Source organism: Thermosipho sp. 1070 (assembly GCF_001682135.1).
Lineage (GTDB): Bacteria > Thermotogota > Thermotogae > Thermotogales > Fervidobacteriaceae > Thermosipho > Thermosipho affectus.
In genome coordinates, this window is record NZ_CP007121.1 from 1,729,547 (window position 1) to 1,781,851 (window position 52,305).

47 protein-coding genes and 4 pseudogenes (1 of these 51 running past the window's edge) are annotated in these 52,305 nt (G+C 27.8%); 33 read left to right on the plus strand and 18 right to left on the minus strand.

The window, feature by feature from the left end; all coding sequences use genetic code 11:
- The 3 genes in view from Y592_RS08825 to Y592_RS08835 are tightly spaced (at most 10 nt apart) and all read left to right on the plus strand, a layout consistent with a single transcriptional unit that may run on beyond the window.
- Positions 1-701, plus strand: partial view of a GGDEF domain-containing response regulator gene (locus tag Y592_RS08825; protein ID WP_075666610.1) — the 3' portion only. It extends 685 nt beyond the left edge of the window; the window shows 701 of its 1,386 coding nt (coding positions 686-1,386); its start codon lies beyond the left edge, outside the window; its stop codon occupies positions 699-701.
- A complete protein-coding gene (locus Y592_RS08830; protein ID WP_075666611.1) occupies positions 698-1,735 on the plus strand; it encodes an endonuclease/exonuclease/phosphatase family protein in 1,038 nt (345 codons plus the stop codon). Before Y592_RS08825 ends, Y592_RS08830 begins: the two co-directional genes overlap by 4 nt.
- A 10-nt stretch (positions 1,736-1,745) precedes the next feature.
- Positions 1,746-3,065, plus strand: a complete 1,320-nt coding sequence (locus Y592_RS08835; protein WP_075666612.1) for a GH1 family beta-glucosidase — start codon at positions 1,746-1,748, stop codon at positions 3,063-3,065.
- A 61-nt stretch (positions 3,066-3,126) separates the two neighbouring features.
- On the opposite strand, the gene Y592_RS08840 is transcribed toward Y592_RS08835, so the two are convergent.
- Positions 3,127-3,588 (minus strand): hypothetical protein, encoded by a 462-nt coding sequence (locus Y592_RS08840; RefSeq protein ID WP_075666613.1) that lies wholly within the window; start codon positions 3,586-3,588, stop codon positions 3,127-3,129.
- Positions 3,589-3,655: 67 nt separating this feature from the next.
- Between Y592_RS08840 and Y592_RS08845 the strand changes: the two genes are divergently transcribed.
- The gene (locus Y592_RS08845) at positions 3,656-4,468 is read left to right on the plus strand and encodes a hypothetical protein (protein ID WP_232218190.1); all 813 of its coding nucleotides are present in this window, start codon (positions 3,656-3,658) and stop codon (positions 4,466-4,468) included.
- Here Y592_RS08845 and Y592_RS08850 read toward each other — a convergent pair.
- Complete coding sequence (locus Y592_RS08850) at positions 4,441-5,379, minus strand: serine aminopeptidase domain-containing protein (protein WP_077288032.1); 939 nt, start codon at positions 5,377-5,379, stop codon at positions 4,441-4,443. The genes Y592_RS08845 and Y592_RS08850 overlap by 28 nt on opposite strands.
- A 180-nt stretch (positions 5,380-5,559) precedes the next feature.
- On the opposite strand from Y592_RS08850, the gene pgeF reads away from it, so the two are divergent.
- The 4 genes and pseudogenes from pgeF (at position 5,560) to Y592_RS08870 (ending at position 7,932) form a co-directional block, all read left to right on the plus strand.
- On the plus strand, positions 5,560-6,303 hold the full coding sequence (gene pgeF / locus Y592_RS08855; RefSeq protein WP_075666614.1) for a peptidoglycan editing factor PgeF: 744 nt from the start codon (positions 5,560-5,562) through the stop codon (positions 6,301-6,303).
- A gap of 134 nt (positions 6,304-6,437) precedes the next feature.
- Positions 6,438-6,991: pseudogene (locus Y592_RS09370) on the plus strand (hypothetical protein).
- A gap of 23 nt (positions 6,992-7,014) precedes the next feature.
- Positions 7,015-7,260, plus strand: coding sequence for an NAD(P)H-dependent oxidoreductase subunit E (locus Y592_RS08865; RefSeq protein WP_077288033.1), 246 nt, complete (start codon positions 7,015-7,017; stop codon positions 7,258-7,260).
- Positions 7,261-7,482: 222 nt separating this feature from the next.
- Positions 7,483-7,932 (plus strand): RNase H family protein, encoded by a 450-nt coding sequence (locus Y592_RS08870; RefSeq protein ID WP_075666616.1) that lies wholly within the window; start codon positions 7,483-7,485, stop codon positions 7,930-7,932.
- A gap of 226 nt (positions 7,933-8,158) precedes the next feature.
- Here Y592_RS08870 and Y592_RS08875 read toward each other — a convergent pair whose 3' ends face one another.
- Complete coding sequence (locus tag Y592_RS08875; RefSeq protein ID WP_075666617.1) at positions 8,159-8,530, minus strand: hypothetical protein; 372 nt, start codon at positions 8,528-8,530, stop codon at positions 8,159-8,161.
- Between the two features lie 631 nt (positions 8,531-9,161).
- On the opposite strand from Y592_RS08875, the gene Y592_RS08880 reads away from it, so the two are divergent.
- The 3 genes from Y592_RS08880 to Y592_RS08890 all read left to right on the plus strand — a co-directional run bounded on the left by Y592_RS08880 (position 9,162) and on the right by Y592_RS08890 (position 11,790).
- Positions 9,162-10,115, plus strand: a complete 954-nt coding sequence (locus Y592_RS08880) for an ABC transporter transmembrane domain-containing protein (RefSeq protein ID WP_075666618.1) — start codon at positions 9,162-9,164, stop codon at positions 10,113-10,115.
- Positions 10,116-10,213: 98 nt separating this feature from the next.
- Positions 10,214-10,861 (plus strand): ATP-binding cassette domain-containing protein, encoded by a 648-nt coding sequence (locus Y592_RS08885; RefSeq protein ID WP_232218191.1) that lies wholly within the window; start codon positions 10,214-10,216, stop codon positions 10,859-10,861.
- Entirely contained in the window at positions 10,858-11,790 is a 933-nt protein-coding gene (locus tag Y592_RS08890; RefSeq protein ID WP_075666619.1) for an ABC transporter ATP-binding protein, read from the plus strand. Before Y592_RS08885 ends, Y592_RS08890 begins: the two co-directional genes overlap by 4 nt.
- 398 nt (positions 11,791-12,188) lie before the next feature.
- On the opposite strand, the gene Y592_RS08895 is transcribed toward Y592_RS08890, so the two are convergent.
- On the minus strand, positions 12,189-12,533 hold the full coding sequence (locus tag Y592_RS08895; protein WP_075666620.1) for an MFS transporter: 345 nt from the start codon (positions 12,531-12,533) through the stop codon (positions 12,189-12,191).
- Between Y592_RS08895 and Y592_RS09330 the strand changes: the two genes are divergently transcribed.
- Positions 12,502-12,999, plus strand: a complete 498-nt coding sequence (locus Y592_RS09330; RefSeq protein WP_075666621.1) for a hypothetical protein — start codon at positions 12,502-12,504, stop codon at positions 12,997-12,999. The two genes, Y592_RS08895 and Y592_RS09330, sit on opposite strands and share 32 nt — an antisense overlap.
- 1,398 nt (positions 13,000-14,397) lie before the next feature.
- Positions 14,398-15,288, plus strand: a complete 891-nt coding sequence (locus tag Y592_RS08905; RefSeq protein WP_198022710.1) for an endonuclease NucS domain-containing protein — start codon at positions 14,398-14,400, stop codon at positions 15,286-15,288.
- Positions 15,289-15,658: 370 nt separating this feature from the next.
- On the opposite strand, the gene Y592_RS08910 is transcribed toward Y592_RS08905, so the two are convergent.
- The 12 genes and pseudogenes from Y592_RS08910 to Y592_RS08960 all read right to left on the minus strand — a co-directional run bounded on the left by Y592_RS08910 (position 15,659) and on the right by Y592_RS08960 (position 25,273).
- Complete coding sequence (locus Y592_RS08910; RefSeq protein ID WP_075666623.1) at positions 15,659-16,102, minus strand: RNase H family protein; 444 nt, start codon at positions 16,100-16,102, stop codon at positions 15,659-15,661.
- 95 nt (positions 16,103-16,197) lie between these two features.
- Positions 16,198-16,545, minus strand: a complete 348-nt coding sequence (locus tag Y592_RS08915) for a hypothetical protein (protein WP_075666624.1) — start codon at positions 16,543-16,545, stop codon at positions 16,198-16,200.
- 45 nt (positions 16,546-16,590) lie between these two features.
- A complete protein-coding gene (locus Y592_RS08920; RefSeq protein WP_075666625.1) occupies positions 16,591-17,328 on the minus strand; it encodes a hypothetical protein in 738 nt (245 codons plus the stop codon).
- A gap of 236 nt (positions 17,329-17,564) precedes the next feature.
- Positions 17,565-17,615, minus strand: a pseudogene (locus Y592_RS09375) (hypothetical protein); the annotation flags it as partial.
- Between the two features lie 297 nt (positions 17,616-17,912).
- Positions 17,913-18,716, minus strand: coding sequence for a CRISPR-associated endoribonuclease Cas6 (gene cas6, locus Y592_RS08925; protein ID WP_255362991.1), 804 nt, complete (start codon positions 18,714-18,716; stop codon positions 17,913-17,915).
- Between the two features lie 20 nt (positions 18,717-18,736).
- Complete coding sequence (csm5, locus tag Y592_RS08930) at positions 18,737-19,831, minus strand: type III-A CRISPR-associated RAMP protein Csm5 (RefSeq protein WP_075666627.1); 1,095 nt, start codon at positions 19,829-19,831, stop codon at positions 18,737-18,739.
- On the minus strand, positions 19,824-20,693 hold the full coding sequence (gene csm4 / locus Y592_RS08935; protein WP_077288040.1) for a type III-A CRISPR-associated RAMP protein Csm4: 870 nt from the start codon (positions 20,691-20,693) through the stop codon (positions 19,824-19,826). The genes csm5 and csm4 overlap by 8 nt, the downstream gene beginning before the upstream one ends.
- 27 nt (positions 20,694-20,720) lie before the next feature.
- Positions 20,721-21,479: a type III-A CRISPR-associated RAMP protein Csm3 gene (gene csm3, locus Y592_RS08940; RefSeq protein WP_075666629.1), complete on the minus strand. Its 759-nt coding sequence runs from the start codon at positions 21,477-21,479 to the stop codon at positions 20,721-20,723.
- Between the two features lie 17 nt (positions 21,480-21,496).
- On the minus strand, positions 21,497-21,949 hold the full coding sequence (csm2, locus tag Y592_RS08945) for a type III-A CRISPR-associated protein Csm2 (protein WP_083638882.1): 453 nt from the start codon (positions 21,947-21,949) through the stop codon (positions 21,497-21,499).
- Positions 21,949-22,599, minus strand: coding sequence for a Cas10/Cmr2 second palm domain-containing protein (locus tag Y592_RS08950; RefSeq protein ID WP_443081310.1), 651 nt, complete (start codon positions 22,597-22,599; stop codon positions 21,949-21,951). Before Y592_RS08950 ends, csm2 begins: the two co-directional genes overlap by 1 nt.
- A 9-nt stretch (positions 22,600-22,608) precedes the next feature.
- Positions 22,609-24,129 (minus strand): type III-A CRISPR-associated protein Cas10/Csm1, encoded by a 1,521-nt coding sequence (cas10, locus tag Y592_RS08955; RefSeq protein WP_075666631.1) that lies wholly within the window; start codon positions 24,127-24,129, stop codon positions 22,609-22,611.
- Between the two features lie 28 nt (positions 24,130-24,157).
- The gene (locus tag Y592_RS08960; RefSeq protein WP_075666632.1) at positions 24,158-25,273 is read right to left on the minus strand and encodes a putative CRISPR-associated protein; all 1,116 of its coding nucleotides are present in this window, start codon (positions 25,271-25,273) and stop codon (positions 24,158-24,160) included.
- A gap of 598 nt (positions 25,274-25,871) precedes the next feature.
- Between Y592_RS08960 and cas6 (Y592_RS08965) the strand changes: the two genes are divergently transcribed.
- From cas6 (Y592_RS08965) to Y592_RS09020, 11 genes and pseudogenes are all read left to right on the plus strand, one after another.
- Positions 25,872-26,594 carry a CRISPR-associated endoribonuclease Cas6 gene (gene cas6, locus Y592_RS08965; protein WP_075666633.1) on the plus strand — a complete coding sequence of 241 codons (723 nt, stop codon included), beginning with the start codon at positions 25,872-25,874 and terminating at the stop codon, positions 26,592-26,594.
- Between the two features lie 4 nt (positions 26,595-26,598).
- Positions 26,599-28,218 (plus strand): CRISPR-associated primase-polymerase type A1, encoded by a 1,620-nt coding sequence (locus Y592_RS08970; RefSeq protein ID WP_075666634.1) that lies wholly within the window; start codon positions 26,599-26,601, stop codon positions 28,216-28,218.
- A gap of 18 nt (positions 28,219-28,236) precedes the next feature.
- The gene (gene cas1, locus Y592_RS08975) at positions 28,237-29,241 is read left to right on the plus strand and encodes a CRISPR-associated endonuclease Cas1 (protein ID WP_075666635.1); all 1,005 of its coding nucleotides are present in this window, start codon (positions 28,237-28,239) and stop codon (positions 29,239-29,241) included.
- On the plus strand, positions 29,238-29,516 hold the full coding sequence (gene cas2 / locus Y592_RS08980) for a CRISPR-associated endonuclease Cas2 (RefSeq protein ID WP_075666636.1): 279 nt from the start codon (positions 29,238-29,240) through the stop codon (positions 29,514-29,516). Before cas1 ends, cas2 begins: the two co-directional genes overlap by 4 nt.
- A gap of 20 nt (positions 29,517-29,536) precedes the next feature.
- Positions 29,537-31,488 (plus strand): annotated as a pseudogene (gene ago, locus Y592_RS09380) (protein argonaute).
- Between the two features lie 254 nt (positions 31,489-31,742).
- Positions 31,743-32,054 carry a DNA methyltransferase gene (locus tag Y592_RS09265; RefSeq protein ID WP_075666639.1) on the plus strand — a complete coding sequence of 104 codons (312 nt, stop codon included), beginning with the start codon at positions 31,743-31,745 and terminating at the stop codon, positions 32,052-32,054.
- A 687-nt stretch (positions 32,055-32,741) separates the two neighbouring features.
- A pseudogene (locus Y592_RS09385) lies at positions 32,742-32,864 on the plus strand (DpnII family type II restriction endonuclease); the annotation flags it as partial.
- A gap of 180 nt (positions 32,865-33,044) precedes the next feature.
- A complete protein-coding gene (locus tag Y592_RS09005; RefSeq protein ID WP_075666640.1) occupies positions 33,045-37,016 on the plus strand; it encodes an MG2 domain-containing protein in 3,972 nt (1,323 codons plus the stop codon).
- Positions 37,017-37,026: 10 nt separating this feature from the next.
- The gene (locus Y592_RS09010; protein ID WP_232218192.1) at positions 37,027-37,428 is read left to right on the plus strand and encodes a hypothetical protein; all 402 of its coding nucleotides are present in this window, start codon (positions 37,027-37,029) and stop codon (positions 37,426-37,428) included.
- The gene (locus Y592_RS09015) at positions 37,349-38,002 is read left to right on the plus strand and encodes a DUF1175 family protein (RefSeq protein ID WP_083638883.1); all 654 of its coding nucleotides are present in this window, start codon (positions 37,349-37,351) and stop codon (positions 38,000-38,002) included. The genes Y592_RS09010 and Y592_RS09015 overlap by 80 nt, the downstream gene beginning before the upstream one ends.
- A 597-nt stretch (positions 38,003-38,599) precedes the next feature.
- A complete protein-coding gene (locus Y592_RS09020) occupies positions 38,600-38,869 on the plus strand; it encodes a thioredoxin family protein (protein WP_075666642.1) in 270 nt (89 codons plus the stop codon).
- On the opposite strand, the gene Y592_RS09025 is transcribed toward Y592_RS09020, so the two are convergent.
- Positions 38,870-39,634 carry an SDR family NAD(P)-dependent oxidoreductase gene (locus tag Y592_RS09025; protein WP_075666643.1) on the minus strand — a complete coding sequence of 255 codons (765 nt, stop codon included), beginning with the start codon at positions 39,632-39,634 and terminating at the stop codon, positions 38,870-38,872.
- A 148-nt stretch (positions 39,635-39,782) separates the two neighbouring features.
- Here Y592_RS09025 and Y592_RS09030 point away from each other — a divergent pair, with 148 nt between their 5' ends.
- Together Y592_RS09030 and pepV are read left to right on the plus strand one after the other, a co-directional pair.
- Entirely contained in the window at positions 39,783-40,562 is a 780-nt protein-coding gene (locus Y592_RS09030; protein ID WP_075666644.1) for a sulfite exporter TauE/SafE family protein, read from the plus strand.
- Positions 40,563-40,611: 49 nt separating this feature from the next.
- On the plus strand, positions 40,612-42,006 hold the full coding sequence (gene pepV, locus Y592_RS09035; RefSeq protein ID WP_075666645.1) for a dipeptidase PepV: 1,395 nt from the start codon (positions 40,612-40,614) through the stop codon (positions 42,004-42,006).
- An 840-nt stretch (positions 42,007-42,846) separates the two neighbouring features.
- Here pepV and Y592_RS09040 read toward each other — a convergent pair.
- The gene (locus Y592_RS09040) at positions 42,847-43,539 is read right to left on the minus strand and encodes a hypothetical protein (protein ID WP_075666646.1); all 693 of its coding nucleotides are present in this window, start codon (positions 43,537-43,539) and stop codon (positions 42,847-42,849) included.
- A gap of 191 nt (positions 43,540-43,730) precedes the next feature.
- Between Y592_RS09040 and Y592_RS09045 the strand changes: the two genes are divergently transcribed.
- The 7 genes from Y592_RS09045 (at position 43,731) to Y592_RS09075 (ending at position 51,870) form a co-directional block, all read left to right on the plus strand.
- Complete coding sequence (locus Y592_RS09045) at positions 43,731-44,939, plus strand: ABC transporter substrate-binding protein (protein WP_077288048.1); 1,209 nt, start codon at positions 43,731-43,733, stop codon at positions 44,937-44,939.
- A gap of 57 nt (positions 44,940-44,996) precedes the next feature.
- Entirely contained in the window at positions 44,997-45,866 is an 870-nt protein-coding gene (locus Y592_RS09050) for a carbohydrate ABC transporter permease (RefSeq protein ID WP_075666647.1), read from the plus strand.
- A 1-nt stretch (position 45,867) separates the two neighbouring features.
- The gene (locus Y592_RS09055) at positions 45,868-47,148 is read left to right on the plus strand and encodes a carbohydrate ABC transporter permease (protein ID WP_075666648.1); all 1,281 of its coding nucleotides are present in this window, start codon (positions 45,868-45,870) and stop codon (positions 47,146-47,148) included.
- Positions 47,149-47,174: 26 nt separating this feature from the next.
- On the plus strand, positions 47,175-48,272 hold the full coding sequence (locus Y592_RS09060; RefSeq protein ID WP_075666649.1) for an ABC transporter ATP-binding protein: 1,098 nt from the start codon (positions 47,175-47,177) through the stop codon (positions 48,270-48,272).
- Positions 48,272-49,567 carry a mannosylglucosylglycerate synthase gene (mggS, locus tag Y592_RS09065; protein WP_075666650.1) on the plus strand — a complete coding sequence of 432 codons (1,296 nt, stop codon included), beginning with the start codon at positions 48,272-48,274 and terminating at the stop codon, positions 49,565-49,567. The genes Y592_RS09060 and mggS overlap by 1 nt, the downstream gene beginning before the upstream one ends.
- Positions 49,568-49,701: 134 nt before the next feature.
- On the plus strand, positions 49,702-50,154 hold the full coding sequence (locus Y592_RS09070) for an RNase H family protein (RefSeq protein ID WP_075666651.1): 453 nt from the start codon (positions 49,702-49,704) through the stop codon (positions 50,152-50,154).
- 507 nt (positions 50,155-50,661) lie between these two features.
- Positions 50,662-51,870: an MFS transporter gene (locus Y592_RS09075; protein WP_075666652.1), complete on the plus strand. Its 1,209-nt coding sequence runs from the start codon at positions 50,662-50,664 to the stop codon at positions 51,868-51,870.
- Positions 51,871-52,305 lie beyond the last annotated feature (435 nt).

Consider the following 52,305-nt stretch of genomic DNA (forward strand, 5'->3'; position numbering starts at 1 on the left):
GTTTTTACGGTGATTTTAATGATAATAGTTTAAAGAAATTAAAGAATTTTGAAAAATATTTGGTTAGGTATGATAATAAAGAACATGCTTTATTGTTGTTTGAAAATGCAAGTTATGAATTAAAAAATGTTCTGGAATTAATTGGTGAAAGCTTGGGGATTGTTTTTTCTACCATTAATAATTTTAAAGAATACCTTTTTGCTTCTCAATTTGATTCTCTTACAGGATTGTACAACAAAAAGGTTTTAATGCATAAAATTGAGGAATATATTGAAAAATATGGAGAAAATACTGTTTTGGCTATTTTTGATATTGATAACTTTAAATCGATAAATGATACATATGGACACATTGTTGGAGACAAAGTTTTAAAAAAGTTATCTGAGATATTTTTGAAAAATACTTCTGAAGAAGAAATATGTGCAAGATATGGAGGAGAAGAATTTGTTATTTTATTCAATGATTTTGATAAAGCGTTAAATAACATAGAAAGTATATATGATGAAATTAACGAATATAATTGGAGTGAAGTGTTAAATGACAATAGAAAGGTTACTATTAGTGGTGGAGTTGCAGTTTATCAATCTGGTTTTAAAATTACTGAATTTATTAATACTGCAGATGAGCTGCTTTATAAAGCCAAAAGAAATGGAAAAAACAATTATTATGTTTTTGATAAATACGGGGAGGGAGTAGTATGAAAAAGCTGCTTTTTTTTCTTTTGATTATATTTTTTGTTATAGTTACATATTTAGGGGGAGTAATATTGTTTGCGACTTTGTTTGATTATAGACCAGATAAGATTGAGGAGGTTAGAGTGGAGAAAAATGTAAATAACTATTTAGATAAAGATGTTATAACCATTTTCGATTGGAATATTGGATATGCAGGTTTAGGGAAAGAGATGGATTTTTTTCTTGATGGAGGAAAAAACGCAGTTGTTCCAAAGAATTTAGTAAAAAGATACATTAATGGTGTTGTAAACGTATTAAAGAAATACAATTCTGATATATATTTGTTGCAAGAAATAGATGTAAATAGTAGAAGAACTAATTATATAAATGAACTAAGTTATTTAAAATCTATTGGAAAGTATGACATAGCGTTTGCATATAATTACAAGGTTTTATATGTTCCAGTACCATTTTTAAATCCTATGGGAAAGGTTTCAGCTGGACTTGCTACATTTTCAAAGTATGAAATTGGTGAAGCATTAAGGATATCATTGCCTGGAGAATATAGCTGGCCAACAAAGATTTTTCAATTAGACAGATGTGTATTGCTAACTAGGTTGAATAGAGGTAAAAAGGATTTGGTAATTTTAAATATTCATCCAAGCGCGTATGATACAGGTGTACTCAGAGAAAAACAACTTAGATTTATCATGAAACTTGCTAGTGACGAGTACAAAAAGGGGAATTATGTCATTATTGGTGGAGACTGGAACAGTGAGTTTTTTGAAGATAACAAATTTACTTTTACAGAGAAAAAACCTTCTTCATATATAAAGTTACCAGATTTCTTTAATCTAGATGGATGGAGTTGGGGAGTGGCCAGGAATGCACCGACGAATAGATCTGTGAGTTTTCCATATAAGAAAGGCGAAAACTTTGTGACGGTAATTGATGGATTTTACGTGTCGCCTAATGTGGAAATTTTAGAAGTAAAGAACTTGGATTTAAATTTTGAATATTCCGATCACAATCCAGTGATTTTAAAAGTGAGATTAAAGTAGGAGGTAAATTATGAGATTAAAAAGAAGTGATTTTCCAAGATGGTTTGTTTTTGGAGTTGCTACTTCAGCATATCAAATTGAAGGAGCTGTAAATGAGGATGGAAGGGAACATTCGATTTGGGATGTTTTTTCTCATACTAATGGAAATATAAAAAACAACGAAAATGGTGATATAGCCTGTGATCATTACCATAGATTTGAAGAAGATATAAGTATTATATCTGAACTTGGGCTTGATTCATATAGATTTTCCATTGCTTGGCCAAGGGTGGTAAAAAAAGATGGAAAAAAGAATGAAAAAGGCTTAGATTTTTACAATAGGTTAGTTGATAGATTATTAGAAAAAGATATAATTCCATTCGTGACTTTATATCATTGGGATTTACCTTACTATCTATATGAAAAAGGTGGGTGGCTTAGTGATGATATAGCGTATTATTTTAGAGATTATGCGGCGTTAATATTTGAAGAATTAGGAGATAGGGTAAAATATTGGATTACATTAAACGAACCTTGGTGTTCATCACATCTTGGTTATTTTATGGGAATACATGCACCAGGTCATAAAAATTTAAATGAAGCTATTAAAGTTGCACATAATCTTTTGCGTTCGCATGGTTATGCTGTTGAAGCATTTAGAGAAATTGTCAAAGATGGTAAGATAGGTATTACAAACGTTGTAACAAAGGTAGAACCGGCAAATGAGAGAGAGGAAGATTATCAATTTGCACTTTTAGTTGATGAGTTAATAAATGGATGGTTTCATGATCCTATTGTATTTGGAAGATATCCAGAAAATGCAAAGGGATTTTTGAAAAGGTTTGGAATAAAAATATATGAAAATGATATGGAAATAATTTCAAAGGATATAGACTTCTTTGGAGTAAATTACTATACGCGTCAATTGATTGAGTATTCACCGGAAAGTCCTTTTATGTACAAACAAATAATTGGTAAACTTCCAAAAACGGAAATGAACTGGGAAATTTATCCACAAGGTTTATATGATATGTTGAAGAAACTGTATTTTAGGTATAAATTACCTCTTTATATAACGGAAAATGGAATGGCAGGACCGGACAAATTGGAAAATGAAATTGTAAACGATGACTATAGAATAGATTACTTGGAACAACATTTTAAAATGGCTTTAAAGGCAGTTAATGATGGAGTAGATTTAAGGGGATATTTTATATGGACTTTAATGGATAATTTTGAGTGGATTGAAGGTTATTCAAAAAGGTTTGGAATTATTTATACGGATTATAAAACTCAAAAGAGATATTTAAAAGAGAGTGCATTGTGGTTAAAAGAGTTTTTAAGTAATTAAAAAGATTAAGGAACATAAATATACTTCATGTTATCTTGGAGTCGAAATCTATTATATAAGTTTATTTATCCAGATTAAATAGTTTTAATTGATCTTTTTTGGCTTTTTCTTTTCTTGATTTAAACCTTTTTATTACGGAGACAAACGTTTTGTTTTCTTTGTCGAGGATTAAATCGTCAAAAATTTTGGAATCTTCAACATCTATAAATATAAATTTATCATCAACATATTTGGGTACATTAACAATATATTTTTGACCATATCCTTTCTTATTTTTTCGTGCCACGGGGATTATTGCATTTAAGTTTAATAGTGCTTTGAATGAAAGTTCTATTGTTCCATATTTTACTTGAAAATATTCTGCAAGTTCTCTATAGGAAATCCATGGGGTTATTTTTCTACCTGCCGCTATTGAAATGGAATACAAATATAAATATACTCTACCAGCATTTGCTGGCCTTACTTTCATGGAAAATTGCATTACAGGCATTGGTATGATTACGAATCGAGATTTTACTACCACAAAATCCCTCCTTTGTATCTATTATATCATATATTTATATGATATAATAAAATCAGGGGGTGGTTTTGTGAGAAAAATGATAATAATTTTTACTTTTATATTTTTTGTTGTTGCATTTGGAGAAGTTTCTGCGATTAGAAATAAACATGAAAAAGGTTTTTTTGTGGAATTCTCCTCTGTTGGATACGCACTAGATGATAGTGAATTATCATCACAACCACTTTTGGATATATTAGGAGCCTTTAATTTTAATTACAGACATTATTTGGGAGAGAATACTGTTTTGAGTTTCACAACGTACTTTATTGATCCACTGTTTATAGGAAAAGTATATATGCAAGAAGAAGTGAATTCGAATGAACAAGTGTATTTTTCATATTCTGAGAATTATATTTTTTCAAATTTCTTTTTTAAAGATTTTTCTTTTAAAACTTATTTTAATATCGTTTTACCTGGATTGATTACCAATCAAGGTTATGTTTTTGCATTGGTTCCAAAAGGGTTTATTGGTATTGGAAGATATATCATGGATAACACGGAGATATTTGGAACTATTGAATGTGGAACAATTTTTAATATATTTACTTCTAATCCGGATGAAGAAATGGATGAGTATGTTAGAAGATTGAGAGATGATTCGTTTTACTCGACATTAAAGTTGGGTTTGAATTGGTATTATGATAACTATTCAGGTATAGAGATTGGTTATAGATTTTTGTTATATGGGAAATCTAGTTATTTAAGTTTTATACAAGGTGTTTCTTTTACTGATTGGGTATATAATATTGTAAGTTTGTATTATCAGAGCAATAATCAAGAAACAATAATGATTCCATTTATTACCACGGATTACTATCTAACTTTTTCGACAAAATTTTGAGCTTTTAAAAAATCTATTCCTTTTTTAGTGATTATTCTTCTAAAAAGATACGAGGATTTATGACCAGATGGTATCAGTATTTTTTTTGCATTTGGAAAGAGATTGTATAAATCTTCAGATGCTTTTGATGGAATAATTTTGTCAAATAATCCTTTAAATACCAAAATTGGTTGTTCGATAAATTTAGCGTAAGAAATAGGATCATAATGGAAACACGTAGGTTTTAATTTGAAAATTTCATTGATAGTTTTTATTTTTTTGAGTTTATTAAAAGAATCCTTTCTAAGATTAACACACTTTACTTCATCAAAGCATCCCCATTCGTTGCTATACATTTTATAACCTGTTCTTACTTTTTCAAGGTATGGTGAATACCAATTTATCCAACGCCAATTTCCACCAGAAAAAGCAATTATTCCCGCTTTTATCCTTTTATCTAATGCCATGCTTAGGGTAGCAATCATTCCTCCAAAACTAAATCCCATAATGAAAAGGTTATCCGTATTGTCATTCTTTTCAATTACATCAATTGTTCTTCTTACATCTTTTACTGCTTGATGAAATCTTACAACACAGTGTGCAGGAGAGTGATGATAAAATGGTTCTCCACCTTCCCACTCTTTTTTTCCTCTGTTAAGGTGATATGGGAAAATCAAAAAGTATGATTCAAGTCCAAATTTTGAAAATTGTTTTGCATACCACATTAAGTATGGAATGTGGTTATTTCCGATTCCATGTAATATGATTATTTTCCCCCATGGATTTTTTGAATGATATTGATAAACAAAAATCCTTTTTGATTCTGGAATATCAGGTTCATATGTTGTATCAAATGAAATGAGAGTATAATCTGAAAATTTTGCTTTTTTTAAATTCAAAGGAATATTTGGATCATATTCATATATGGTCATGTTGATCCTCCTTTTGCTGTTTCACTTAAATTATACAAAAAATATTTCATGTGTGTGTTAAAATTGAATGAAAGAAAAGCATTTACTTTAATATTTGTCGGTGGTTGTTTTTTTGGATTATTACTTTTTAAATGATGAGAAAATAAAAAAGTAATATTATTAATTATGGGGTGGTAATGTATGCAACTTGGAAATTATGTTTGCAAAGAGATAGAAAATCTTGTTCTTTGTAGGTCTTGTATGTTGCATCAGTTTAAAAAATTATTTCATGTGGTTACAACTAGACAAAATATGGAATTGGATTTTTCCTTGGGAAGCGATTCTTTTAGGATATTATCAAATATTTTGGGTATAGAACTAGATAGAATGTTTTTTGCAAAACAAGTCCATGGAAATGTTATAAAGTGTGTTGGAGAAAGAGATATAAAAAGAGGAGTAATTTACACTGCAGATGGACTTATAACTGATGAAAAGAGGATTTTTTTGGTTATGCGTTTTGCAGATTGTGTGCCAATTATTGCATATGATTCAGTAAAAAATGTTGTTGGAATTGCACATTCTGGATGGAAAGGCACACTAAAGAATATCCCCAAAAAGTTAATTTTAAGTATGGTTAAGAAATACAATAGTAATCCTAAAAATATATTTGTAAGTTTAGGCCCATCAATAGGTCCAAAAAGTTTCGAAGTTGGAATTGAAGTGAAAAATATGTTTAGCAATAAATTTGGTGAAAAATATATAGATGTTAAAAATGGAAAGTTTTTTATAGATCTATGGGGCATAATCGAGGATGAATTGTTTAATATTGGCGTAAGAAATATTGAAATTTCAATGGTAGATACAATAAAATTTAATAAATATTTTTATTCATATAGAAAAGAAAAAACAAAAAAAAGATTTGCAGTAATTGTTGGATTGATTTGAAATATTTTTATTTGTAACTAATAGTCCTGATAATTTATCAAAATAACAAATATTAATATTGTTGATAATATTAGAAATATAATAGTATTTGTATTAATAAAGCTTTTGATGGATTGGCACTTGAAGCAATAAGATTGATATTTAAATACTTACCTGAATCCTATGAATTTGGAGAAAAAGCAGTAAAAGCCCGTGAAAAAATGGCATATGCATCTTGTATAGCTGGTATGGCATTTGCAAATGCATTCCTTGGATTATGTCACTCAATGGCGCATAAATTAGGCTCGGCTTTCCATATTCCTCATGGGCTTTCCAATGCATTACTTATATCTCATGTTATTAAGTATAACGCAACAGATAAACCTCTAAAACAGACAGCGTTCCCACAATATAAGTATCCTATTGCAAAAGAAAGGTATGCTAGAATTGCAGATTATCTAAACTTAAAAGGAAAAACTCAAGATGAAAAGGTAAAAAATTAATAGATGCTATTGAGGAATTAAAAGAAAAATTAAATATTCCAAAAGCCATAAAAGATCTTGGTATTTCTGAAGAAGAATTTTATGCAAGATTAGACCAGATAGCAGAATACGCATTTGACGATCAATGTACACCGGCTAATCCAAGATATCCATTAATTTCTGAGATTAAACAATTATACATTAACGCATACCATGGTAAGTTATAAATATATGAAAGGGAGGAATTTTTATGAAAATAGAAGTCTGTGTTGGAACAGCCTGTCATCTTATGGGTTTATCAACATTAATAGAAGCTTTAAATGATCTTTCAAAAGATATTAAAGAATCTTTGGAACTTAAATATAGCCTTTGTTTTAATACTTGTTATGGGAAAATGAAACCACCAATAGTTAAAATAGACAATGAATTTTACCAAGATATGACTCCTGAAAAACTGAAAGATATAATATTAAATTTGGTAAAAAATGAAAAATAATACTCATAAAAATGTTTATAAAAGAAGGGACTTTTTAAAGCCCCTTCTTTTTTTCTAATGTCAAGTAAAGTTGCTGCTGTTAATCTTAAAAGTACTCCTTTATTTGGAAGATCTCCTATGTCTTAAGGATAACCATAATTTTAAATTTTCTTTTACCAACTGTATAATTTATGTGGTATTGCGTTTATACGGTGTGTTAATATATTTTAATTAATAGGGGGAATGACCATATATGTAGATGGTTCTTATTCAGATACGTATAAAGTAGCAAGTTATGCTTTTTGTGTTGTTGAGAACGGGGAAATTATAGATGTTAGAAAAGGAGCCAAGATGATAAAAGGAGGGAATTCAGTAGCGGCTGAACTGCTGGGCGTAGTAAGAGCTTTGAAATATTGTAAAACAAAAGGTATAACGAGTGTAACAATTGTTCATGATTATAATAAAATACCAATATTTGCGTCTTCTTGTATAAGAACAAGAAATGGAATAATTAATGATTATATAAGGAACTTGGTAACGTTGAAAAGACAATTGAATGTTTCTTTCAAAAAGGTTAAAGCACATTTAAATGATGAGTTTAACAATATGGTTGATAAGTTATCACGAGGAAAATTGAATGATTACATAAAAAATGTATTTCCAAATATTCTAAAAAATAAATTAAAAAGATGAAAACCAAAAGGCAATGTATAATTACATGCTTTAAGACCATATTTTGTTAATTGACAACATACTTATATAATTTTTTTATGTCTCAATATTTTTCTTTAAAGTTATAGAAAGTGTTCGAAAAGCAATGTTTATGGTTAAAAAGGAAGAAAAGAATACATTAAATAATAAAAATTTCCTTCAGCAATATTGCTGAAGGAGATAAATATAGAAAAAATCAATTAATCAACTAAGCGTTAGAAATTGCAAGGACTGTTACGATCCATATTGCCCATCCTAACCAACTTGAATTTGCTTTTAACATTTTCACTTCGTTTCTATATGTTTGTACATAAACGTCAAACAAATAGCTTTGATCTTTTGGAATCATTTCTTTTATTTGAATGAGTCTATTAGCTGGAACTTCTGGAGTGGCTATATAGTGATATAAAGATGCCAATGGTCCAAAAAGTACTCCTCCAAAAAATGGCATGATTCTGTTAACATCTTCATTTACGTGTTTTTTAGCTAAACTTTGAGCTTCAACAGCTGAAGTTATAGTATAAGCTTGAAGAACACCTACAATTAGAACTATAATCATCAAAATCCAGAGTTTTTTCATATCTTTAACCCATTTCTAAGTTGTTTTAAACTTTCTGATAAATGTTTAAAAGGCTGCATTAGAATAAAATTAATCGTACCTTTCTCACCTCCCTGTAAAAATGTATCAATTGCTTTTCCATTTATATATAACGAAAAAACTTTTTCATTTCTGACAATTAATTTTCATGATTTCCTACATAAAAAAAGGCTCTTTTGCAGTTGTTCATGATGATGAGTGAATAAATGTCATTTCTGACATTTGTTATTTAAGATCCTTCACCCGCTTCGTTCCTCAGAATGACAAAAAGTGAGAAAAGTTTATATTTTTAAAACAGCTCCATAGTAGCTTGACGATGTTTAGTTTATGTGTTATGATTTCACGTAGTTGTTATATTTCTTCATAGTCAAGGGGGAAAGAGTATGAGAAAGAGTAAGTTTGTTTTCGGGACAATTTAATACAAAATAATGCGGCAACCAAAGTTGGGACAAAGATACTTGCACTTTTATTCGGATAAAGGTGTAAAGGTTGTGTATATAGGATTTTTGCACTTGATTTAGTGCAAATGTTGTATTAATAAATAGTCAATTTTAAAAAGCTCCGGGTTGCCGGAGCTTTTTTGTTGCAAATTTTAAAAAATGGAGGGATTTATGTGAAGGAATTTTACAAATACTTTTTCCTATTTCATAAAGTTCTTTCAAAGAAGCTTTTTTTGAAAAAATTTTTTATTGATGTTATTTATGTTTTGACAATGCTTCTATCATTTGTGCTCCCGATCTTTCTTGGAAGAATAGTGGATAACTTTAGAAATAAAAAAGCATTAGATGCGTTTTATGTATATGCGTTAATTTATATTGTAGTTTTCACATTGCAGCAGATAACTCAAGTTATGCGAAGAGCCTTTTCTCTGGTAGAGGGGCCCCGATTTTTGTTTGAAAGATCAATATCAAGTGTAATAAAAAGAAAAAACGAAAATTTTGTTCCTGAAAAAGAAATGGATAAAATTTTTAGTTTTGAACATATTTTCGAATTCTTTTATGGTACGTTTTCAATGTATGTTTTTATCCTGCCAGTTATGATGATACTTACTGTTGGAGTGATAATTTTTAATAGTTGGAAAGTTGGGGTTATAGCTTTAGTAGGTTTTTTTTTGACAGGTATATCGAGTAATAAAAAAATGCACAAAGAAGAAAAAATTGCTGATCAAATGAGTAAAGCAGAATATAAGGTCTCAGAAGTATTTTCAGATCTATATTCCGGGTATGAGGATATCAAGGCATATGAAACTTTTCCTTTAACCTTTAAATGGCTTTCAACTGCGTTGGAGCGTTTAAAGAAGGCGTACGACTTATTTGGAAAAACTGAAATACTATTTGGTTTATCATACGAACTTGGAGTAATCTTAATAATGCCTCTTGTTATATTTTTATTGGGTTTTCAAGTTTTTTCTGGAAACCTTTCTGTAGGGAGAGCTATTATGCTTGTTATTTACATTGAAAGATTACAAAGTTATTCTAAAGTGTACATAGAAGATACAGATTATATTTCTTGGGTTATTGCAAGAGCAAAAATAGCCTACGAACAATATTTGAAGGAGGATGCATAATATGTTCGAAAAATTAGAATTTATAAATGTTTCTTTTGAATATGAGGGCAGAAAAATATTAGGCAACTTTAATTTAGAAATAACTCGTGGTGAAAAAAGTGGCTATTGTAGGTTCAAGTGGAGAAGGGAAAACAACTTTTATAAGGCTCGTTTTAAAGTATATATCACCACATAAGGGAAAGATTTTAGTTAATGGAAAACCTTTATCCGAGTTTGAGGAATGGTATAAAATCCTTGGAGTTTTGAGTCAAAGAGCGCATATTTTTAATAGAACACTCAGAGACAATCTTCTTATTGCAAATCCAAATGTGACAGACAAAGAAATGTATAGAGCTCTTGAATTAGCCGGCTTGAAAAAGTTTATGCAAAATAGAGATCTTGACACAGTTCTTGGGAGTGATGGAAGTTATATTTCTGGCGGTGAGAGAACAAGAATAGCGCTTGCAAGATTATTACTCAGAGAACCAGAAATTGTTATTCTTGATGAGCCACTTGAGGGTGTTGATAAACTTGTTGAAAAAGAAGTTATAAATAATATCAGAGATTTTGTAAAGGACAAAACTTTGATTTTGATTTCACACAGGTTTAGTATTCTTTCATTGACAGATGAATTTGCTGTACTTGAAAATGGGAAAATTGTTGAAAGAGGAAAATATCATGAACATTCACAAGATAGTCTTTTAAAACGATTTTTTAAAGCTGAGCAAGAGTTGACTGAGAAATTTAGAAAGGGTGATAGTATATGAGAGAATTAATAAGATGGTTCTTTAAAATCCCCAAAAAATTAATGTTTATGATAATTTTAATGAATTTATTTGGGATTATATCGGGACTTATAGTCTCATATACTACTATTTTAAGCAAAGACATCATAAATTATGCTGTTTCCCAAAGTAATAACTTTTTTTTAAAAGGTTTGTTGTTAATAATAGCGGTTTTGATAAGTCATATATTAATTACGTTTGGAAAGGCTCTCGTTTCTTTCAACAAGGGAAGAAGTTTTAAATACTTCGGTGAGTATTGTTATAAAAGAATAATGAACAAAGATTTTACGGAGTTTTCTAAGAAAACACCTGCGTTTTACTCAGAAATTTCGTTGAGAACTATTGAAAATTTGTTGGAACCTTTTTCTAATTATGCTGATTTAGGTGGAATTGTTTTTATATTTAAAGTAATCTTTTATATGGTAACAATTTATACTTTAGATCGTATTTCAGGTTTGTTTATGATATTTTTTGGTATTTTAATTCTACTTTCTTTATGGGGGGCAAATGTTTATTATTACAAACATTCTAAAATCATCGAGGACAATTTTTTAGAAATCAAATCATATGTAGCAGATATGTTCAAGGGTATAGAGGAAATACAATTGTTTGAAGCATATAACTTTGAAATGGATCTTTATAAAAAGACAACCGATCCATTTTGGAAATATAAAAAGAGATTGTATTTTAACGATTTTATTCTTAGTTTTATGATTCGTGATTTGATCTCAATGGTATTTTATCTTTTTATTATATATCGCGGGGTAGTATTAAGTGATCCAGGAACATTTTATGCTCTTTTTAATTTATTTACATTAATAAGATATCAATTATTTACACTAATGGGTGTATGGGATATTGTTCGTACAGGAATTACTGCTGCAAGACAGCTTGAAGAAGTTGTTGGTTAATTGAATTGAAAAATAGCTAAAAAACGAAATTCAAGAAACCAAGGAAAGAGTAAGCTCTTTTGACTATGCTCAGGATGATAATACTGGTGAGTTAGAAGTTTTGCGAGTGTTGGAAGATTGGATAGATTAGATAGGTTAGTAAAAAGAAAAGATTCTTCGGTACTTTGCACCTAAGAATGACAAGAAAGAAGGAATATCATCCAAGATTCTTCGCGCATACGCGCTCAGAATGACAAAAGACACTAACTTTTCCAACACTCTCTTTTTAAAATCCTTATATTTTAAACAATGCAAAATGCAGAAAATATAAATATATAGCTTGAAAATTATTCACCAGTGTGATTTTCCAACAGTTTATAAGAACTCAATTTTTTCAAAAGAAGTATACATAGAAATGTTTAAATGTCAAAAAGAAAACCAGCGGATATGAAGACATAAGAATAATTGCCAGTTGAATCATATATCCAAGAACCTATTGTCGGTGATATTGCTCCTACACCAAAGGCTGTAAATATTAAGCCGTAATTAACCCCTAAATTTTTTGTTCCAAAATATTCTGCCGTTAAAACGGGGAAAAGTGCCAGGTTCACAGCAAATCCCCATCCTGTTATTGCGACCGCAATACATAAAGTGATAAAGTTTACAACGAAAATGGGAAATAAGAGTAGTATTATTACTCGGATTATATAAGTTACTATCATTACTTTTAAAATGCCAAACTTATCACTTAATAATACCGTCAATGGCCGGCCAAGACCATTAAAATCTGCTGTAATAACTAAGGTATTAATTGCAGAAGTTGGAAAGATAGGTTCTGAAGAGCCTTTTTCATATGAAAAGTTGTCACCTACACTTGCGATGTATAGAGCAAGAAATTTTGAAGAAGCAGTAGATAAAGCTGTTAAATTAGTGGAGTTTGGTGGAATGGGACATACATCTGTTTTGTATACAGATCAAATTAACAAGGATAGAATAGATTATTTTGGAAGTAAATTAAAAACAGGAAGGGTATTAATAAATATGCCATCTTCTCAAGGAGCCATAGGAGATGTGTATAACTTTAAATTAGAACCTTCTTTAACTCTAGGATGTGGTTCATGGGGTGGCAATTCCGTAAGTGAAAATGTTGGAGTTAAACATTTGTTGAACATTAAAACAATTGCAGAAAGGCGTGAAAACATGTTGTGGTTTAAAGTGCCTCCTAATTAATAGAAGCTTTAAATGATCTTCCAAAAGATATTAAAGAATCTTTGGAACTTAAATATAGCCTTTGTTTTAATAGTTGTTATGAGAAAATGGAACCACCAATAGTTAAAATAGACAATGAATTTTACCAAGATATGACTCCTGAAAAACTGAAAGATATAATATTAAATTTGGTAAAAAATAAAAAGTAATACTCATAAAAATGTTTATAAAAGAAGGGGCTTTTTAAAGCCCCTTCTTTTATTTCTGACGTTACGTTAAGGATGATGTTCTTTGGATATATTTAGGATAACAATAGAATATGATTCTTAATTTAACATATGCCTTTTTGCCAAAAACTTACAAAAAAATTGTATCGAAAAAGTAATAAAAAGTAGTATAATAATGTTAGAAAGTGGAAAAAGAATGCAGTGTAAAGTAAATGTTGTAAAAATAAAAAACTGTATCTTAGTCTGTTTCAAAAATAGAAAGAAGATGGCATAATCTTTTCTGTCATTCTGAGAGGCTCCTTCCTTTTTGTCATTCTGAGGAGCGTTATCGACAAAGAATCTTATTTTTTTCACTAACCTTCTGTAAATGGTAAAATAAAAATGGCCAAGAAGAGGAAAATAAAAATGCACAAAAATGTACATAAATGGTATCCTTCCAAAGGAAGGGGGAATACCAAAAATGGAAAAAGTCAAACAACATTTGGAAATGTTAAGGGGGATGGATTTGAGATCGAACTTTTCTGAATTAGCCAGGATATACAGGATAGACAGAAGGACAGTAAAGAAATATTAGGAAGGATATCAAGGTAAGCTTAAAAAAGAAATAGTTTCCATAAGACTTTTGAAGAGGATTTTTAATCAAATTTTTTGATATATTTTAAACAATAAATTAACATAACTATTTTGTTGATATTATGTAAATATATGTCTGATATTGTCATTTTACCATTTAGAAATTGGATATGAAGGCGAGAAAAATATGTTACAAGCAAAAGATGAACTTTTACAAAAACGACGTGAGGTATTACAACTGAACTTTGTGGACATTTCTAATAAAGAATGGCTTTATATGATTAGAAAGAATATTTAGTTATGCTTATAGAGAAGTATCGTGAAATACTTTTAAGCATAAAATTTTATTGACAAAATGATATAAACTAATCGATTTGGATCGATCTGGTATGATTTGTTCAAGAAAATTGCTAAAAAGAATTAAAACTTTATTTTAAATAATCTATCAGATAATTTTTTCTATACTATAATTATGATATAATTCTAATTGTGGTATCATTCTAAACTTGTAAAATAAATTTTCAAAAGAGGAGGTTGTAAAATAACAAACTCAGAAATTAATTATTTTTTAGTTTCTATTTCAAATAGGGAAAATCTTGAATTATGTAAGAAATATACTTTGGCGGGGTTTACAAATAGTATTAACGGATTTTGGACATATTCTGATATAAGCATAGGAGACTATATCTCTTTTCTTTATGGTGCTAGAATAAAAGATTTGTATCGTGTTACTAAAAAAGTAGCTTATAAAAACGCAGAAAACTTGCCTCCTTGGCCTTCAATAAAATTTAGAAATTCAGGTAATACGTATTATTTTCCTTTCAGATTGCATTTAGAAAAAGTAAGAGATTTGGATGAACCGTTAGTAAAAGCCGAATTTGCATATGTGGCTGAAAATCTGTTACTAAGAGGTGGATATAAAAAAACTCACTTTCAAGCAGATTTAACGACACTTCATAATGTTTCTACTATGGGAAGAATGAATAAAATAGTTCCAGAGCCATTAGAAATACTTTCTGAAACATTTACACCAAAAATAGTTTTTAATAAAAAAACTAAGAAAATTCCTTTTGAATTTCCTTTCCATGAATTTATTCTTCAATCATTAGTGCGTAAAAAAATAAAAGATTTCTTGTTAAAAGAAGTATTAGAAAATTTTAGTGAGAATCTCTCAGTAGATGATTTTGAAGTTCTTGGGGAAAAGGCTCTACCTGAAGGATTTGTTGACATTTTTATAAAATTGAAATACCCAATAGCAACGAATAGATATGTGTTAGTAGAAATTAAGACAAAAAGAGCAAATACAAATGACATAGAACAGTTGCATAATTACTTAAAACAAATTGGAAAAGAAGTAATTGGAGGTGTTTTAATTGCTAAAGATTTTCCAAAAGCAAAGATTCTTAAAAGTGATATTATGTATGTAAAATATTGTTTTAAAAATCTAGATGTTAATAATGCATATTCGTTCGAGGAACTCTTGAAAATGTTGAGCTTTACGATCATTTAAAGTTAGTTAACTTAAAATGTTAAGATTTAATGGTCTTAAATTAAAATATAATAGTTAAAAATATAAGTTTTAAAAGATTTTTCGAGATGTTCGATAAAATTTATTTTAAGTTTGAAAAGTTATGATGATATAAAAAATAGAAATGTTGGTTGCTTAGTCTTTTTTAGCACATCTCCTCATTGTAAAATCTTAAAACTGAACAATATATGTTGTATCATAGTAGCTAGTGTAATATATAGAGAAATAATTTGAGTAAAGTAGGGTTAACGATATAAATCTTGTTGGGTATTAGAAAATATTTGGAAAGAGATATTTCTTGTTACTCTGTTTTGGGATTCATGTTTTTTTTACGGTATTGACAGAATATACTTTAACATTGATATAATCTATATCCAAAAACAATTTTTTTCGAAATAGCTCTTTTGGCAAGAGAATCAGCCCATTCATTGTATTCAACTCTTGAGTGAGCTTTAACCTTTTTAAAATAAATATTCATATATTGCTTGAAATAATTAATACTTTTAAGATAATACAATGAAATCTCAGAATATGGTTTCATTTTGCCTATAGCTAGTTTTTCTATAGGTAGAAAATCATAAGCTATTGTAACTTCAGTTATATTTCGTGACAAAGCCCATTCAAGTGCTTTTATAACCGATGTAAATTCTCCATATGTTGAATTTAGAGATGTATTTCCTCGAACTATCCCTTTTTTTACTTTTAAAATAGTTTTTCCTCTTAATGCTACAAATCCCCATCCAGCTATATCAGGTATTTCACAATTCCATGAACCATCTACATAAATTGTTACCAAAGTATCCCCCCTCTTCAAATTGTTTTTTTACACCTAAAATGGTTCATTGTATAAGGTATTTCTTCTGCCAATTTTTGAGCCCACTTTATCCATGGTTAATAAATATTCAATATAATTTTTTCCGGTAAAATTAAGTAATAACCATTGTTTGAACTTAATCTATACCCAGGTTTTGGGGCAAAAAATGCTTGACACTTTCCACAAGTAAAAATTCTTGGAATTAATATTTTTCCATCTTCTGTTTCAATTTCAAAGTCGTTATGAAAAACTGTTTTGAATAATTGATTGCCACATATTGGACATACATATGAAGAAATATAAAAATTTTTAGTTGGATACGTAAAATAATATTTTTGTCTCAATTCAGTTTCTGTCATAAAAGCTGCGAATGCGGGATAATCATGAGTAAATTTATAGATATTTCTATTGAAAACTACTTTCATTTTTTCCCTCCTTAACAAATATTATTTTTTAAATGATATTTTTACTTATATTTTTTCATTTTTTCTTGAAAAAATAGCAGCTAGAATTGAATTTCCTAAAAACAAACTTTTATGAAATCCCATGGTGTGTCCTCTAATACCAGAATACGGTTTTATTGTTTTTTGAAATAAACCTGCATCTTTCAATAAATGAAAGGATAATCCTAGCCATGCACCATTTATAAACTCTTCTTCTTTTAAGGAAATTTCGTAAATTGTCCTTAAAACCATATTTTCTTTATTCCATGTAGTTTTTTGAACTAATTTGAACAAAAATCTTGCCATAAATTCCAAAAGAAATAATCCAATAATGGTATGTGTTATTATGTTTCTGTGGTTTTTTATTCCAGTCTTTAAATCTAAATCAGGAATTCCTCCTTCAAAATCTATTCCACCACCTACTAACAATGCAGTGATAAAATAAATTGTTAAATTTGCTATTTTTTCTTTCTTTTTTTTCAAACTCAATTTTTTAAAATTATTGTACTTTTTATACACAAATTTTTTAGAATTTAAAATCACATCACTAAATGAAATTTTTCCAGTTAGTAGCCTAAACACAAATTTTGTGGTTAGAAAGCTTACTTTTGTTATATCTTTTAAGAAGTATTTAAATGAAACTATCTTATGATTAATTGTTGATTTCAATGCCTGTTTGAATGATTCTTCAACTATTTCCATAAAATCCTTTTTTGGTAATGATTTTATTAAAACATTGATTTCCATAATATCGCTATTTGTCATATATCATTCCTCCTTTCTATCCGTATTAATATACGTTTTGTGTTGATAAAATCTGACAAATAGTATAAAATGAATCATGTCTAATACTAAAAATTCAATTAACATGTTTTCTAAAAAATAAATCTTTAATACAATCAACTTCTTGTGGAATTTGTATATTTTTTTCATAATTTTTTACAATATTTTTGATTGTTGCCAAACTTACATATTCAGGAGCAATTACTTTAATTAAACGTTTAAGTTTCACAAACAAAATATTCATAAAGCATAGCATTTCTTGGATTTAAATAAAAATGAACATAATCATGTAATACTTTTTACTTCCTTGCTTTTGAACTTTTTCATCTGCGTAATCGTTTTTAATAATCCATTTTTTATTGCTAAATTTCTAGAAAATATCTTATTTAAAAAAGGCGAAATCGCTGGATATTTAGAGTGATCAAAATGGAATTAAAGTAGATGAAAGATTTAAAAACAAAGGAGGGACAAATTTAGAATCGCATTGCAAAGTCTTTCTTATGTTAATATACGTTTTATATCAGTAAAATTTGCCAAAATAAAAATCAATTAAAGAACTAATTTTTTTATGTATCCTCCTTAAGATCTTTAACTTGCCCTAAACCCATAGCTGTCTTATATCCCACGCCTGAAAAAAATGCAAACTTAGAAAGCAAATTCACAATCTTTGCCAATGTGTTGTTATTTCTATCAACGGAAAATACCACATCACCCACAAAACCTTTTAAGTAATAATTAGACATATATACCTTCTTTTTGTAAATTTTCATATTTGAGATCTTTATTTCATTAAAATCCTTTATGATTTCTTCCTTGATTTTCTTTGAACTGACTCTATTAAATTTTTTCAACAAATCCCCGAAGACCTTTTCAGGTTTTGGATAATACAAACAATCATTTTCTACTTTAAGTAAAGTCGGGGTATAAAATCTCAGTTTTATTTCATTTTTAACATTATCAATTTTGAATAATTCTTCTTCTGTAGTAATACCCGTCCATTTACTTTGTTTTTCGTGAAAATAAAGTTTTGTAACTAAAAACTTTATATTATCAATATCTAACTTCTTTTTATCAAACTTATTTTTGAACATATTTATTGCTATTGAGTTAAAAACGTTGTCTTCAAGAAAAGTCATCCTTATATAATATGATTTTTCTTTTTCAATGACCAATGGTTTATCAACTTTCTTTCCCAAAAAAGAAGAAACAGTAAAAGGTTTATGTCCAATATTATCATGTAGTTTCTTAGCAAGTTCACTATTATTCATCTTTAAAATACTAAAAAACATTCCGTGAATTTTTTCGCCGGGATAAGTATGAATAATCCCTGAGTTTAAAGCCTTTAATTTAAAAACTAAACTGTAGAATATACTTTCACCTCATTTAAATATTATCTCAACTCAACCTTTATCCAGCCTATGGGCGAAATAGGTTTTTCTTCTTCATCAATTAAGTAACGTCGAGAAATTGGGGGGATAGTTCCAGGATGTTTTGTAATAACCTTTGCAAATTCGCGTTTTACATTGTCACTAAGTACCGAAAAGACACTCATTGCATTTAATCCCCCACCATATCCAATATGCATTATATAGCCTTTTTCAGCTTTTATTTTTTCTATTTTATTTGTTAATTTTTGAAAAAATTCTTTTTTTTCTTTGATATTTTTAATATATTCAAGTTCTTTGCTTATTACAAATCTATAAAATTCATCAACCATTTTGAAAATATCTTCCAAACTTCTTGGAAGATTATTGTCAAATCTTCCTTGTTTAGATTCAAATAATTTTAAACCTTCTTCATCAAATTTTACTTCTGATTCAAATTCGGCATTTTTAAGGATTGCTTCAAAAAAGATGTTAAAGTTCTTTTGATAAAAAGAATCCTTATTACTAACAAAAACACTTAGAGCTAAAATAGCAACCTTATCTGTAAAATTTGTATCTGAGATTTTTAAGAACTTAAGAAAATCATTTTTTGCATCTTTAAAATTTCCTACTCTAAATGAACTTTCAAGAATTTTTGTGGCATCGTTAAGATTTTTTTTTATGATTTTTAACAAATTAAGTATTTTTTCTTCAACTTTATTTCTTAAATTTTTATTATTCATTAATATATATCCCATAATTCCATTTCTTATACTTCCCTTAATACTACTTCCGGGAATATAAAACCTACCATCTGGATGTTTGATATTTTCTAACACTTCACCTCTAATTTTGTAATTAAATTTTTTTTTGCAGATATACCAAATATCATCGTCATTTAATACATTTTTATAATCTTCCCATTTTAGTACAGTTAATCTTCTACTATCAACATAAAACGAACTTTTTATTTCAGGATGCCTTTTTAAAAGTTTTTTCAAAGACCTTTCCTTTAGTCTTATATATGAATTATTTCTTAAAACATAAAATATAGGCAATAACTTTTCACCACTTCCAATGTGTAAAATAGTTAAAGGTTTTAATGAAATTTTTTTATTCAACTAAATCACCACCTAAATCAAACTTGAACACTACTGTTGAACCAATTATATAGTAGTCATTTTGCAATTTGTTTGGTTCTCCAACGAAATTAAAATCAAATGTTGAACCTTCACTTAAATAGTAAAGTTCATCCTTTAATTTTGGAACTATGTGTCTATGACCACGCAATTTTACTAATTTATAATATCCATTGTTTAGTTTTCTTATTTCGTCTTCATTAGGTCTTGCAAGACCAAGTAAAAGTGTTGATTTTCCGTTTTTATAAAAAATATCAGGTGGTACTTTAAATTTAGGCTCAAAAAGCCCAAACCCCCTTGTAGCATCAGCACCGAGTCCACTATCTCCTAATAATCTAACGCTAGCTTTTAGATGGTTTTCAAGATCATCTGGAAATTCTGCAATAAAATATGGGGTAAATTTATCTTTAAAATAAATTAGCTCGATATTATACAAAGATGATGTATTTCTTACTCTATCCAAACTTACGACTAATCTATTATCTATTTTTACAGGAGAATCTTCGAAAAAAATAGACTCTTTGAAATTATTGGATAACTTTGAAGCAAATACATATTGAGCTTTTTTTAATTTTTTTGGTTCCAGTTCAAGCTTCTCAGGTGGATATGTGTTAAAAAGAAAAGGTTTAGGTATCAAATATTCTTCACCAAACTTAAATAATAGAGAAGAAACCTTTAAACTCTTTGCTAGCTTATGCGCATCATCACCAAATAATCTAAATGCATTATATATAATTGCCGAATATATTGTAGTAGATCTTACGGTATTTAATGTATCATCAGTTTCATTGCCCACTCCAACTCTTAATGGAGTTTTTATAATAAGCTCTACTATTAATTTCATTAATATCACCTTCTTTTAAAAGAAAAATCATTTTCCATTTAGCATTTCCTTAATTATCTCATCAAATTTTTCATCTTTTTTCAATTCTTTTCTCACGATTTTTGAAGGATCACCAGAAATATAGTACTCTACAGGTTTATAAATTATTTCCTTTATTTCAAACTTAACTTTTCCATTGCCTCTACTTCCACCGCCACCAAGGTAATCATCTTCTACAAGTTCAAGTGCTTGTTTTATCAAATTCAAATCTTCAATGCAATGTTTTTCATTTTCATTAGTGTAAATTAACTCAAAACCAAATTCTGCTCCAGCTGGGACACGCTCTATTGGCCTTGGAACAGCGGCACATGTTATTCTATCAAGGGAATTTTCTGTTTTCCATTCAGCATATCGTGTGTCGGTCTCCATGTTTTCTAATTTTTTAATTGATTCTTCCGTCAAAAATGCATCTCTTACAATCAATCTAGAAGGAATATTTTCCTCTTTGCTTGCACCATAAACTCTACAAATTTTACAATCTGGATCCTTGCATTCATGTCTTCTAATTTTATTCTTACGTTCAACTAATTCTAATTTTTTGTTTAACGCTCTTTCCATTAATGCTCTCATTTTTCCCTTTAAAGAGCTACCAGGAACGTAGGGTTCACCGTTTATTGGATTTCTCACAATTGGATTATCCATACCACCAATGGAAATTCCTAAATCTTTTCCTCCAATATGAAGACCCGTTAAAACCTTTATAGTACCTTTTATTATAAACTTTCCTAATAATTTTCTTTCGTCCATCTCACAACACCTCCTAATTAATCTTTTCCACCATAGTATTTGTGATATGCCAAAATTGCATCGTAAAATTTTTTAAAGGTTTCAAAGTCTTTTGAAGTTTTAACTTTATCAATTGCTTTTCCTATTATTTTTTCAAAGTCTTTATAAACATCGCTTTTCGTTCTACCTGCTTGATATGCAAGATAAACTTTTACAAAACTTAATTCGTCAAGAATATCTTCTTTGAATTTTTCTTGATCATTTTCATACTTCATTTTATTTGAAATAAATTTTTGCCAAAATTTTGAAATATAGGAATGAAACTTTCTTATTTGATTAGCTTTAAAATTTTTACTCAAGTGCTCTCCAAACTTTTCAGCATCACTTATTAAGTCTTCCATTTTATAATATGCTAAAGAATCAAGCGAAGAAATCCTCTCTAAAATACCTTTTACAAGACTTGAAGTATCTTTGGTTTTTTTATCATGCATCACTTTCTACCTCCTCTATTTAATAAATCATAAAATTGGAGTACAACGTTCAAACCTGGAAATTCTACTTTTTTATTTTTGATAAGCTCCTCTAAAATGTTCTTTTCTTTTTCATTATTGCTTCTGCTCATCAAATAAGCTAAAAAAACTTTGTCATATTTACTAGGACTAACTGACATATTTAAAAGTTTTCTAACGAGAGATCTACTTAATTCGTCCTTTGAATTACACAATTTTTTATATAATTCATATGTTTTATTGATGAATTCGTTAAATTTTACTACTGAAACATTTTCTAAATAAAATTTTCCATCTTTAAAGACTCTCTTAATTCCGTTAGAAAAAGCTATTGAGTCTTTTAACATTAACTCTTGCTGTGAATTTATACTTACAACCTCTACATTTTCCTTGGCTTTTGATTCAGAAATATCAGATAATTCCATAATAAACTTCATACTATCTTTTTCATCTACAAGTGCATATCCTGCAGAAATGGTTATAAATTTGTTACTTATAAATTTAGAAAATTCTTTTCTCAAAACAACTGCAAAATTAAGAATTTCATCCCAACCTCCAAGAACAAATAAATCATCTCCTCCAGAATAAATCACAGCTAAATTTCTATTTTCAACCAATTTATACAAATACAGTTTAAAAAATTATGAAAGTAGTCTAGAAAGAGCGCTAATTCTAATTAAAGTTTTAAGTGCTAAACCTTCTCTAAAGATTTTTCCAAGATTATCCACATCAACTTTTAAAGCAGCTAACTTTTTTCCTGGTACATTTTTCGCCATTTCTGTCAAACTTTGCGTACTGGAATAGGCAAGAACTTCAAGTCTAATTAAGTTTTTGTCGTTATTATCAAATTTATAACTTTCTTTTATCTTAAATCCAACTTTTTCGGGAATTGAAGAGAATTTATATTTTTTTCCAAAAATTTCAAATACATCTTCTTCATTTTTATTTGTTAAAACAATGTATTTCTTTTTATTATCCATAAGTTCTTTACCAATGTTGTAAAGTGTTCTACAAAAATTACATGCAATTTCTTCTTCGTCTGCTCGCAAGGAAAACAATTGAGTGGTAAGTGCTCCACATACCTTACAAGTTTTCATATTATTTCCATTTCTTCTTATCTTAAATAATTTCTCAAGTTCAAAGTCACTAAAAAGTCTATTTTTCTTCTCGTTGATCTTATGCGCTAACTTAGAAAAAACAACGTTCATATTTTTTACATCGGAAGGTTTAAATGAAACGTATTCCATAACTATACTTAAATCTAAATTGTTTTCAATGAACCAATTATTCACTTTTTGTTGGATTTTTTTCAATATATTCTTATTTTTTTCTGTGTTAGAAAGTACTAAATAAAAGTGTCCTCCACCAATAAAGTGTATATTTACTCTGTAAAATTCCGTTTGCTCTAAAAGTTCATTGACAATTATTTCTTGTAACAATTCAATGAAAAAACTTCTTCCTCTATAAGATCTCAAAGCACCTTTTGAAGAGACTTTGGAGATAAATTTTTGAATTCCAGAAACATCTCCACCAATAAGCAAAAATGTTTCCTTTTCATCTAAATTTTGCAAATCTCCAAAAGATGTTATTTTACCATCTGTATAATCATATAAACAAAGTGACAACATTGCTGAAACTTTTCTATAATCATAGTAAGAAACATCAACTACCTTTTTTGAAAAAATAAGATATGGAACAAAACTAAAATGTTTCTTTATCATTGTTTCCAATGAATTTGGATTCAACGAATCTGATAATATTTTGAGATCTTTTTCAAAAGAATAGAAAACTTTTTTTATTTTTTCTTGTGAGAGTTCTCTATCGGAGGTGGACGATAACAAATCACTTATTACAAAAGGTTCAAAAAACGAATTTTTGCCTGTATTAAATACTAATTCATTATTTACTATATTTTCATTGAAAACCTTTGAAAAAATATTTTCTAAATTACTAAATTTTGAGGTTTCAAATTTATATGGTGTATTGTCAGATTTCAATAAACTATCCACGTATGATATATACCAATCTATTTTTTCATTAAAAGTTTTACTGTCAAAATATGTTAATTTATCTTTTTTGTCTAAAAAATCAAGGTTATTATTTATAATGTCATTTAATCCATACGTCAAAGCTCTAACAACAATCTGTTCACGTTCTTTCAAGCAATTCACCTCCAATTTGACCAACATTTTAAAAAATGTCTTTTAAAAACTCTTCAAACTTAATTTTTATTAATTCTAACTCTCTTGAATCTCTTTTGGTGGTGTATGCCCTAAAATGCAATATGCCCAATTTTGTTGGTAAATTTACCACTAATTTATCTCCATTTGTCTTTACTCTTGGGGACCCGGATTTTTCTCTTTGTGAATATTTAAATACTTCAACTTTTGTTATATATTTAAATTTTTCAAATCTTTCCTTTAATTTAAATTTTTCAATTAATTCTTTAGAATGATGTTCTTTTGAACTTGATTGGAATATTAAATTTCCTTTTCTTTCAACTAATTCAACATTTTTTGATAAATGGTAAAATTTATTTTTTATTATTTCCAAATAAATCTGTCCCATTGGACTTATTGCTAGATATTTTTTTCCATCTATCATTGCTTCATCAAAGAATACCTTTGATTTTAAAGATAATGATTTATACAAATTTTCAATTTCCTTAAGTGGTTTTATATCATTTTCCAACTCTTCAAACAATGTTTTTGCTTCAAAATATATACTATCGTCTAAATCTATAGGTAATGGAATTAACTCTATTACTTCTGGAAATCTTTCGAATCTATAATATACGGGAACACTTAACCCTTGTCCCAAAGCAAGTGCAAAAGCTATTTGGGCTTTGTATCCACCTGTTGCATTTATTATTACTTCACCAGAATGCCTTGCTATAATACCAGCTATTTCTTTTATTAAATTTCTAAGTCCATGTATTTTAAAATCATTAGGTTTATCATCTCTCAACTTTGAAATAACTTTAACTTCAACATTTTCAAAATTATATCCTTTTTTTACTTTAAAGAAATTTTTCAATATAGTTCCGATTTTTCTTCCATCGTCTGTATCTGATAACAAAAAATAAAGATTTTTTCTTTCTGTTAAATATCCTTTCTTTACGATACTTGCAATCGAATTAATCTCTGCTCCAAACCCCCTAAATTCTTCTGGATCTTCATTACTTTCCGAAAAATAATTTACTATAGCCTCTAATTGTGAGTTCTTGTAATACTCATTTAGTTTTTCATCCCTACTCAAATTACTAATCATACTTGCCCCTACTGTACATATTAACGTATTAGCCATCCTATCCCTCCTAAAATGAGCAATATTTAAAAATTTTTAGTCTCATAATATATAACGAATAACATAGCAATTTTCTGACAAAAATTGAATATTCTCTTTTGGTGTTTAAATGTTGATATATTGTTGGTATGTTAAAAATATACACATAAATACTTAACTATAACGAAATGATTATGACACAAATATTTGGGATAAGAAACACTTAAATAAGCAAGAATATTTGTGAAAATATTTGAAAAAATATAAAAATTAAGATTTTGCAAAGTTGTACTTTCCAATAAAAAATACTTAATACATTTAATCAAAATATAGGTATGAGAAAGAATAATATTATAAAAAAGGAAAATATGTTCTGTATTTGTGTTGTAATTGTTTCGTTATAGTTAAGTGTTTGTGTGTATGTTTTTATTTTTACTATGTTGATATATTTAAAATTTTGTACAAAGTTTAGGGGTTCCTAATAAAATCATAATGTTTGATGTATTTGAATAGTATAAATATTGAGACTAAAGGAGGGATAATATTTTCTTTAGTTTGGTATTAGGACTTAAGGCAATAAATTCTGGAGTTATTTCAACATATCCTGGGGAAAAGTTACATGGATTGTTTTTTTGATATATTAAAGAATGCAAATGAAAGGTTAGCTGAACAGGTTCACGAAGAGGATAACTACAAGCCGTTTACTGTTTCATCAATTTTAGGAAAGAGAACGGATAGATTGATTATTATAGAAAAAGGAAGAAAATATTATATAAGAATAACTTTTTTAAACGAGGAAGCTTTTAATTTTTTTACCATAAAAATATTTAAAAGTAAATATTCAAAAGAGAAATTAAAAATCAATGATATTGAGTTTTATATTTCAAATGTGATATTTCATGAAAAACAAAGTAAATGGGCGGGGATTTTAACGGAAAATGAATTATTGTCAACAAATTATAATAATAACGTTATAAAACTGCGATTTTATACTCCTACATTATTTAGGATAGGTGATAAACATTTAGGTTATCCTTTCCCCGACAAAGTTTTTAAAAGTCTTTTAAAAAAATTCAATAAATATGCAGAGTTTAAAATAAATGAAGACTATGCTAATATGTTCTCAGATATAGAAATATTAAATAAAAGAACTTACAAAAAGCGGGTATATATGAGAAATTATTATTTGGATGGATTTATAGGAACTGTTGAATATAAGATACCAACAGACGATAGGAATTTTTTCAAAGTAATACATATGTTGGCTGATTTTGCTTTTTTTTCTGGGGTTGGATATAAGACAACTATGGGATTTGGGCAAGTAAAAAAGTTGGGGGAATAACTTTATGAATTTTAAAGAATTAGCATTAAGGGCCGAGGAAAATCTTGAATTTGAAAAAGCTCTTGAATATTTTGAAAAAGCCGAAGAAGAATTATCTGTCGAAGATGGAACACTAATAAGATATGGTGAATTACTATTTGACTTTCAAAAATACGAAATGGCAAGGAAAGTATTCGAAAAGATTGTTTCTAAACAACCTAAAAAGGAATATCTTTTAAGGCTAGCAGAAATATACGAAGAAATTAGTATGTTGGACAAAGCACTAGAGATATATGAAAAATTAAACATAACAGATAGAGTAAAGAATATAAAAGAACAATATGAAACAACTAATCCTAGAAGAACAATTTTAAGAAAGTTTTTAGAGTTATTTTCTGGAAGAGAAGATGTATTTGCAGTTCAGCTAAACGACGGGACATATAGACCTATTAGGCGTTCAATAAATTTTAATGACGTAAAAAAACATATTTCTGGGAAAACAACTATTGGAATATATCAACTGAAAAAGAATGATGAAATAAAATTTGCTGTTTTTGATGTGGATATAAAGAAGAGTTTTTTGGAAAATAACAAAAATACGTATTTTGAAGAAGCTAAAACTGTTACTTTAAAAATTTCATCGATTTTGTCTCAGTATAATATAAAAAATTATATAGAATTTACAGGAAACCGTGGATATCATGTTTGGTTCTTTTTTGATGAGGCATTATCAAGTTACAAGGTTAAAGTCTTTATGGAGTCAATATTGAAAAATATACATTTAGAAGAATCGATAGGTATTGAGGTTTTTCCAAAACAACCAACTTTAAACGGCGGGTTGGGGAATCTAATAAAAGTCCCCTTAGGATTACATAAAAAGACATATAAAAAAGCAGTTTTTGTGGATCAAAATTTTGAAGTTATAAAAAATCAATTAGATTTTCTTTTAAAAATAGAATATAACAGCAAAGAACATATAGAATCTTTATTTGACGAAATAATAACGGATTCCGTGCAAAGTTATAATTTCCAAAAAACCACATACAAAAAAAGAAAAAACACTTCTATAAAGAAAGAGTTAGTAAAATCATTAGAGAAAGATAATTTAAGTGAATTTCATAAAGTAATTAGTAATTGCCATGTTTTATACCAAATAATACAAAAAATAAAGAGGGATGCATATGTTTCAGAAATAGAAGAAGAAATTCTCATAAAATCTTCAATTAAAGCTATAAATGGAAGGGAGCAATTAATTGAAATTTTAAAGAATACAATAAACTTTGATTATGATAGATTCAAAAAAATAGAACATCAAGTTGGTGAAATTCCTATATCTTGTAATAATATTAGAAATATTATTATTAAATATAATTTATCTCTAAGTTTAGATAAATGTTTGTGCAAGTTTCCTGGTTATAATACACCGTATTCCTTTGTGAAAGATTTTGACGAAATTATCGAAGAATTTTCCGTGGAAGAAATAGTTAAAAAAATTATAGAAAAAACTTCTGAAAAGTTTGAATTAGAACGGGAAATAAAAAGCTTAAAAAAGATACTTTTGGAAAGAATGGGTGAAAATACAAAAATGACAGTGGGAATATGGACTATAAGAAAAAATGGAAATGATATTGAAATAATTATATAAATAAAATTAGGTGAAATAATGGTAATTTACATTACTCAACAGGGTACGGTACTTTCAAAAAAACAAGGAAAATTAATCGTGAGCAAAGAAGGAAATATCATTTCTGAAATTCCATTGAATAAGATAGATAAAGTTAACTTAATGGGAAATATATCTTTAACTACACCAATAATCAACTATTTTTTGAACAAAAAAATAGAAGTAATTTTTATGACTCAAAATGGAAAATATCGTGGAAAGTTATATACTGACGATTATAAAAATGTATTACTGAGATTGAAACAGTATGAGCGGTCTAGCGATAAACAATTTAAACTAAAAATGGCAAAAGCCATAGTAAAAGGAAAACTAAAAAATTACTATGATTTTTTGATAAACAAAAGCAAACATCTTCCAAAGGGGCAATTAGGTAAAGAGATAGCGACTATAAGGGTCATGACATCAAAGATAGAGCAAGCTAAAGATATAGACGTAGTGAGAGGCCTTGAAGGTGTTGATACAAAAAGTTATTTTAAAGCTTTTTCAAGGTTAATAAAAAATCAAAATTTTAAATTTGAAAAAAGGACGATGAATCCACCAAAGGATCCAATAAATGCAATGTTATCATTTGGATATTACTTATTATACAATGAGATTATGGCTGCTATAAATATAGTAGGACTGGATCCTTATTTTGGAAATCTTCATACAGTTGAAGTTTCTAAAAAATCTCTTTTATTTGATTTGGTTGAAGAATTTCGAAATATATTAATTGACAGTCTTGTCATAAATATGATTAATAGAAATGAATTTAATCAGTCTGATTTTATAAAAAAAGAAAAAAATATAGTTCATTTCACAGAAGATGGTATGAAAAAATTTATATCAAAATATGAAAAATGGTTAGGACGAAAAATGAGATATCATTTGGATGGTGAAACAAATTATATACGAACAATATTTCAAAAGCAAGTACGACATTATGCACGAGTTGTACTTGGTGATGAAGATAAATATATTCCTTTCTACAGGGTGATAAAATGATGTATGTTATAAGTTATGATATTACTAACGATAAAAGAAGAAGAAAATTAACTAAATACTTAGAAAGTTATGGAGTAAGGGTTCAATATAGTGTTTTTGAAACGGAGCTTAGTAGGGAACAATTAAGTATATTAATAAGAGAGCTTAAAAAAAGGATAGATGAAAAGGAAGATACTATAAGAATATATCCAATTTCAAAAGATGCGAGAAAATCTATTACTACGTTGGGAAAGGATAAAGGAAGTTATTATAAAGATGATTTTCTTATAATATAAAACTTATGAGGAGAGGAAAAATGTTCCTAAATCTTTATAGGCTTAAAATACCTTATAAAGTGAAAAGATTATATTTTTCAAATTCATCTACTCCAGCGGAGATATTATCAAAAAACTTAACACGTGTAAATAACATAAGGTTCTACAATTCTTCAAAATTGGTATGGGTTGAAATACCAGATGTTGATTTTTCTATAAAGCCTTATCAAGCTAAAAATTATTTATTAGACAAATTTGAAGTAATAGATGAATCTCAGGATCCTATACTTTTTGTAAAAACTTTATATAACTATGTAAAAAAACAATTTATAGATGAAGGTTATTATTTTAAAAGAAGAAGCATCTTTATTTCCAATGAAGATAAATTTTGCTTGAATACTAACAAAGATATAAATGCACATGTTAGCTATAAGATAAAGTTGTATAAATTAAATGGCAAATATTATTTTTCTATATTGCCAAGATTTACCTTCCTTTCTAAAGATCCAGCATTATATTCAAGAATAAAAAGCGCATACCTACTTAATATTAAAACAGGTAAGACCTTTTTGTATGTTTCAGGAGAAGACGAAAAAATAAAAATAAAAGTTGATGATGAAATAGTTACAGTAAAAAATAACGACATTTATTATTTTAATTTTAGTTCGACTGAAGCAAAAGAATTAGGATTTTCGAAGGAATTACCACAAATTTATAAAAATCTAAATATGATTTATTCTAATATGGAGAAGAAACTTAGTTTCTTAAACAATGTAATGGAAGTTGATATTCCATATAAAATTTTACAAAAGGATATTAAGAAACCAAAGATAACCTATATATTCAAAAATGGCATTTCTGAAAACAAAAAGGATATTTTCAAGTTTTCATTTTATAAACCACCTAAAAAATTAAATATCGCATTTTTATTTTCTTCGAAAAAACAAGTGAAAAGTTGTATCCTGTGTTAAAAAGTACATTTAATTCAAAAAATTCTTTGTTTTATATTGCGCTTAATCAATTAGGTATCAAAAATATAATAAATGTCAGATTTGAAAAAAATCCAATTAATAAAAAAGCTATTTTTTTCTATGACCCTGATACTCTTACTATAAAAGATAGAGAATTTTTATCGAATAAAAGTTACAAAATAATAACTATTGTTGTATTGGATGAGCACGTGGGAAACATAGATAATTTACTTAAAAATGTACCAGATAATCTAATAATTGTTCCAATATTAAAAAATAATTTGTTAAAAATAAAACCATACATTTTTAAAAGTTATATATACAAATTGCTTCTCTTTTGTACTGATTCGATGCCTTTTTTGTTAAAAAATCTTGATTTAAAAAGAAAAATACTGTATGTAGGAATTGATTTAAGTCATGATACATACAATAGAAAGACACATTTAGCTATTAGTGCTGTAACAAATTTTGGGAATATCATATATTTAAGTAGATACAGAAATCTTATGCTTAACGAAAAATTAGAATTAGAAATTTTGGAAAAAGAATATGTAAGATTAATGGATAAATATAAAGAAAAAACAAATAGTTATCCGGAAATTGTGTTTATTATAAGAGATGGTGTTTTCTTGGAAGATATTAAAGTAGTTGAAAACATATTAAATATGATCGAAGTTAAATATGTTCTTGCTGAAGTTAATAAAAATTCTAATATAAATTCATGTTTAAATCTAAAGGAGAATATAATAAGGCTTGAGAAAAATTCGTTTGTATATTTTCCAAGTTCCTATAATCACCAAAAAGGTGTAGAAATAAATATAATAAGGAATTGTACAGATTATTCATTTGAAAAAATAGCAGAGCATATATATGGTTTAACAAAAATCACCCCCCCTTCTCCTTTTTCAGAACGTAGGTTGCCATATCCATTGTATATTGTTAACAAAGTAGCTTTAAGTGATTACGAATGGAAAATTTATGTGCCAATTGGAAAGGATAAAATTTATAATTTTATTAGGTAATATGTGTATTTTTTTGTTGTCTAAAAATAAATAATTTTATGGTAAAATAAAGGTGATAACATGTTAAATTTATACCTATCAAGTCTGAAATAAAAATGTTGAAAATTCGCATAAATAAATGTTTTATCAAAAATAGGTTTGGAACCTAGTATTTAAGAGGGTTTGTAGCAATTTGTTTTAAACAAAAATAAAGAAATGTTCTTTAAAAAGTTGGGTTCGGAAAAAAGCATTTACAAAGTATCATAAATAAACGCTTGAAATTCTTTAGAGTCCGAATAGTACTTCTCTCTGAAAGAGATGGAAACCGTTTAGGACTGCCTTGCCATCCGCACTCGAATTACGGAGGAAATTATGCACCGCAAATTCCGAGGAATGTTATTTTAAGATATTTTAAAGAGGGGGATTTTATCATCGATTTCATGATGGGAAGTGGTACGACTTTAATTGATGCGAAGTTGTTAAATAGAAGAGCAATTGAATATGATATAAATCCCGAAGCACTTAAAATCACAAAAGAAAATTTAAATTTTGATGGAATTTTTTGTATAAACCTATTGTTGAGATAGTGGATGTAAAATTGAGAGTATAGATTTAATTATTACTCATCCACCGTGTTTAAATATAACCAAATATTCAGATAGAAAAATAAAAGAAGATCATTTCAATATTTCAAATGTAAAAAAGTTCTGCGAGGGATTTGAGAAAGAGATTAAAGAAATTTATAGAGTACTTAAACCTAATAAATACTGTGCAATATTAATTGGCGATACAAGAAAAAAGTGCATTATATTCCTTTGTCGTATTATATAATGAAACTTTTTAAAAAAATGGTTTTGTATTGAAATAAGATATTATAAAAGCTCAACACAATTGCAAATCTACACCTTATTGGCAAAAACAAACTAAAAATATAATTTTTACCTGATTATGCACAAGCATTTATTTATTTTTAATTTCAATTTTAAACTCTTTAGCAAAATTCTAAAGAAATGAAAGAATTAAGCAATTGTCTAAAATATTATTAAAATATCCTGAAGATGTCAATGTTTTTCCAATGCTCATTGCGGAGAGAGTTAAAATAACAAATTAGAAATTTTCGTTCCTGAAAATTGGAAATTCATCACTTTTAAATTCAAACCAGAAAAAGTTAATCCTAAAAATATACCAGATTGTATGAAATTTTGTAAAAGAGAAAGAATTATTGATTTATTTGATAAAATTAAAGATTTGTATGATTATCTCTTGGTGTAGAGGTAGGTATGGATACTAATGCTACAAAAAATAGAAGTGGAGAATTTTTCGGAAAACTTTGTCAAAGAAAAATTGCGAAGCTAATAACTTTATTTTTCATTCCTTCTCCAATATTGTCATCCTGAGGAACGAAGCGACGAAGGATCTTGATTAGATAGTGTTAGAGAGTGTTAATAAGATTAGAAAATTGGTAAGAAGATAAGATTCTTCAACGACTTAATTTACCTGTATGTAATTTATTAGTAAATTTGTATTAAAAACAATTTAGTAAAATTAAAACATGTTTCCAAATCGGGGGGGAAGCTTTGAAAAGAGCAATTCTAATATTAATGTTACTGTTAGGTATTCTTTCATTTTCAAGAGTATATTTTTTGACAAGCAATGTAGTAACTTATCCTAACAAAAAAGTATATTTTTCAACATATAATGAGGAAAATATAAAAGTCTTTGTCTTTTATAGCAAAATAGATAACAACATCCTAAACGATTTTGCATTTTCTAATACCTTTTCAACAATACTTGACTACACAATCAGGTTAGAAGAAAGTGGAACTTATCGAAAGCTTTATTCATTGGAACTACCTGGAGATCCCGGAGTATACCATGTTGTAGTTAATGGTTTGTCTTCAAAAGAATTATACAGAAAGCTTTTTTATTTAACAAATTTGGAAGCTTTTGTTGCTTCTGATAAAGACACATTGTACTTTTCTATATTTGATTTGAAAAACAAAAAGTTTTTAGACAAGGTATATTACTATAGCAATTTTGAAAAGAAAACTTTAAATGGACCTATTTTTGAATATAATGCTATAGAAAGATACAAATCAAAATTCTTTTTCGTTGATAATAATGTAGTTCTTATTAGTAATTATGCTAACAAAAATACGTATTACCCATTATATAAAGCATTGGTAATAACAGACAAACCTATTTACAAACCAGGAGATTTGATACATTTCAGAGTTAACATTTTTAAAAAGGAAGGCAGCAAATACATTCCATATCCAAAAGATGCATTAGTTTCTTTAGAAGATCCATTTAACAATATCATTTATAAGAAAAATTTCACATCAGACGATTTAGGAGGATTCTCCTTTGACTATAGAACCTCTGAGGAAATAATTACTGGAAATTATACATTTATAATTTCTAACCTCAAAACTGAAGATGTTATTTCAGAGTATAACTTCATAATCCAAGATTATAAGAAACCTACATATACCGTTGAGTTAATACCATTTGCTACACAATTGGTTGCCGGTGATACCTTGACGGTTGAAATTAAGGTCAAATATTTAAATGGTGATCCTGTAAAAAATGCTCAGATAATATTTTATAGCTTTGAAAACTATTCCAGATTAATAAATAAGATGTCTTTAACTACCAATGAAAATGGAAAAGCAATATACAATGTATTGTTAAAAAATAGTGGAACATATAAAATACAAGCATTAATTACCGATGATAGTGGTTACCAAACAGAAAAAGTTACTTATGTTAATGTCAAATCAGATAACGTTGAAATTAAAAGTTCTATCGAAAATAATACTTTAAAACTTTTCATTACCGATTTAAAAGGAAACCCTTTAAATGGTATAGCTATTCTCATAATTAACAATAAAAAACTTTACGTGGAAGTATACAATGGAAAAGCCACTATTACGCTTCCAGAAAATGTCTGGTCTTTAGATGTTTTATTTGGGAAAGAGGTAAAAACAATATATAGAAGATATAACATGAGCAAACAAGGAATAATAAGCTTAGATAAGAATACAGCTAAATTAGGTGAATATGTAAATATCGAGGTTAAGCCAAAAGATGACGTTGGAATTCTTGTTGTTGGTTCTGATAATAAAATTTGGAAAATATTTTTAGTTGACAAAAGTAAAAACTTCAAATTCAAAATACCCGAAAATTTATTTGAAAATGATCTTTTTTTTGAATTTCGGGGTTTAAAATACTTAGATCATACAAAAGTAGAAATAAAATATGATAGAGTAAAAACTTTAAACATAAAAACAAATAAAAACATATACAAACCTGGTGAATTAATAAATGTAGAAATTAAAGATTCAAGAGAAAATTCTTTAAAAATAGTTGCTGTAGCAGATGAAGGACTATATCTTCTATCTAAACAATTCTCATTAACCGATTATTTGTATCCAAAATTAGATTTTCCGCTTTTTACAACATATCTTTCTTCAAAATACATATATTTTGATTCAATATCCAAATTAGAAAAGAACTTAATTAGTCATGTTTTTACTGCCACTAAAGAATCCGAAGAGAGAAACATTAGAGACTATTTTTCAGAAACTGCGTACTGGAATCCATATCTTTTAAATACTACTTTTTCATTCAAATTACCAGATAATATTACAAAATGGAGAATAACCGTTTATGAAATTTCTAAAAGTTATGTAGCACAAGGATATACCAATATTGTTACAAATAAACCATTTGAAGTCAAAGTATTTTTGCCTGAATTTTTAACTGTTGGAGATAGGGTAAATGGAATTTTATATATAAAAAATTACACGGGAAAAAGTGGGATAGTAAATATAAACCTTACAGCAAATGAGAAGATAATATTTAACGACAAAGAGTTGTTAATAGAAAAAGATTTGAAAATTCCATTTGCTTTAAACGCCACAAAAACAGAACTTATTGAACTAATAGCAGAAGCTGAAATGAACAACGAATATGATGGCGTTAAATTAGATATTCCTGTAAAGTCAATAGATTTTGTAAAAAACTTAAGTTATATATATGTTATTAACAAAGAAACAACATTTAAAAAAACAGATAATATAAAGATAATCAGAAATTTAAAGGAATTAATTGAGCCTTCTATTAAAGCACTAATACATTTTCCATATGGATGTGTGGAGCAGACAATGAGTTCATTCTATCCTGCTATAATTGCCAAGGGTTTAATAGAATATTCCAATTTAGATAATATAATTTTGAAAGGTTTACATAGACTTTTGAAATTTCAACATTTAGATGGCGGATGGGGTTGGCGGTCTTGGGATAAAAGTGATATTTTTATGACCTCTTACGTATTAGAAGGATTTTATTATGCAAAAAAGAATGGATATTATATCCCACAAAGTGTTATAGATGAAGCAATCAAATATCTTAAAAGTCAATCAATAAATGGTTATTCTGCATTTGTTCTAAAACTATATGGAGAAAATGTAGAATTTGAACCAGAAAGTATCATAGATTTTGTGTTCACAAATCCTGAAAAAATCAAAGAAATTGCTATAAAAGATAAGGATTTTGCATACGTAAAAGGTGAAAAATTCTATTCTACAATTTATCTAACGGCTCAATCTATTAGAACATTAGTAACAAATAATAAATATCCTGATTTGATAAAAAAGATGGTTAACTACCTTTTAAACTCAAAAAAAGGACCGTTTTGGTATTCTACGAAAGATACAGCAGTTTCTATATTAGCAATATTAGAAAGTAACGTTCTTAGTGATTTTAAAAGCACATTACAGATCAAAGAAACTGAAGATTCTAAAATTGTAAATGGAAAAGGCATTATTAAAGTTAAAACAAAAAAGATATTGTCGGATCAGAATATAAATAATGGTATAAACTTGAAAACAAATTTATTTAAAAGATATGAAACTCTGTTTGAAGACGAATACGTCGATACTTTTCTTCCGCTAAACACAAAATTTGTTCCCGTTAGTATTAAAAACTCAACTACTACTACTACTCAACATTCCGAAATCCCAGATGAAATTGTAGAGATAATAAAAGATGGAACACCAATATATTTTGAAAACAATACACTTATCATTGAAGGACCATTCAAATTCATAGGAAATGAGGAATATTATAAAAAAGGTATATATGAAATAACATTCAAAGAAAATAAAGACTTTTCTATACATAAAAATGATGTTTTAAAAACTGAAATTGATATTGAAGGAAATGGCGAATATTTGATCGTTGAAGAATATCTCCCGTCTTGTGCACAAGTAATAAAAGACTATGTTGAAAAGACTCCGTATTATAATTCGAAATATTTTTATAACTGGTACAAAGATAAAAAAAGAATTTGGTATAGCTATATAGATATTAAAAAGGATAAAATAGTTTTCTTTATTAGAAGGCTAAGACCTGGTAAATTAGTATACTATTGGAGGGTAAGATTTGACGGGAAGTTCTATAAGAAGCCAACATATGTGTATAACATGTATTACGAAGATACTTTTGCTATTAGTTCTGTTGTTTCCTTTAACACTGAAAAGTGAAATAATACCTGTGAATATTGAAAATTTTGAACTTTCAAATTACGTTTGGAATAATTTATTAAAATTTCTCAACAATGCAAGTTTAACTATTCCTTCAACCCCCGTGATTGTATATCAAACAAACAATTTGGAAGAATTTTACCAATTAACAAATAAACCCTATCATGTAGGAGGCGTTTATAAAGATTTTATCATAATTCTACAACCAATAAATATTTTAAAGAAAAAAGGTGTTTATGATAGAGTTTTACTACATGAATTACTACACTGGATTTTATATGGTTTGAATGAAAAATATCAAGAAGGACTAATTTACTGGTGGATGGGAGAATATGACAAAAAAGAAGTTGATTATTTTCTTTCAGATTTTAATGGTGACTTACCCAGTTTTATCCTCAATCACTGGCATTAATTATCCAAAAAATCTGATGTTGAATGCACAAGATTCAATTAATTTTAGGGCATGGTTTGTAGCCATTGCACTTGATAACATAGTAAAGGAGCATCCAACATTTAAAACAAAAGACTGCTCTGGCTTTATTTTTTATTGTTTAAAAGAAGCCTTAAAAAAACATGATAAGTCATGGTTTAGTAAGACGGGTTATGGAGGTCCAATATTTGAAGATGTAAAAAAATATAACTATCCCAACACACCATATGGTATAAATATTTTTTCAAATGGTGATAAATTAGTTTCATACGTTAATGCGTATAATCTTATAACATATAATACAGATTTTATTTCATATGATAGATTCCACACAAAACATGGTGATTTAGTGTTTTTTCTTCATCCTCAAGATCCAGAATATCCTTTTCATGTAATGATATATACAGGCAAAGGTTATGTATACCATACAGGTCCTGATGGTCAGCTAAGATATGTATCTTATGAAAATCTCATGCTAACAGATATAGCATGGAGACCTATAAAACTTAATCCAAATTTTTTAGGATACTATAGGCTGAAATTTCTTTCAGATTAAATAAAATCTTAAAGATGACAATCCTTCTAATCTTTCCAACCTATCCAGTTTATTTTATATCCGCTGTTTAAATTTATGATTTATCACTGATTTTTAATACGCAATATAAGGTACATTATATTGCGTGTAAGAAATACAAAAATCCTTCTTTGTATTTGTTCAACAATGAATATATCATACCCTAAAAATTAATATGATTAAAACAAAATACACATTTAAATATAAAATATACAATCCATATGAAAAGTTATGTGTGACTAAAAAATTTGCAAAAAAACACATAAAAATTGATCAAGAAAGTACACAGCTACCACAAGAAATTAGTTTTTGAAATTCTAACCTTTTCTATCCTAATCCAATAGCTATATTATCCTTTTTTGTTTGTTCAACGCTATTGTATATCATACAAAAAAATAAAAAACAATTAAACAATCAAATTTTTTTATTTTTGATTACACTTAAAGTTACGAATATTTTCGAAAGTGTATACCAACACTTTATGTTCCACTACGACAAATTTTTACTGAAAGTTAATTGAATAATTAACAAGAACTGATAAAATAATGATAGTTAAAAAATCGACCAAGGAGGTATGATATGAAAATATATTATTTTAAAAATGATAAATGTTCTGTCTGTAGTGCAGTATTGCCTAAAATAGAAAAAATTGCAAAAGAATATAAAGTTGACTTTGAAGTAATTGATGTAATTAAAAATCCTGAATTTGCTGGTCAACATCTCGTTTTAACCGTTCCTACTGTATTAATAACAGATGATGAACGAGAACTAACCAGATTTGCCAGAAATTTTAGTATTTCTGATATAACATCATTCATTGACAGATATTTAGAAATTACAAAAAGTTAATCAAAAATGTTTTTCTAATATCTTTGCCAAAAATTTATCAGATATTATTCTTCTTACAAATGAATATAAAAATTTATTAGAAGTTCCTGGTATATAAAGGGGTTTGTTTTTTTCATATGCATCAATTGCACCTTCAACAACGAATTTAGTGCTCATTAATTTTTTTTGATTTTTCATGTTGGCTCTTTCAAAAAATCTTGTTTTTGTTTTTCCTGGAGCAAGACACATTACATGTACATTATTTTTTCTCATTTCAGCCCAAAGTGATAAACTAAAATTGTATACGTATGCTTTTGTAGCCCCATATACTGTGAAATGTGGTATTGGAAAGAAAGCAGCTACAGATGCAACATTAATTATTCCACCATTTTTTCTTTTTGAGAATTTTTTAGCGTAATAATAGGAAAGATAAGTAAGTGCTGAGATATTAACTAGTATCATTTTTTCGTATATTTCTTGATTTGCATTTGTAAAATTACCATACCAACCAAATCCAGCATTATTAATCAAGTGTGTTACGTTGAATTTTTCTAATTTTTCAATAAGTTTATGTAAACCTCTGCTAAGATCAAATGAAAAAGTAAGTAAATCAATTTTCTTGTTTATTTTTCTTGTTTTTTCTGAAACTTTTTTTAATCTTTCAGAATTTCTTCCAATTAAGATTAAATTTACACCTTTTTTTGCAAGTTGGTAAGCAAATTCTTCACCTATCCCAGAAGAACCACCTGTAATTAAAACCCATTCTCCAGATTGAAATTTTGGCATATAATCACCTCTTTGTTTATTCTTACATACATTATATCAATTTTTCGGATTATTATATGAACATTTGATATTAGTGGTATAATCTTTTAAGATAGATAAAGTCAGTATGTTATGATTTTGTTTTTTTGAAAAAATTTCGAAAAAGGGGATGATTTATTTGGAATTTACGATTAATGAGTTAATAACATTGTTTTCATTGATTTTTTTGGCAGGTTTTGTTGATTCAATTTCTGGAGGTGGCGGATTAATATCACTTCCAGCTTATTTATTTTTGGGGTTACCTAGTCACAATGCTCTTGCGACGAATAAGTTATCTTCGAGTATTGGAACAACTTTAAGTACATTGAGGTATGCAAAAGGTAAATTTATAGTTTTCGAAGTTGCACTCTTTTCTGTTATCTTTTCTTTTGCTGGTTCTTTTATTGGTGCCAATTTGGCTTTGTTAGTTTCAGAAAATAAATTAAAGATTGTTATTTCCGTTTTGGTAGTAATGGCTGCTTTTTTGTTACTTTTTCGAACTAATGATAAAGCTAAAAAACTTAGACAAGGAGTGAATCTTTCAAGAATCAAAAAAATATTAATCTCAAGTTTGATAGGTTTTTTAGTTGGTATGTATGATGGATTCTTTGGACCTGGAACTGGTACTTTTCTCGTTATCTTATATATTAATTTTTTGTTTTTTGAACCAGTTAAAGCTTCTGGAACTTCTAAAATTGTCAATCTTGCATCTAATATTAGTGCATTAATTACATTTATTTTAGAACACAAAGTTGTTTACTCTATAGGTTTACCAGCGGCATTTTTTGGAATTTTGGGTAATTGGTTGGGCTCAGGGTTGGCAATTAAAAAGGGAGAGCGTATTATCAGACCAGTTATTATTATTGTTTTATTTTTGTTATTCATAAAGATTTTGAAAGATATTATTTGATGAGATATTTTGGTTGTTTAAATTATTGTTTATTAAGGAGGCGTTTAAAATGAATACTGAAATTGAAAGGAAAATTGATAAACTTGTTGACAAGTATTTTGATGAAATGCTCGATTCACTAAGAAGAATAATAAGGATAAAATCAGTTATGGAAACAAAAAAAGATAACATGCCATTTGGGGAAGGTCCAGCTAGAGCGCTTTCTGAAACACTTGAAATTTGTAAAGAACTTGGTTTTGAAACTTTAAATGTTGATAACTATGCTGGACATGCAACGTTTGGGAATAAAGGAAAATTATATGGAGTGTTAGGTCATTTGGATGTTGTACCGGAAGGAGATTTAGATAAATGGGAATCTGATCCATATGAATTGACAATAAAAGAAGGGAAAATGTTTGGAAGAGGAGTTTCAGATGATAAGGGACCAAGTATAGGTGCTCTATATGCTTTGAAGATTGCATCTGAGATTGTTGAAAATCCTAAAAACACAATAAGAATAATTTTTGGGACTAATGAAGAAAATGGTTCAAAATGTTTAAAATATTATTTTCAAAAAGAACCATATCCATATGCTGCAGTTACTCCAGATGGTGCCTTTCCACTTATATTTGCAGAAAAAGGAAATGCAACATATGAACTTTCAATTTCTTTAAATACAGATTATCATACAAGACTATTAAAACTTGAAGCAGGAACCGCCGTTAATGTAGTTCCAGAAATTTGTAAAGCTGTAATTGAAACTGAAAGGGTAGGGGAAATAGAATATGTATTGCAAAATCATAAAAGTAAATGTGGATTTGAATACAAAATAAACGAGAACAAAATCGAAATCAAATTTATTGGAAAATCAGCCCATGGTTCTACGCCAGAGCTTGGGATAAATGCAGCAGCATGTATGTTAGAGTTACTTACGAGAATTGACTTTGGCCCTGTTAATCAGATCATTGAAACCTTATATGAAAAACTTGGTAAAGATATAAATGGAAGAGGATTGGATATCTATGGTGAAGATAAAGTAAGTGGAAAATTAACATGCAATCTTGGAATTTTAAAACTTCAAGATAATTTATTAAGGGCATTTATAAACATTAGATATCCAATATTTTTTAATGTAGATATGATTACAAGACAGATAAATGAAGCAATGAAGGGGTTTGAAATTGAAAGAAGAAGTCATAGTACTCCTTTATACGTTTCAAGAGATAGCGAACTTGTCAAATTACTATTGAAAGTATATAGAGATGTTACAAAAGATGAAAGTGCACCAGTAGCAATTGGAGGAGGAACATATGCACGAGCGGTACCATATGGTGTGGCATTTGGAGCAACTTTTCCCGGGGAAAATACTAAAATGCATCAACCAAATGAGAATTGGTCTCTTGATTCTTTCAAAAAATTTGTAAGAATATATGCTAGATTGATGTATAGGTGGTTAACAGAGTGAAAAAGTAATTGTTGAAATTTTGAAATTATAAATATACCTTAACTTATAAAAATTGGTGTGCGGATGTGCACACCAATTTTTTATTGCACTAATTAAAGGACCAAATTCTATAGAAACTATCAATTGTATGGCCATTTTGAGGATTTTATAACATTTAACAATTTCATTAGTTCTACCTTTGGTATTGATATTGTTAAGTTGTGTATAATTCCTATACCTATTTAAAGTTTCGTAAAAGAACCTTGTTTTTCTTCCGGGTTTAAGTATACGATACAAGTTTCTCTAATATTTCTTTTAGATTGTAAAATTGTTCTATCTAAGAAGCAGATATAATACCATTAAAAAATTAGTAGTTTAACAAATAAAGAATAAGACGTAAGTTTTTTGTAAGTTGATATTAAAAGTGTTTTTGTTTAAAATAATTCGTTTTACTAATTACTGTTTATTTTCAAAAATAAGATCACTTCCAAAGATACAGATGGTAAATTATATATCGAATACATTGAAAAGACCTTAGAATCGAATTTAAAAATTAACGTCCGAAAATGGCTTGAATAAATGGTTTTTGATGCATTGTTTAATATTTTCGAGAAATTTTTAGGACCATTTTCTTATAATGCAATATAAGAATGATTATATTGCGTTAATCATTAATCGAGAAAAAGCCACGAATATATCTTTGCCACCTCAATAAAATCCCTTATAACCACTTTATCTAATTTAAGGGTTTTATATTTTTTATTATATTATATATTTCAACATTATAACCATCTTATTTTTGAATACAACAGGTAATTTGTTGTGCGAATTGTTTGAGAGGCTAGAAAACACATAGTTAATTCAGATAGGATAAACCGGGATATAACTATTCATATTACGAAATATGGTATATTTAAGGAGTTCATAAGTTAATTCAATCGAGAAATTAATTTTAATATTTTGGATATAATCAAATATTTCTTTTCTATCTTTTTTTGAATATTCTTTTGGTAAATAATAGCCTAACGTAACATGTGGAATATATAAACTATTTTGCGGTATTAATTTATCAAATTTTCTTCTTAATTCAAAAATTTTTATAAAATCTTCTTTTGAGTTTGGTACAAACATTACTCCTATTGCAGATCCTCCGTTATATAAACCTATTGAATCCAATTTTATTAGAGAAAAATCTTTGATCTCCTGAAAAATTCCTTTAATCATAGATTTATTGTTTTTAATACACCTTTCGACATTATTTGTAATATTCAAATTGCACAAGTCATGCAAAGTTATATGAAAAAATTCTTTATTCAAAGCATTTGCTAGAATTTTTCCCAAGTTTTCATAAAGTTTTTTTTGGATTTCTTCAATAAACCTTTTCTCATTTTCTTTTAAAAAGAAAATTATTGTATCACCTTTAAAATCTGCATAATTTCCATCCTTGTTGACTTTTTTGTACAATTCATCTTTTGGATTCCAACTCTTTAATAAATTAAAATTCGTTATTTGTCTATAATTTATTAACTCTTTTTTATAATCATTATAATCCATTTTAAAGCCTCCCAATAAGATTATTTTATTTCATTGCTAATAATTTTCATTAGATTAATCTATTTAATGCTAACTGTATTTAATTTTTCTGATACGTTTGTGTTATTATCTATATGTCATTCTTTGAAAGCGCTTACAATTATTATACAATATTTTTCATCATTTACAAATCTAAATGGGAGGTGAAAAACATGAGAAAGATATTTGTTTTGTTGTTAACAACTTTGATAATTTTTGCATTTTCTGAAACAACGCTTGTTGTTAGTTCAAGATTATGGACTCCACCAACAGAAAAAGAATTCATTATCAATGAAATTATCAAACCATTCGAGCAAATGTATGGAGTAAAAGTTATTTTCCAAACAATGGATGATGAAACGATGTTAAAACAAGTAAAAATTCAGAAGGAAACGGGAAAAGTTACAACAGATGTTGTTATAGCTTATGCAACAAAAATGCCTGAATGGGTTAAAAATGATTTAGTAGTTGATTTAACGCCATATGTTTCAAAATGGAATGATAGACATTTTTCAAAAGGGTTCGATTCAATGACAGTATTCGATGGAAAAAGATATTTTCTACCAATTGGTGCGGATGTTTATCTTACATTAATTAACAAAAAGGCATTAAAATACAAACCAGATTATGTTGATCTTCAAAATATTACTTGGGAACAACTAGCAGAATGGGCTAATTTGGTTGCAGAAGGCGAAGGAGAAGGAAAATTTGCCGTTACAGGTGTTCCAATGAAATCACTTATTTATCAAATTGGTGCGATCGCCCTCTCCTATGGTGCACATTGGCCCAATCTAGATAATCCTGGATCCGTTGCCGCATGGTACTTAATATACAAAATGAAAAATGCTTTTTCACCAGCAGTAAAAACTTATGATGATACAAGACCACCAATGAAAAGAGAAGAAACTTGGATGACAGTAGCTCATTGTGCAAGAGTAGGAGAAGTATACAAAAATAATCCTACTCAATTTATAATTGCTCCTGCCCCAAAAGGGCCGGCAGGCATTGGTTCAGTTGCTGGAACAAGTGGACTTGCTATCGTAAAAGGAACAAAGAATTTTGATCTTGCATTAAAATTTCTTGAATATATGACAAGACCAGATATTATGGTTAAATCTCACAAAGGAACAGGTGGATTTATACCACCAGTTGATGAAGCTGTAAAATATCTTGGAGATGAGGATCAAGATTTAGTAATAAAGAATGCTATAAAAGTTATGAACCAAGGAGTACTATCATATATTGCTCCAATTTGGAAAGATTGGGGACAAGTAAAATTGGTCTATGATGAATTATTCAAAAAAATGATATTAGAAGAGAAAAAATTAGACATTGACATGCTTGAATTATATCAAATAAAAATAGATGCACAAAGAAAATGAAATAACTAATCTCTTGGGGGCTTTTGCCCCCTGGTTTTAATTGTGAGGTGATTTAACTTGCAAAAAACAATTACAAAAAAATGGATCCCTTATATTTTAATTGCTCCTACTTTGATTTACTATATTGTATTTTGGCTTAGGCCTGTTATTTCATCTGTATATTATAGTTTTTTCGATGAAAGTAACATATTTACTTTAAATAATTACATAACAATATTTAAAGATCCTTACTTTAAGCAGGCATTAATTAATACATCTATTTTTGTTCTTATTTCTGTAACTATTGAATTTTTAATTTCGTTGGGATTAGCTTTGATAATTAATAAAAAATTTAAAGGTGCACAAATTCTTCTATCAATTGCTTTAATTCCAATGGCCCTACCTGCAGTTGCAGTTGGTGCGATGTGGTCAAGTGGATTCGCAACTTATGGTTGGGTTAACAGTTTATTGTACCATTTAGGTATCATTTCAGAAAGTGGGAAATTTGCTTTCTTAGCAGGAAATGATTTTCAATCATTAATGTTAATAATATTAATAGACGCGTGGCAAGTTATACCGTTTATGATGGTTATACTTCTTGCAGGGTTGCAGGGATTACCCAAAGATTCAATAGAAGCTGGTTACATTTTTGGAGGTACCAAATTTACAGTTTTAAGAAAAATAACTCTTCCAATGTTGAAGTCAAGTATTCAAACTGCGTTAATTTTGAGAATAATCTCAGCAATTCAAGTATGGTTAATAATAGTAATGATATATGGATATAGGAGAATACCAGTTTTACTTGAAGAAGTTGTCTTTTACGAAGAACAATTAATAGGATTTTACAGAGTAGCTCTTGCTTATTCTGTAATTGTAGCAGCAATCGTTTCAGTGGTTTCAATCATATACCTGAAAATTTCCGGTGCCTTTAAAAAGGAGGAACTCTAACATGAAATTAAATAAAATTGCAAAACAAACTTTATTTTACATAATCATCGCTGGAATTATACTCGTAATTTTAACTCCTATATATTTTTTAGTATCTATATCGCTAATGTCCGATCAAGAAGCATATGATTGGCCAACACAGATGATTCCATCTTTTGTCAACAAATTTAAATTAGAAATTGTTAATGGAAAATATTTAATTTCTGTTTTTAGCAAATCTAAAAAAGAGTTTTCAACGGTTATTGAAACAAGTAGTTTTGAAGAATTACAAAAATTTGTAAGAAATAAGACAAATTCAAATATAAAAAGAGAAGTATTTGAGAAAAATGTTGAAACGTTAAAAAAACTAATGAAAATTAATGGTATTAAAATAAAAGATCTCAGAAACAGGATAAATGATCTAAAAACAAAATTAAATAAATTAACAGTAAACCTAGTTAAGTATAAATCTCAATTAAAGAAAGCAAAAGAGTTCAATATGTCTTCGTTAATAGAAGAATTAAATCAAAGCATAAATAGTATTGAAATAAAAAAACGAGAATATGAGTTGGAAATCAGTAAACTAAAAACAGAACTAGAAAAAATTGGTTCTATAAAATTTACGGTTTCTAAAAATCTGTTTGATAATTATATAAATTTCTTTAAAGTAACTAGCAATGCGCTCCCAGCATTATTTAGAAGTATTCAAGTATCATTACTTACAGTTTTAATTTCTTTAACTATTGGTGGTATGGCAGGATATGCTTTTGCAAGATATAGCTTTAAGGGAAAAAACTTATTAAAACTAAGTGTTCTATTTGTAAGAATGTTTCCTGGTATTTCGATTGCAATGCCAATGGTTATTATATTAATAAATATGGGATTTTATGATAAACCTCTAGGACTATCTCTTGTATATTCTGTAGGTCAAATAGGAATGACTATATGGATTACCGCAAGTATATTTATGGGGATTTCTACTGAACTTGAAGAGGCAGCAATGATCTTTGGTACAACTAGATTTGGAGCTTTCTTTAAAGTAACATTACCTCTAGCACTTCCAGGACTTGCAGCAAGTGCTATGTATGCATTTATTGGTAGCTGGTCAGAAACTGCACAAGCCATTGTATTAACCCAGTTTAATCCTACATTTCCAGTGGTTGTTTATCAAACATTAGTTGGTGCAAAAGGTCTGATTAATTTAACAGCAGCAGGTGGTGTTTCCCTTGCCCTTCCGGCTGTTGTTTTTACACTTATAATTAGAAAATATATCTTACAAATGTGGGGAGGAGTAAAGGTTTAAACACAATAAAAAAGGAGAGGTGAAATATGGCAACTTTAGAATTAATAAATTTATCAAAAAGATATGGAAAAAAAGTCTGGGGGGCAAAAAATGTAAATTTAAAGGTTAATAATGGAGAATTTGTAGTTTTTCTTGGCCCATCCGGTTGTGGTAAAACAACAACTTTAAGGATGATTGCTGGTCTTGAAGAAGTTACTGAAGGAAAAGTTATAATTGATGGAAAAGATGTAACATATCTCGAACCAAGAAAAAGAGAAGTTAGCATGGTTTTTCAAAGCTATGCAGTATGGCCACATATGACAGTATATGACAATATTGCATTTCCTTTAAAACTTAGAAAAATGCCTTCCAAATTTATCGATAAAACAGTTGAAGAAGTTTCAAAAATGGTTAAAATTGAAGAACTTTTAAAAAGGTATCCTTCCCAACTTTCAGGTGGACAAAGGCAGCGTGTAGCATTAGCAAGAGCTTTGGCTGTTAAACCTAAAATTTTTTTGATGGATGAACCATTGTCAAACCTTGATGCCAAATTAAGAGTTAAAATGAGAACCGAATTGAAAGCTATACATCATAAAACAGGTGCTACAACAATTTTTGTTACACATGACCAATCTGAGGCCATGTCTATGGCAGATAGAATCGTAATTATGAAAGATGGAAGAATTGTACAAGTAGGTACACCTGATGAAGTATATTTCAACTGTGCAAATACTTTTGTTGCGGGATTTATTGGTACTCCACCAACAAACTTCTTTAAAATGAATGTTATTAGAAGCAATGATGAGATTCATTTAAAAAATGAATATATTGATATAAAAATCTCCGAAAAAGTCAAAAAATCTCTTGAAAAATATAACAAAGATGAGATAATTGTTGGCATAAGGCCTGAAAACCTTCTGATTACAAATAATAATGATGAAGCTATTTTTAAAGAAAAAATTCTTGTAGTTGAACCTCAAGGATCACATCAAATAATTGCTGTTGAACTTGGCGAACAAATCGTTAAAATAGTTGCTCCTGCATTTCCAAAATATTCTGCAGATGAAATTATAAACGTTTCACTTGATCATGAAAGATTAATGCTTTTTGATATTGATACTGAAGAAAGATTGGAGGATATTTAATGAAAATTGCACTAGTTCATTACAGAGCTGGTTTGATGGATGGTGTATCTTTAGAAATGGAAAAATGGAAAAAAGTTTTACTCAGAATGGGACATGATGTAGATATTGTAGCCGGTAATAACAAAAGTGGGGTAGACATATTAATTCCCTCTATAGGTTTTGAAAATCCAACATATAAAATGATTAATAAAAACTGCTTTGAAAAGTTAGAAGATTTTTCTATAGAAGAAGTAATCAATTTAATTTTCGAGGAATCCGAAAAGATATATAATGATCTTGAAAATAAACTTTCAATGCATGAAATTATAATCCTAAATAATATTTGGTCAATTGGTGCTTTTTTACCTGCAGCAATAGCTTTTCAGAAATTTTCAAAAATTCACAAGGAAAAGACATTTATAGGTCACCATCATGATTTTTGGTGGGAAAGAGAATATTTTTTAAATTATCAAGACAAAAAGATTAAAGATCTATTAGAAAAATTTTGTCCACCAATTGGTACTAATATTAAACACGTCGTGATTAATTCATTGGCAAAAGAAGTTTTATATTTAAAGAAAGGAATTAATTCAACAATAGTCCCAAATGTTATGGATTTTGAAGAACCACCAACAAAAGATGAAAAATTAAATATTTTAATAAGGGAAAAATATAATATATCTCAAAATTCCATTGTATTATTGCAAGCAACAAGGATTACTGAAAGAAAAGCAATAGAACTTTCAATTGATTTAGTACATTATATGTCAAAAATTTCAAAAAATTATTATGGAAAAAAATTATACAATGGAAAGATTTTTGACGGAAATATTATTTTAGCATTTTCAGGAATGTGTGAAAGTGAAAATTATAAATATAAATTATTAGATAAAGCTTTTAAATTCGGCATTAGGATTGTTAATTTATACCCTAATGTTGAAAATAATGTATTTTCATTTTGGGAACTATACAACATAGCAGATGCAATAACTTACCCATCAATTTTAGAAGGATGGGGAAATCAACTTTTAGAAGCAATTATCATAAAAAAACCAATAGTACTATTTGAATATGAAGTTTTTGAAAAAGATATTAAAAATTCGGGAATTAAGTACATAAGTTTAGGAAATATATATACTCAAAAAGAAGGTCTTGTTCAAATAAAAGAAGCTATCATTCAAAAAGCTGCAGAAAGTTTATTTGAAATTATATTTAATAAGGAAAAATATGAAAAAATTGTAAACGAAAATTTTAACATAGCTAAAAAATTCTATAGTCTTGAAACTTTAAAACAGATACTAGAAAAAATTATATGAAAATCATTCAAAACAAAAAATAACAAAGTCTAGGTATATCCTGGGCTTTGTTATTTTGTTTAACTTTTTATTTAAAAGTGGTATAATTTTTATGAACTCTATTATTTTTATCTAAAATTGCAAGGAGGTTAAATATGACAATCTATGTAGATGGTTCATATTCAAATACATATCAAGTTGCAAGTTGTGCATTTTGTGTAGTAAAAGATGGAGAAATTATTGATGTAAGAAAAACAGCAAAGAGAATAAAAAAGGGAAATTCTGTTATTAGCGAACTATTAGGTGTAGTAATGGCTTTGAAGTATTGCAAAATGAAAGGGATTTCACAAGTTACAATTGTACACGATTATAACGAAATCCCAATGTTTGCTTCCTCGTATAGGAGAACGAAAAATCACATAGTAAATAATTATATTAAAGAGTTAATAAAATTGAAAAATCAAATAGATGTATCTTTCAAAAAAGTAAAAGCACATACCAATGATAAATTCAATAACTTAGTTGACGAGTTGTCAAGAGAGAACTTAAGAAATTATATAGAAAAAGAACTACCCAAAATTCTAAAAGGTCAATTGAAAAAAAATTAAGATAGTTACTTTCAAAATAAATCCGACTTCTAGAATCATTAGAGTTTTGAATATTTCCTGATTTTTGGAAGTTCAAAAAAATAATAAGATATTATATGCAATTGCACGAAAAAAAGAATTCAATTTTGCAGTTTTTATAAGTGCAAAATTGAATTTTTGTTAAATAAGAAACAACTCTACAAATTCTAATTATACTTAATTTGTCTATTCAATCCGTATCTTGACGAATAAGAATTTCAAAATTTGTGTTTTTCTTATTCAAAGGTATCTACTATGCATCCATAGCCATGCTTATAATGTACAACACTACATTTACCACAATTTCATATCATAATTTTTTTAAGTAAGATGTATTTAAAGTATTTTGCCAATATGCAATATAATAGTTATTATATTGCATATATTTTGAGTATCTTATATAGTTAATCAAAAATATATTTTTATATTTTTATGATATAATCATTGTTAAAGTAAAATTAGTAAAATCTAAATAAAAGGAGGATATTCATGACCAATGAAAATAGAAATTTCACGGCATTTATATGGCATGCTATTTTTTTGGCTTTTGCCAGTTCATTTATTGAAATTAATACAGTAATTCCTTCGCTAATCTTAAAAGCAGGTGGTTCTGAAGTAATTATTGGATTAATCACCGCTATAAGTATTGGAATTCCTCTTTTAGCTCAATTATTATTTGCAAGTATTTTGGTTACAAAACCTCGAAAAAAGCCATATTTACTCTTGGGAATTTATCTTCGAATATTTTCTTTAGCAATGATTTCGTTTATATTATTTACAAATCTTCCCCCAAAGTCTATAATAATTTTTACAATAATTGGTTTAACTATTTTTTCATTTAGTGGAATTTTTGCAGGAATTAGTTATACTGATTTATTAGGAAAATCAATTTTAAGAAAAAATCTTAAAAAGTTTATGGGTACTAGACAAATTCTTAGAAGTATTTTTGCATTGTTTGGAGCTTTAACTGCAAGGGTGGTTATAAATAAATATAAATATCCTTTTAATTATTCTGTAATGTTTTTCATTGCATCATTTTCTTTGTTTATGGCGTCAATTGGTTTTTTAGTAATTAATGAGAAAAAAGTAAATTATGTGAAAAAAATTCCATCGTTTTTATCTGTGTTAAAAAGTATACCTACAATACTAACTAAAGACAAGAACTTGCTAAATTATATTATTTTTAGTAACCTTACGGGGTTTGGTTTGATTATAATCCCATTTTATATGTCTCTTGCAAAACATTCGTTTTCTTTGAATAATCAAATAATTGGAAATTATCTTTTTTCGCAAATGTTTGGTGTAGTTTTGGCGAGCTTTTTTTGGAAGAAAATTTTGCATAATGAAGGATACAAGAGGGTTTTAAAATATTGTGTAGTTTTTGGAAGTTTTTTACCAATACTGTCATTAATTTCTAGTAAGATATCTCCATTACTGTTTTCATTAGTATTTGTTTTTTCAGGAATTACTTTAAGTGCAAGGCAGATGTCTTTTGAAGGAGTTTTAATTGAAATAAGTAGTGAAGAAAACAGGGCATTGTATGTTGGTATTTCTGGTGCTTTAAATATTGTAACAGCAATACTTCCACTGTTAATCGGGGTAGTAATAAAGTATGTTGGATTTACTTTTGTGTTTATATTTGTATCGGTTACATTATTATTTAGCTTAAAATGTTTAAAAAATTTGGATATTAAATAAAAAACTTGGAAGTATTTGCACTGAATCCGAAAAATGAAACAATAAAGAAGTATCATCTAAGGGAAGAGTAAAAGTTTTATGTTTTCCTAAATTAAGAAAAGAAGTCATTAACCTTTACTTTAAATAGATACTTTCAAAAAGAACCATTGTCTTTCTTTTGGGGATTAATCAAAGAAGGAAACATTAAAAAAAGAAATAGAAATGTTAAAAACACTATATAAAAGATTAAGTATTTCAAGACAAAGATAAGTAATTTATAGAAAAAATTAAATAAATATCAAAAACAATGGTAATTACGGATATTGTCGCATAATGATTGTAATAGAACAAAGAAGTATACAAATTAAAAAATCGAGAACAATTTAAAGCATGTCAAAAAAGAAAATATCTCAAAACAATAGTCTTTTAAAAAGTTTCTTTAGTTATTTTGAAGAA

Bases quoted from the DNA above. Each gene is read 5' to 3' on its own strand.
- Y592_RS08830 (WP_075666611.1), top strand. From the start codon at position 698: ATGAAAAAGCTGCTTTTTTTTCTTTTGATTATATTTTTTGTTATAGTT.
- Y592_RS08835 (WP_075666612.1), top strand. From the start codon at position 1,746: ATGAGATTAAAAAGAAGTGATTTTCCAAGATGGTTTGTTTTTGGAGTT.
- Y592_RS08850 (WP_077288032.1), bottom strand. From the start codon at position 5,379: ATGACCATATATGAATATGATCCAAATATTCCTTTGAATTTAAAAAAA.
- pgeF (WP_075666614.1), top strand. From the start codon at position 5,560: ATGCAACTTGGAAATTATGTTTGCAAAGAGATAGAAAATCTTGTTCTT.
- Y592_RS08865 (WP_077288033.1), top strand. From the start codon at position 7,015: ATGAAAATAGAAGTCTGTGTTGGAACAGCCTGTCATCTTATGGGTTTA.
- Y592_RS08870 (WP_075666616.1), top strand. From the start codon at position 7,483: ATGACCATATATGTAGATGGTTCTTATTCAGATACGTATAAAGTAGCA.
- Y592_RS08875 (WP_075666617.1), bottom strand. From the start codon at position 8,530: ATGAAAAAACTCTGGATTTTGATGATTATAGTTCTAATTGTAGGTGTT.
- Y592_RS08890 (WP_075666619.1), top strand. From the start codon at position 10,858: ATGAGAGAATTAATAAGATGGTTCTTTAAAATCCCCAAAAAATTAATG.
- Y592_RS09330 (WP_075666621.1), top strand. From the start codon at position 12,502: ATGCCAAACTTATCACTTAATAATACCGTCAATGGCCGGCCAAGACCA.
- Y592_RS08915 (WP_075666624.1), bottom strand. From the start codon at position 16,545: ATGAAAGTAGTTTTCAATAGAAATATCTATAAATTTACTCATGATTAT.
- Y592_RS08920 (WP_075666625.1), bottom strand. From the start codon at position 17,328: ATGACAAATAGCGATATTATGGAAATCAATGTTTTAATAAAATCATTA.
- csm4 (WP_077288040.1), bottom strand. From the start codon at position 20,693: ATGAAATTAATAGTAGAGCTTATTATAAAAACTCCATTAAGAGTTGGA.
- csm3 (WP_075666629.1), bottom strand. From the start codon at position 21,479: ATGGACGAAAGAAAATTATTAGGAAAGTTTATAATAAAAGGTACTATA.
- csm2 (WP_083638882.1), bottom strand. From the start codon at position 21,949: ATGCATGATAAAAAAACCAAAGATACTTCAAGTCTTGTAAAAGGTATT.
- Y592_RS08960 (WP_075666632.1), bottom strand. From the start codon at position 25,273: ATGGCTAATACGTTAATATGTACAGTAGGGGCAAGTATGATTAGTAAT.
- cas6 (WP_075666633.1), top strand. From the start codon at position 25,872: ATGGATTGTTTTTTTGATATATTAAAGAATGCAAATGAAAGGTTAGCT.
- Y592_RS08970 (WP_075666634.1), top strand. From the start codon at position 26,599: ATGAATTTTAAAGAATTAGCATTAAGGGCCGAGGAAAATCTTGAATTT.
- cas1 (WP_075666635.1), top strand. From the start codon at position 28,237: ATGGTAATTTACATTACTCAACAGGGTACGGTACTTTCAAAAAAACAA.
- cas2 (WP_075666636.1), top strand. From the start codon at position 29,238: ATGATGTATGTTATAAGTTATGATATTACTAACGATAAAAGAAGAAGA.
- Y592_RS09015 (WP_083638883.1), top strand. From the start codon at position 37,349: ATGACAAAAAAGAAGTTGATTATTTTCTTTCAGATTTTAATGGTGACT.
- Y592_RS09020 (WP_075666642.1), top strand. From the start codon at position 38,600: ATGAAAATATATTATTTTAAAAATGATAAATGTTCTGTCTGTAGTGCA.
- Y592_RS09025 (WP_075666643.1), bottom strand. From the start codon at position 39,634: ATGCCAAAATTTCAATCTGGAGAATGGGTTTTAATTACAGGTGGTTCT.
- Y592_RS09030 (WP_075666644.1), top strand. From the start codon at position 39,783: ATGATTTATTTGGAATTTACGATTAATGAGTTAATAACATTGTTTTCA.
- pepV (WP_075666645.1), top strand. From the start codon at position 40,612: ATGAATACTGAAATTGAAAGGAAAATTGATAAACTTGTTGACAAGTAT.
- Y592_RS09040 (WP_075666646.1), bottom strand. From the start codon at position 43,539: ATGGATTATAATGATTATAAAAAAGAGTTAATAAATTATAGACAAATA.
- Y592_RS09045 (WP_077288048.1), top strand. From the start codon at position 43,731: ATGAGAAAGATATTTGTTTTGTTGTTAACAACTTTGATAATTTTTGCA.
- Y592_RS09055 (WP_075666648.1), top strand. From the start codon at position 45,868: ATGAAATTAAATAAAATTGCAAAACAAACTTTATTTTACATAATCATC.
- Y592_RS09060 (WP_075666649.1), top strand. From the start codon at position 47,175: ATGGCAACTTTAGAATTAATAAATTTATCAAAAAGATATGGAAAAAAA.
- mggS (WP_075666650.1), top strand. From the start codon at position 48,272: ATGAAAATTGCACTAGTTCATTACAGAGCTGGTTTGATGGATGGTGTA.
- Y592_RS09070 (WP_075666651.1), top strand. From the start codon at position 49,702: ATGACAATCTATGTAGATGGTTCATATTCAAATACATATCAAGTTGCA.
- Y592_RS09075 (WP_075666652.1), top strand. From the start codon at position 50,662: ATGACCAATGAAAATAGAAATTTCACGGCATTTATATGGCATGCTATT.